General features: G+C 37.6%; 62 protein-coding genes and 1 other annotated feature (2 of these 63 cut by a window edge). Of the genes, 7 read left to right on the top strand and 55 right to left on the bottom strand.

Annotated elements, in window-relative coordinates; all coding sequences use genetic code 11:
• From tkt to yneA, 4 genes are all read right to left on the bottom strand, one after another.
• A protein-coding gene (gene tkt, locus MKZ17_RS07075; protein WP_340723049.1) for a transketolase crosses the window boundary here: on the bottom strand, positions 1-1,787 show its 5' portion. It extends 208 nt beyond the left edge of the window; 1,787 of the gene's 1,995 nt are visible here — the first part of the coding sequence; the start codon lies at positions 1,785-1,787; its stop codon lies off the left edge, out of view.
• Positions 1,788-1,958: 171 nt separating this feature from the next.
• Positions 1,959-2,195: a DUF896 domain-containing protein gene (locus MKZ17_RS07070; RefSeq protein WP_340723048.1), complete on the bottom strand. Its 237-nt coding sequence runs from the start codon at positions 2,193-2,195 to the stop codon at positions 1,959-1,961.
• A gap of 66 nt (positions 2,196-2,261) precedes the next feature.
• Complete coding sequence (locus tag MKZ17_RS07065; RefSeq protein WP_340723047.1) at positions 2,262-2,918, bottom strand: YneB family resolvase-like protein; 657 nt, start codon at positions 2,916-2,918, stop codon at positions 2,262-2,264.
• Positions 2,905-3,252 (bottom strand): cell division suppressor protein YneA, encoded by a 348-nt coding sequence (gene yneA / locus MKZ17_RS07060; RefSeq protein WP_340723046.1) that lies wholly within the window; start codon positions 3,250-3,252, stop codon positions 2,905-2,907. Before yneA ends, MKZ17_RS07065 begins: the two co-directional genes overlap by 14 nt.
• Positions 3,253-3,417: 165 nt before the next feature.
• Between yneA and lexA the strand changes: the two genes are divergently transcribed.
• Positions 3,418-4,041: a transcriptional repressor LexA gene (gene lexA, locus MKZ17_RS07055; protein WP_340723045.1), complete on the top strand. Its 624-nt coding sequence runs from the start codon at positions 3,418-3,420 to the stop codon at positions 4,039-4,041.
• Between the two features lie 81 nt (positions 4,042-4,122).
• Here lexA and MKZ17_RS07050 read toward each other — a convergent pair whose 3' ends face one another.
• The 6 genes from MKZ17_RS07050 to MKZ17_RS07025 all read right to left on the bottom strand — a co-directional run bounded on the left by MKZ17_RS07050 (position 4,123) and on the right by MKZ17_RS07025 (position 9,791).
• The gene (locus MKZ17_RS07050) at positions 4,123-4,818 is read right to left on the bottom strand and encodes a gamma-glutamyl-gamma-aminobutyrate hydrolase family protein (protein WP_340723044.1); all 696 of its coding nucleotides are present in this window, start codon (positions 4,816-4,818) and stop codon (positions 4,123-4,125) included.
• A 234-nt stretch (positions 4,819-5,052) separates the two neighbouring features.
• Positions 5,053-5,595 carry a 5' nucleotidase, NT5C type gene (locus MKZ17_RS07045; RefSeq protein WP_340723043.1) on the bottom strand — a complete coding sequence of 181 codons (543 nt, stop codon included), beginning with the start codon at positions 5,593-5,595 and terminating at the stop codon, positions 5,053-5,055.
• A gap of 82 nt (positions 5,596-5,677) precedes the next feature.
• Positions 5,678-6,385, bottom strand: a complete 708-nt coding sequence (locus MKZ17_RS07040) for a DNA alkylation repair protein (RefSeq protein WP_340723042.1) — start codon at positions 6,383-6,385, stop codon at positions 5,678-5,680.
• Between the two features lie 98 nt (positions 6,386-6,483).
• Complete coding sequence (gene glnA / locus MKZ17_RS07035) at positions 6,484-7,818, bottom strand: type I glutamate--ammonia ligase (protein WP_340723041.1); 1,335 nt, start codon at positions 7,816-7,818, stop codon at positions 6,484-6,486.
• Positions 7,819-7,955: 137 nt separating this feature from the next.
• Positions 7,956-8,336, bottom strand: a complete 381-nt coding sequence (locus MKZ17_RS07030; RefSeq protein WP_340723040.1) for a MerR family transcriptional regulator — start codon at positions 8,334-8,336, stop codon at positions 7,956-7,958.
• 207 nt (positions 8,337-8,543) lie between these two features.
• The gene (locus tag MKZ17_RS07025) at positions 8,544-9,791 is read right to left on the bottom strand and encodes a methionine gamma-lyase family protein (RefSeq protein ID WP_340723039.1); all 1,248 of its coding nucleotides are present in this window, start codon (positions 9,789-9,791) and stop codon (positions 8,544-8,546) included.
• 192 nt (positions 9,792-9,983) lie between these two features.
• Here MKZ17_RS07025 and MKZ17_RS07020 point away from each other — a divergent pair, with 192 nt between their 5' ends.
• Entirely contained in the window at positions 9,984-10,595 is a 612-nt protein-coding gene (locus MKZ17_RS07020) for a trimeric intracellular cation channel family protein (protein WP_340723038.1), read from the top strand.
• Positions 10,596-10,636: 41 nt separating this feature from the next.
• On the opposite strand, the gene MKZ17_RS07015 is transcribed toward MKZ17_RS07020, so the two are convergent.
• The 11 genes from MKZ17_RS07015 to MKZ17_RS06965 all read right to left on the bottom strand — a co-directional run bounded on the left by MKZ17_RS07015 (position 10,637) and on the right by MKZ17_RS06965 (position 23,324).
• A complete protein-coding gene (locus MKZ17_RS07015) occupies positions 10,637-10,939 on the bottom strand; it encodes a rhodanese-like domain-containing protein (protein WP_340723037.1) in 303 nt (100 codons plus the stop codon).
• Positions 10,940-11,015: 76 nt separating this feature from the next.
• Positions 11,016-11,243: an RNA chaperone Hfq gene (hfq, locus tag MKZ17_RS07010; RefSeq protein ID WP_340723036.1), complete on the bottom strand. Its 228-nt coding sequence runs from the start codon at positions 11,241-11,243 to the stop codon at positions 11,016-11,018.
• Between the two features lie 89 nt (positions 11,244-11,332).
• Positions 11,333-12,232, bottom strand: a complete 900-nt coding sequence (miaA, locus tag MKZ17_RS07005) for a tRNA (adenosine(37)-N6)-dimethylallyltransferase MiaA (RefSeq protein ID WP_340723035.1) — start codon at positions 12,230-12,232, stop codon at positions 11,333-11,335.
• Positions 12,216-13,145 (bottom strand): alpha/beta fold hydrolase, encoded by a 930-nt coding sequence (locus MKZ17_RS07000; protein WP_340723034.1) that lies wholly within the window; start codon positions 13,143-13,145, stop codon positions 12,216-12,218. Before MKZ17_RS07000 ends, miaA begins: the two co-directional genes overlap by 17 nt.
• Before the next feature lie 26 nt (positions 13,146-13,171).
• The gene (gene mutL, locus MKZ17_RS06995) at positions 13,172-15,076 is read right to left on the bottom strand and encodes a DNA mismatch repair endonuclease MutL (protein WP_340723033.1); all 1,905 of its coding nucleotides are present in this window, start codon (positions 15,074-15,076) and stop codon (positions 13,172-13,174) included.
• 13 nt (positions 15,077-15,089) lie between these two features.
• Positions 15,090-17,705, bottom strand: coding sequence for a DNA mismatch repair protein MutS (gene mutS / locus MKZ17_RS06990; RefSeq protein ID WP_340723032.1), 2,616 nt, complete (start codon positions 17,703-17,705; stop codon positions 15,090-15,092).
• Between the two features lie 143 nt (positions 17,706-17,848).
• Complete coding sequence (gene cotE, locus MKZ17_RS06985) at positions 17,849-18,430, bottom strand: outer spore coat protein CotE (protein WP_340723031.1); 582 nt, start codon at positions 18,428-18,430, stop codon at positions 17,849-17,851.
• Between the two features lie 140 nt (positions 18,431-18,570).
• Positions 18,571-20,682, bottom strand: coding sequence for an EAL domain-containing protein (locus tag MKZ17_RS06980; RefSeq protein WP_340723030.1), 2,112 nt, complete (start codon positions 20,680-20,682; stop codon positions 18,571-18,573).
• Between the two features lie 260 nt (positions 20,683-20,942).
• The gene (locus MKZ17_RS06975) at positions 20,943-21,377 is read right to left on the bottom strand and encodes a RicAFT regulatory complex protein RicA family protein (protein WP_340723029.1); all 435 of its coding nucleotides are present in this window, start codon (positions 21,375-21,377) and stop codon (positions 20,943-20,945) included.
• Positions 21,374-22,909 carry a tRNA (N6-isopentenyl adenosine(37)-C2)-methylthiotransferase MiaB gene (miaB, locus tag MKZ17_RS06970; protein ID WP_340723028.1) on the bottom strand — a complete coding sequence of 512 codons (1,536 nt, stop codon included), beginning with the start codon at positions 22,907-22,909 and terminating at the stop codon, positions 21,374-21,376. Before miaB ends, MKZ17_RS06975 begins: the two co-directional genes overlap by 4 nt.
• Before the next feature lie 70 nt (positions 22,910-22,979).
• Positions 22,980-23,324: a hypothetical protein gene (locus MKZ17_RS06965; protein ID WP_340723027.1), complete on the bottom strand. Its 345-nt coding sequence runs from the start codon at positions 23,322-23,324 to the stop codon at positions 22,980-22,982.
• Between the two features lie 219 nt (positions 23,325-23,543).
• Between MKZ17_RS06965 and MKZ17_RS06960 the strand changes: the two genes are divergently transcribed.
• Positions 23,544-23,687 carry a hypothetical protein gene (locus MKZ17_RS06960; RefSeq protein WP_340723026.1) on the top strand — a complete coding sequence of 48 codons (144 nt, stop codon included), beginning with the start codon at positions 23,544-23,546 and terminating at the stop codon, positions 23,685-23,687.
• A 305-nt stretch (positions 23,688-23,992) separates the two neighbouring features.
• Here MKZ17_RS06960 and lepA read toward each other — a convergent pair whose 3' ends face one another.
• The 3 genes from lepA to gpr form a co-directional block, all read right to left on the bottom strand.
• Positions 23,993-25,822: a translation elongation factor 4 gene (gene lepA / locus MKZ17_RS06955; RefSeq protein ID WP_340723025.1), complete on the bottom strand. Its 1,830-nt coding sequence runs from the start codon at positions 25,820-25,822 to the stop codon at positions 23,993-23,995.
• 267 nt (positions 25,823-26,089) lie between these two features.
• The gene (gene spoIIP / locus MKZ17_RS06950; RefSeq protein ID WP_340723024.1) at positions 26,090-26,899 is read right to left on the bottom strand and encodes a stage II sporulation protein P; all 810 of its coding nucleotides are present in this window, start codon (positions 26,897-26,899) and stop codon (positions 26,090-26,092) included.
• Positions 26,900-26,943: 44 nt separating this feature from the next.
• Positions 26,944-27,975 (bottom strand): GPR endopeptidase, encoded by a 1,032-nt coding sequence (gpr, locus tag MKZ17_RS06945; protein WP_340723023.1) that lies wholly within the window; start codon positions 27,973-27,975, stop codon positions 26,944-26,946.
• Between the two features lie 165 nt (positions 27,976-28,140).
• Between gpr and rpsT the strand changes: the two genes are divergently transcribed.
• The gene (gene rpsT, locus MKZ17_RS06940; RefSeq protein ID WP_340723022.1) at positions 28,141-28,389 is read left to right on the top strand and encodes a 30S ribosomal protein S20; all 249 of its coding nucleotides are present in this window, start codon (positions 28,141-28,143) and stop codon (positions 28,387-28,389) included.
• Positions 28,390-28,683: 294 nt separating this feature from the next.
• Here rpsT and holA read toward each other — a convergent pair whose 3' ends face one another.
• Positions 28,684-29,694: a DNA polymerase III subunit delta gene (gene holA / locus MKZ17_RS06935; protein ID WP_340723021.1), complete on the bottom strand. Its 1,011-nt coding sequence runs from the start codon at positions 29,692-29,694 to the stop codon at positions 28,684-28,686.
• Between the two features lie 249 nt (positions 29,695-29,943).
• Here holA and MKZ17_RS06930 point away from each other — a divergent pair, with 249 nt between their 5' ends.
• A complete protein-coding gene (locus MKZ17_RS06930; RefSeq protein WP_340723020.1) occupies positions 29,944-30,117 on the top strand; it encodes a YqzM family protein in 174 nt (57 codons plus the stop codon).
• Positions 30,118-30,249: 132 nt separating this feature from the next.
• On the opposite strand, the gene MKZ17_RS06925 is transcribed toward MKZ17_RS06930, so the two are convergent.
• The 12 genes from MKZ17_RS06925 to MKZ17_RS06870 all read right to left on the bottom strand — a co-directional run bounded on the left by MKZ17_RS06925 (position 30,250) and on the right by MKZ17_RS06870 (position 39,864).
• Positions 30,250-32,556, bottom strand: a complete 2,307-nt coding sequence (locus MKZ17_RS06925; protein WP_340723019.1) for a DNA internalization-related competence protein ComEC/Rec2 — start codon at positions 32,554-32,556, stop codon at positions 30,250-30,252.
• On the bottom strand, positions 32,525-33,100 hold the full coding sequence (locus tag MKZ17_RS06920) for a ComE operon protein 2 (RefSeq protein WP_340723018.1): 576 nt from the start codon (positions 33,098-33,100) through the stop codon (positions 32,525-32,527). Before MKZ17_RS06920 ends, MKZ17_RS06925 begins: the two co-directional genes overlap by 32 nt.
• An 85-nt stretch (positions 33,101-33,185) precedes the next feature.
• Positions 33,186-33,848 carry a helix-hairpin-helix domain-containing protein gene (locus MKZ17_RS06915; RefSeq protein ID WP_340723017.1) on the bottom strand — a complete coding sequence of 221 codons (663 nt, stop codon included), beginning with the start codon at positions 33,846-33,848 and terminating at the stop codon, positions 33,186-33,188.
• 118 nt (positions 33,849-33,966) lie between these two features.
• Positions 33,967-34,704, bottom strand: a complete 738-nt coding sequence (locus MKZ17_RS06910; RefSeq protein WP_340725514.1) for a class I SAM-dependent DNA methyltransferase — start codon at positions 34,702-34,704, stop codon at positions 33,967-33,969.
• A complete protein-coding gene (gene rsfS, locus MKZ17_RS06905) occupies positions 34,697-35,050 on the bottom strand; it encodes a ribosome silencing factor (protein ID WP_340723016.1) in 354 nt (117 codons plus the stop codon). Before rsfS ends, MKZ17_RS06910 begins: the two co-directional genes overlap by 8 nt.
• 5 nt (positions 35,051-35,055) lie before the next feature.
• Positions 35,056-35,616 carry a bis(5'-nucleosyl)-tetraphosphatase (symmetrical) YqeK gene (gene yqeK, locus MKZ17_RS06900; protein WP_340723015.1) on the bottom strand — a complete coding sequence of 187 codons (561 nt, stop codon included), beginning with the start codon at positions 35,614-35,616 and terminating at the stop codon, positions 35,056-35,058.
• Positions 35,585-36,175, bottom strand: a complete 591-nt coding sequence (locus tag MKZ17_RS06895) for a nicotinate-nucleotide adenylyltransferase (protein ID WP_340723014.1) — start codon at positions 36,173-36,175, stop codon at positions 35,585-35,587. The genes yqeK and MKZ17_RS06895 overlap by 32 nt, the downstream gene beginning before the upstream one ends.
• A gap of 11 nt (positions 36,176-36,186) precedes the next feature.
• Entirely contained in the window at positions 36,187-36,492 is a 306-nt protein-coding gene (gene yhbY, locus MKZ17_RS06890; protein WP_340723013.1) for a ribosome assembly RNA-binding protein YhbY, read from the bottom strand.
• Positions 36,493-36,497: 5 nt separating this feature from the next.
• Positions 36,498-37,328 carry a shikimate dehydrogenase gene (gene aroE / locus MKZ17_RS06885; RefSeq protein WP_340723012.1) on the bottom strand — a complete coding sequence of 277 codons (831 nt, stop codon included), beginning with the start codon at positions 37,326-37,328 and terminating at the stop codon, positions 36,498-36,500.
• Between the two features lie 35 nt (positions 37,329-37,363).
• Positions 37,364-38,467, bottom strand: coding sequence for a ribosome biogenesis GTPase YqeH (gene yqeH / locus MKZ17_RS06880; RefSeq protein ID WP_340723011.1), 1,104 nt, complete (start codon positions 38,465-38,467; stop codon positions 37,364-37,366).
• Positions 38,468-38,529: 62 nt separating this feature from the next.
• Positions 38,530-39,045, bottom strand: a complete 516-nt coding sequence (locus MKZ17_RS06875) for a YqeG family HAD IIIA-type phosphatase (RefSeq protein WP_340723010.1) — start codon at positions 39,043-39,045, stop codon at positions 38,530-38,532.
• A gap of 36 nt (positions 39,046-39,081) precedes the next feature.
• Positions 39,082-39,864 carry a phosphatidylserine decarboxylase gene (locus MKZ17_RS06870; protein ID WP_340723009.1) on the bottom strand — a complete coding sequence of 261 codons (783 nt, stop codon included), beginning with the start codon at positions 39,862-39,864 and terminating at the stop codon, positions 39,082-39,084.
• Between the two features lie 230 nt (positions 39,865-40,094).
• Between MKZ17_RS06870 and pssA the strand changes: the two genes are divergently transcribed.
• Positions 40,095-40,634 (top strand): CDP-diacylglycerol--serine O-phosphatidyltransferase, encoded by a 540-nt coding sequence (gene pssA, locus MKZ17_RS06865; RefSeq protein ID WP_340723008.1) that lies wholly within the window; start codon positions 40,095-40,097, stop codon positions 40,632-40,634.
• An 81-nt stretch (positions 40,635-40,715) separates the two neighbouring features.
• Positions 40,716-41,420 (top strand): RNA polymerase sporulation sigma factor SigK, encoded by a 705-nt coding sequence (sigK, locus tag MKZ17_RS06860; protein ID WP_340723007.1) that lies wholly within the window; start codon positions 40,716-40,718, stop codon positions 41,418-41,420.
• 265 nt (positions 41,421-41,685) lie between these two features.
• Here sigK and mtnN read toward each other — a convergent pair whose 3' ends face one another.
• The 18 genes from mtnN to MKZ17_RS06770 form a co-directional block, all read right to left on the bottom strand.
• Positions 41,686-42,378: a 5'-methylthioadenosine/S-adenosylhomocysteine nucleosidase gene (mtnN, locus tag MKZ17_RS06855; protein ID WP_340723006.1), complete on the bottom strand. Its 693-nt coding sequence runs from the start codon at positions 42,376-42,378 to the stop codon at positions 41,686-41,688.
• A gap of 78 nt (positions 42,379-42,456) precedes the next feature.
• On the bottom strand, positions 42,457-43,119 hold the full coding sequence (locus tag MKZ17_RS06850) for a YrrS family protein (RefSeq protein ID WP_340723005.1): 663 nt from the start codon (positions 43,117-43,119) through the stop codon (positions 42,457-42,459).
• Between the two features lie 127 nt (positions 43,120-43,246).
• Positions 43,247-43,732 (bottom strand): transcription elongation factor GreA, encoded by a 486-nt coding sequence (gene greA / locus MKZ17_RS06845; RefSeq protein WP_340723004.1) that lies wholly within the window; start codon positions 43,730-43,732, stop codon positions 43,247-43,249.
• Positions 43,733-44,007: 275 nt separating this feature from the next.
• Complete coding sequence (gene udk / locus MKZ17_RS06840; protein WP_340723003.1) at positions 44,008-44,643, bottom strand: uridine kinase; 636 nt, start codon at positions 44,641-44,643, stop codon at positions 44,008-44,010.
• Positions 44,644-45,921: a peptidase U32 family protein gene (locus MKZ17_RS06835; protein ID WP_340723002.1), complete on the bottom strand. Its 1,278-nt coding sequence runs from the start codon at positions 45,919-45,921 to the stop codon at positions 44,644-44,646.
• Between the two features lie 18 nt (positions 45,922-45,939).
• Entirely contained in the window at positions 45,940-46,872 is a 933-nt protein-coding gene (locus tag MKZ17_RS06830) for a peptidase U32 family protein (RefSeq protein WP_340723001.1), read from the bottom strand.
• Between the two features lie 6 nt (positions 46,873-46,878).
• The gene (locus MKZ17_RS06825; protein WP_340723000.1) at positions 46,879-47,511 is read right to left on the bottom strand and encodes an O-methyltransferase; all 633 of its coding nucleotides are present in this window, start codon (positions 47,509-47,511) and stop codon (positions 46,879-46,881) included.
• A gap of 214 nt (positions 47,512-47,725) precedes the next feature.
• Positions 47,726-48,844: an endolytic transglycosylase MltG gene (gene mltG, locus MKZ17_RS06820; protein WP_340722999.1), complete on the bottom strand. Its 1,119-nt coding sequence runs from the start codon at positions 48,842-48,844 to the stop codon at positions 47,726-47,728.
• Between the two features lie 409 nt (positions 48,845-49,253).
• Positions 49,254-49,364: a transposase gene (locus MKZ17_RS06815; protein ID WP_445326943.1), complete on the bottom strand. Its 111-nt coding sequence runs from the start codon at positions 49,362-49,364 to the stop codon at positions 49,254-49,256.
• Positions 49,365-49,534: 170 nt separating this feature from the next.
• Positions 49,535-51,082, bottom strand: a complete 1,548-nt coding sequence (gene tnpC / locus MKZ17_RS06810; protein WP_445326942.1) for an IS66 family transposase — start codon at positions 51,080-51,082, stop codon at positions 49,535-49,537.
• Positions 51,083-51,147: 65 nt separating this feature from the next.
• Positions 51,148-51,501, bottom strand: coding sequence for an IS66 family insertion sequence element accessory protein TnpB (gene tnpB, locus MKZ17_RS06805; RefSeq protein WP_340722997.1), 354 nt, complete (start codon positions 51,499-51,501; stop codon positions 51,148-51,150).
• Positions 51,498-51,692, bottom strand: a complete 195-nt coding sequence (locus MKZ17_RS06800; RefSeq protein WP_340722996.1) for a hypothetical protein — start codon at positions 51,690-51,692, stop codon at positions 51,498-51,500. Before MKZ17_RS06800 ends, tnpB begins: the two co-directional genes overlap by 4 nt.
• 134 nt (positions 51,693-51,826) lie before the next feature.
• The gene (locus MKZ17_RS06795) at positions 51,827-52,339 is read right to left on the bottom strand and encodes a DUF1292 domain-containing protein (RefSeq protein ID WP_340722995.1); all 513 of its coding nucleotides are present in this window, start codon (positions 52,337-52,339) and stop codon (positions 51,827-51,829) included.
• 122 nt (positions 52,340-52,461) lie between these two features.
• Entirely contained in the window at positions 52,462-52,752 is a 291-nt protein-coding gene (locus tag MKZ17_RS06790; protein WP_340722994.1) for a DUF1292 domain-containing protein, read from the bottom strand.
• A gap of 116 nt (positions 52,753-52,868) precedes the next feature.
• Positions 52,869-53,285 (bottom strand): Holliday junction resolvase RuvX, encoded by a 417-nt coding sequence (gene ruvX / locus MKZ17_RS06785; protein WP_340722993.1) that lies wholly within the window; start codon positions 53,283-53,285, stop codon positions 52,869-52,871.
• On the bottom strand, positions 53,282-53,554 hold the full coding sequence (locus tag MKZ17_RS06780) for an IreB family regulatory phosphoprotein (RefSeq protein ID WP_099424642.1): 273 nt from the start codon (positions 53,552-53,554) through the stop codon (positions 53,282-53,284). Before MKZ17_RS06780 ends, ruvX begins: the two co-directional genes overlap by 4 nt.
• 123 nt (positions 53,555-53,677) lie before the next feature.
• The gene (gene alaS / locus MKZ17_RS06775) at positions 53,678-56,350 is read right to left on the bottom strand and encodes an alanine--tRNA ligase (RefSeq protein WP_340722992.1); all 2,673 of its coding nucleotides are present in this window, start codon (positions 56,348-56,350) and stop codon (positions 53,678-53,680) included.
• A gap of 100 nt (positions 56,351-56,450) precedes the next feature.
• Positions 56,451-56,659: a binding site (T-box leader), on the bottom strand.
• Positions 56,660-56,717: 58 nt separating this feature from the next.
• A protein-coding gene (locus MKZ17_RS06770; protein WP_340722991.1) for a 3-phenylpropionate MFS transporter crosses the window boundary here: on the bottom strand, positions 56,718-57,671 show its 3' portion. It continues 198 nt past the right edge of the window; 954 of the gene's 1,152 nt are visible here — the last part of the coding sequence; the start codon falls outside the window, past its right edge — the gene reads right to left on this strand; its stop codon occupies positions 56,718-56,720.

Raw genomic sequence — 57,671 nt, 5'->3', positions numbered from 1 at the left:
TTTGTTTGCTTTTCGAAACGATCCATCGCAGGCATTGATACAACTGAAGCATCGATTCCATCTGCTAATAATGCTTTTTGAGCTTCCACTGCTAAAGAAACTTCTGAACCTGTCGCAATTAAAATTGCATCTGGTGTTTCTTTTGTTGCTGGTGATACTACATAAGCCCCTTTTGCAACGCCTTCATACACAGTTTCTTTTGCTACATTCAGCACTGGTAAGTTTTGACGAGATAATACTAACGCAGTAGGAGTTGATTCACTTTCTACCGCTAACTTCCATGCTGCTACTGATTCGTTCGCATCTGCTGGACGTATAACAGAAAGGTTTGGCATCGCTCGTAATGAAGCTAAGTGTTCAACTGGCTCGTGAGTTGGACCATCTTCCCCTACAGCAATTGAATCGTGTGTGAACACGTATGTTACTGGTAAGCCCATTAATGCTGATAAACGAACCGCTGGACGAACGTAGTCAGAGAATACGAAGAATGTACCACCGAATACATTTAAGCCACCGTGTAACGCCATACCGTTTAATGCTGCACCCATCGCAAATTCACGTACACCGAACCAAATGTTACGGCCTTCTGGCGTTTCTGCGAAGAAGTCACCAGCACCTTTAATCGTCGTTTTATTTGAACCTGCTAAGTCAGCAGAGCCACCAAAGAATGATGGTAATTTTTTCGCAATGGCATTAATTGCATCACCAGAAGATGATCGTGTTGCAACAGATTTACCTGCTTCATATACTGGTAATTCTGAAGCAAAGTCTGCTGGTAATTTATTTTCCATTGCGTTGACAAATTGTTCAGCAAGCTCTGGGTATTCTGCTTTATAGCTCTCAAAAATTTCATTCCAAGCTGCTTCGGCTTGAACACCTTGTACATCAGCTGCCGCTTTAAATGTGTCATATACTTCAGCCGGCACGTGGAATGGCTCATGCTCCCAAGCATAAGCTGCTTTTGTTAATACGGCTTCTTCAGCACCAAGTGGTGAACCGTGAGAGTCTGCTTTACCAGATTTGTTAGGAGAACCAAAACCAATTACTGTTTTTACTTCAATTATTGTTGGACCACCTGTATTTTGTTTTGCTGTTTCGATTGCTTTATTAATAGCTGTAATATCTGTACCGTCTGCAACTTTTAAGTAGTTCCATCCGTAAGATTCAAAACGTTTTTGGATGTTTTCTGAGAATGACTTTTCTAAATCACCATCAAGTGAAATATCATTTGAATCATATAACACAATTAACTTATCTAATTTTAAGTGACCTGCTAGAGAAATGGCTTCTGCAGCAACACCTTCCATTAAGTCACCGTCTCCACAAAGTGCAAATGTGTAGTGATCGACAATGTCTAAGCCAGGCTTGTTGTATGTCGCCGCTAAGTGACGTTCCGCCATTGCCATTCCAACTGTCATCGCGATACCTTGGCCAAGTGGACCTGTTGTTGCTTCTACCCCAACTGTGTGACCAAATTCAGGATGTCCTGGTGTTAAAGAATCCCATTGACGGAAGTTTTTAATTTCTTCCATCTCTAAACCGTAACCACCTAAGTGAAGTAAGCTATATAAAAGCATAGAGCCGTGTCCTGCCGATAATACGAAGCGGTCACGGTTAAACCATTTTGGATTTTGTGGATTATGTCGTAGTTGTTTTGTCCATAACGTATAGGCCATTGGAGCAGCACCCATTGGTAAGCCTGGGTGACCAGAATTGGCTTTCTCGATTGCATCGATTGATAGTGTACGGATTGCGTTAATTGCTTGCTGATCCATCTGTTGTGTCATTATGTGACATCCTTTCTCGAACTATATATTTGTGAAATAAACAGTATAAAATTTCACTTTTCTTCATCTTACAGTTTAGACAAAATTGATGAAGAAAACAATCATTTCTCTAAACGTTTCAGAAATATGACATACTTAATGATAAATATGTCATATTAATTAAAATTAATGTTAATTAATGAATTTTTTTTGTTCTTTAATTTGCTTTAATTTTTCTGGTGTAACATCATTACCTTCTTCATCAACCACTTTAACGTGCTCAATTGTATCGCGCATTGTCGAGCGGAATACATCTAAATACTCTTTACGAAGTGCTGTACGCTCCTTCGCCTGTTCCTCTGTCAGTTTACCTTCTTTTGCTAATTTTGATAACTCGTTAATTCGAGCGATTTTTTCTTTCGATAACATATCGTTCTCACCTTTCATTATTACAATAATACAAAGGTATGAAAAAACGACTTGAAGTGCAAGTGTTTACTCTTCAAGTCGGTCCATATATTCAATATATCTTCGATGAACGGTTGCCTTGCTAATTTGTATTCCTAGTCCTGAAAGGGTTGTGGCGATTTCTGCAAACGTTAACCCTTTTTGACGTAATTGAACAATTTCTTCAACAGGTACATCTTTCCGTTCGCGCCCTTCAATGTTGCCTCGGTTTTTTAAATTGTTTTGTGGCATGTAACCATTTTCCACCGCTCGACGCATGCCCCGACGAATTTTTGCGTTATGCATCCGACGCTGATATTCCTCTACAATAGCCAAAATCTCAAGCAGCATTGTATCCATTTCGTTCAAGGCAAGTGGTCCAGCATCATTTAATGAGTATACCGTTGCTTCATATTTTTGAATAAGATGTAAAACCGCCATACGTGCATTACCACGCCCTAAACGTGTTTCATCCTGTACAAATAAAACTTTTATTTGTTGCTCCTTCATGTAATCAAGCATGTCTAATAAGCCATCTCGATCGACATCAAAGCCACTACTTTGATCTTTAAATACTGCAAGCTCTTGAAAGCCAAATGATTTTGCGTATTTTGTTAATTCTTCTTGTTGACGTACTAATGATGTTTCTTGCGTGTTCTTTTCAGTACTGACACGACAATAGAGTGCTGCTTTACTTTGATTCATTATCTTCTCTCGCTACTTTTATAGATTGTACATGAGACGGTTCATTTCGTTCAGCAATATATGCTGAATTTTTTTCAACAGGAACTGCTAATACTTGTCCACTGATCACATCTTCACTATGTAATGCATTATCCCTTATTACTGCATGAACCCAATCATGTTTAGTCATTTTACCACTATATTGCTCGGCTAACGACCATAATGTATCACCTTGCTCAATTGTAATCTGTTCGTATAATTCAATTTTTTCATCTTTAATATAAATAAGTGCAACTAAAATAAATGAAAATAATAAAAACATTGATACAAAGCTATTTAACTGGATTTTTTTCATTTTGATTTACCCCTTTTCGAATATATGTTCGGAATGTTTGTTCTCATATTAATACGAACATATGTTTTTGTCAACATGTTTTCGAACCTATGTTTGCATTTTTGTTCGCATACTGCTATACTGAACGTAATAAAAAATATCATTGTATATAAAGAGGTGAGTAAGTTGACATCAAAAATTTCAAAGCGACAACAAGCAATTCTAGCTTTTATAAAAGAGGAAGTTCGTGCAAAAGGCTATCCACCATCTGTTCGAGAAATTGGTGAGGCTGTTGGATTAGCTTCAAGTTCAACTGTCCATGGGCATTTAGCTCGTTTAGAAAGTAAAGGGCTTATACGTCGTGACCCAACAAAGCCACGTGCGATCGAAATTTTAGAGCAAGAAGATGTTACCGTTCCAAAGCAAGGTGTAATTCACGTACCATTAATCGGGAAAGTTACAGCTGGTTTACCGATTTCTGCAATCGAAGATATTCAAGAATACTTCCCTCTGCCAGATACATATGGCTCTTCAGAAGACGAATTATTCATGTTGGAAATTATGGGAGAATCCATGATTGAAGCGGGAATTTTAGATGGTGATTATGTTATCGTTAAGAAATGTTCAACAGCAAATAACGGTGAAATAGTCGTTGCCATGACAGAAGATGATGAAGCAACTGTAAAGCGTTTCTATAAGGAAAAAACGTACTTCCGTTTACAACCTGAAAATAGCTCAATGGAGCCAATTATAGTTAATCAAGTAACGATTTTAGGGAAAGTCGTTGGTTTATATCGTAACGTTCATTAATAAAACAGGGCGTATCTGAAAAGAATTACTTTCAGATACGCCCTATTATTTTGGTTATACTTTCTACTTAGAACCCTATAATTACTGCTTACAAGCATCTACAAAGCTTTTAAACAAGCGTTGTGCATAAACATCTCCGTTTGGTGCTAATTCCTCAGGGTGCCATTGTACAGATATACAATACGGATGCGCCTCATGCTCAATTCCTTCAATAACCCCATCTTTAGCAACAGCTGATAGTTTAAGACCTTCGCCTAACTTTCCTATTGATTGATGGTGGAACGTATTAACTCGGAACGTATTATCGCCAAAGATTTCTTTAAACTTTGGTGTTAACACCTCCACACTATGTGCTAGCTCACCACGCTTTGATGGTTGTTTATGTAAAAGTGGGCTTTCAACCTGGGAAGGAATATCTTGAATAATAGTGCCTCCAAAAGCTACATTCATTACTTGTTGCCCACGACATACACCTAATATCGGCATTTGCTTTTTAAAGGCATAGTTCATTAATAGAAGATCACTATCATCACGTTTCCTTACAACCGGGCCAATTTTCGGATGTGGTTCTTCTCCAAATAAATATGGATCTATATCCTCACCACCAATTAATAATAAACCGTCAACCCTTGATAATAATTCCTCAACTGTATCTTCCGTTGCATTGGGAATACAGATTGGGATTCCTCCCGCTAGTTCTATAGAGTGCAAATACGCATTATTAATATCTAATTTTTTGTTAGTATCATACATCGTTAACCCGATAACTGGTTTCATTTGAACCACCCTCTCAGCTACTAGTAATCGCCTAAAATATTTTTCGGACTATTCAAATTATACTATCATCTTACTGCAAATTACTAGAACTACGAAATAAATTATCATCGTCACAATTTTTTTATATTCGACATTTCCCGCGCAATAAAGTAAAGGTCATTGTAGGTCAGTATACGTGGGATTTCCTTTATCAAAAAAAGGATGAATTGCACAAATGACAATTCATCCTCCGAATTAAACTACTAACGCTTTAAGAAAATAGCTTCTAATTTCCTGCCAGTTATTCACACGAATAAACCCTTCTGTTGTTGCATTATATGGCATTCCATAAAGTAAACCAGTACCTTTAAAGGCAGCTAATTGATTAGGGCTATCATCGATTAAATAATCGGTATGTATAACCGCTTTATTTCCACAGAATACAATGTTTTGTCTTTTTAAAAACGGTAAATACTTCATGAGCCAATCATATTTTGCATTAAATGAACCAGGAACATCCATCGCTGCTGTTGCAATATAGATTTCATAATGCTCTTGTAGCTCTTGTATAACCTCGATTGCATCCATATCCAATACTTCTAAATCTCTAAAATAGTCCGGTTCATTTAAAATTGCGAACAATTTTTTAGCGTCTTCTCTTGGTAAATCACGCTGTGTTGTTAATAAAAATTCTTCATCTGTAAAATTTGTACCGAAATTTTCGTTGTATGTCATTCTCAGTTTTTTGTAAAAGTTTGCTAATACTTGGTCCATATCAATCGCAATACTTTTTTTCATCATAAGCCCCCTCTTCGTTTCTTATTTTTAGTTTAATCAACTCCATACGATGAAACAAGGGAATGCATGAAATTTTACATTTTTAACATCTGACATATTTTCGTTTAAAGCCAATACGATCTTTTTCAACTTGCTTTTGAATTGACTCATAGGCATTCAATTGAGATGGCTTTTTAGTTTCTCGCTTTATTTCAATACCTCCAATTGCTTGTGCAATTTCTAATGCTTCCTTATGCAATGGTACATAAGATACCCCTACTGTAACGACAAAATTATTCATCGATACTTTCGTTCGCTCTGGTGCATCATGAATCGTATTTTTCACCAACTCCAGCATAGCAAGTAGTTTCTCTCTGGAAAATTCATGGTCTTTTCGGCTCCCTAATAGCCAACAATAACAGCTCCAACCAGCTGACATTTTCAGTTCATCACCACTTGATATCCAATTATCTGAAACTTGCTGTGCAATGTCAGACTCCGCCAAAGTCACCGCGACAATGTAATCAGAAATCATGTAGAAATATGCAGTATCAATCCAACGATTATAATCCTCTTCAGTCATCGCTTGTGGATCAGCAATAATGCCAGCAAAATACATTGCATCATAATTTCCAGTTGCATATAGCTGTTCTGCTAGCTCTTGATTAATTTTAATTTTTTTCGCAATCGGCTTCATTGCACCTGTCGCAACACCATAAACCGGTTCTTTCGCTCCATTTGACATATACATTTTTTTCGAACGCTCTTTGCCTAATGCCTCTAGCTCGTGCATAACTGTTTGAAACTCCATTGCATACACCCCTTTAAATTATCAGTTCTATTGTATATTTTTTTAACGACAAAAAAAAGCGTTAGAGCACCGTGGCCCTAACACTTTAATTCTATGAATTAATACATTTTCATATATTGGTCGCGTTCCCATTGGTGTACTGTTGAACGGTACATGTCGAACTCGATTTCTTTTGCTTCCTTAAAGTTTGCGTAAATGTGCTCACCTAAAGCTGCTTGCACAACTTCATCCTTAGCAAGTAAAGCTAAAGCATCATCTAAAGCTGCTGGTAAATTATCAATTCCATTAGATTTACGCTCTTCTTCACTCATCACATAAATGTTGCGGTTGATTGCAGGTGGAGGTGTCAACCCTTTACGGATACCTTCAAGACCGGCTTCTAAAATTACAGCCATTGCTAAATAAGGATTTGCTGACGGGTCCACTGAACGTACCTCTACACGAGTAGAAATACCGCGAGAAGATGGAATACGAATTAGTGGTGAACGGTTTTGAGCAGACCAGGCAACATAACAAGGTGCTTCATAACCAGGTACTAAACGTTTATAAGAGTTTACAGTTGGGTTTGTAATCGCCGTAAAGCCTTGAACGTGCGCTAATACACCTGCCATAAACTGCATTGCTGTTTCAGATAAGCCTAGCTCTGTAGATTCATCATAGAATGCATTTACTTTTTCTTTAAATAAAGAAACGTTAAAGTGCATTCCTGATCCAGCTTCACCAAATAAAGGTTTTGGCATGAATGTAGCATGTAATCCATGCTTACGTGCAATTGTTTTAACAACTAATTTAAATGTTTGGATGTTGTCACAAGCTGTAATCGCATCTGCATATTTAAAGTCAATTTCGTGTTGACCAGGTGCTACCTCGTGGTGCGAAGCTTCAATTTCAAAGCCCATTTCTTCAAGCTCTAAAACGATATCACGACGGCAGTTTTCACCTAAGTCCGTTGGTGCTAAGTCGAAGTAACCTCCATTGTCATTTACTTCTAACGTTGGTTCACCTTTTGCATCGAGTTTGAATAAGAAAAACTCTGGCTCTGGTCCTAAGTTAAAGTTTGTAAAACCTAACTCTTGCATTTCTTTTAATACACGCTTTAAGTTGTTACGTGGGTCACCAGCGAATGGCGTTCCGTCTGGATTGTAAATATCACAAATAAATCGTGCTACTTTCCCTTTTTCTGCAGTCCATGGGAATACCATAAATGAATCGTAGTCAGGATATAAGTACATATCTGATTCTTCAATACGAACAAAACCTTCGATTGAAGATCCGTCAAACATCATTTTGTTGTCCAACGCTTTGTCTAGCTGACTTACAGGAATTTCAACGTTTTTAATTGTTCCTAAAATGTCAGTAAACTGTAAACGAATAAATTTTACTTCATGTTCTTGTACAAGGCTTTTAATGTCTTCTTTTGTGTATTTACCCACTATATCCACACTCCTAAATTTGTTCAGTACCGATTAAATCGATTATTTAAATGACTCCATTGGTGAAGACTAATAATCAGTTGCGGGTGAACCCCTAATGACTGATTAAAGTTCACTATATAATTTACACGTTGTTTTTATTGATAGAAACGTGATAAATCCCCTTGCCTAATAGAAGATTTTTGCATACGCTGTGCTTGTCGCATTTCTTCTCGTAAAATTTTTCGTAATTCTGCATCTGAAATTTCTTTACCGTTTTCTTTCATCGCAGGGTCATTTTTCATTGCAAATACTTTTTTAATACCTGCCATGTTAACCCCTTGCTCTAACATATCTTTTATTTCTAATAACTTATCGACATCATTTAGCGAGAACATCCGTCGATTTCCTTCTGTACGGTGTGGCTGAATTAAATCATGTTCTTCGTAATAACGTATTTGTCTTGCTGTTAAATCTGTTAATTGCATAACAATGCTAATGGATAATAATGGCATTGAACGTCGAATCTCACTACTCATTTAATTCACCTCCCTTGCAAATATAATACGACCTGTAACTTACATTGTCAATTCTATGTAAGAAAAACTAACATAACGTGTATGAAACAGAAAATCTACACCAAATGGAGAGAATGATCTGAAAATACAAATTAATTCGATACATTAAACTTTACTTGATTTTAGTATACAAAAAGTCGCCCAATTCGTTGAGCGACTATAGAAAAACTATTTTAACTTCTGTACTGCTGAGCAAATCGCATATTTTACGTGTTCATAGGTTAATCCACCTTGAACAAATGCCGTGTATGGTGGACGTATCGGACCATCTGCTGTTAATTCGATGCTAGATCCTTGTACGAATGTACCTGCTGCCATAATAACATCATCCTCATAGCCTGGCATATAGGCTGGCTCTGGTGCGAAATGCGCATTAATCGGTGATGCTGCTTGAATTTCTCGACAAAAGGCTACCATTTGTTCTGCGGTTTGGAACGACACTGACTGAATTAAATCCGTACGAATGTCCGTGTAATGTGGCGATGTTGTCATGCCGATTTCTTCTAGCATTGCCGAAGTAAAAATGGCACCCTTTAAGCTTTGTGCAACAACATGTGGTGCCATAAAGAAGCCTTGATAAAAGTCAGCTAGCGTATTTAAGCTAGCACCAGCTTCAGCACCAATGCCTGGTGAAGTCATACGATAAGCACATTTTTCAACTAAATCCGCGCGTCCAGCAATATAACCACCAATTTTCGCGAAACCACCACCTGGGTTTTTAATTAATGAACCTGCCATTAAATCTGCTCCAACCTCAGTCGGCTCCAATGCTTCGACAAACTCGCCATAGCAGTTATCAACAAAAATAACCGCCTCAGGTGCAAGCTCACGAATAGTTGTCACCATTTTTTGTATCGCATCTATTGTAAAGGATGGGCGTGTTGCATAGCCCTTTGAGCGCTGAATAGCAATCATCTTTGTATTCGCATTAATTGCATATTTCACGCCTTCCCAATCTACTTCCTTATTGTCAATAAGGTCGACATGGGCATAACCGATTTTATAATCTTTTAAAGAACCCGTATCCTTTTCACCGCCATCAACAATTGATTGCAATGTATCATACGGTTTTCCTGTAATATAAAGGAGCTCATCACCTGGACGTAAAACGCCAAATAAGCTTAATGTAATTGCATGCGTTCCAGAAATAATTTGAGGACGTACAATTGCAGCCTCTGCACCAAAAACTTCTGCATAAACTCGCTCTAAATTATCACGACCTTCATCATCATAACCATAGCCTGTAGAAGGATGTAGATGAAAATCGCTTACTTGATTATTTCGAAAAGCTGCAAGCACTTTTTGCTGATTGAAGAAAGCTTGCGCATCTACTTGCTGATGGTATAGTTGTACTTTTTCTTCAATACGTGCTGCTAGCTCCATTGTTTCTTTCGTTAAACTTGATTGAAATGCCATTTTTCTTACTCCATTCTTTTCAAACTTCTCTCATTATACCTTAAATAGCTATAATTTTGACGAAATTACGAAAAACTGCTATTCTCATTTTCGGTTGTATTTTTTGATAGAGAAAATTAGCTTTCTATTATAATAAAAATCAGTATAAAGCATTTTGATGCTCAAAATGTGTTTTATTAAGGGGGATGTTTAATGGCTTGGGATGTCTTTAGTGTCATTGGTACGATTGCCTTTGCCATTTCTGGAGCAATTGTTGCAATGGAGGAGGAATACGACCTTTTTGGTGTATACATTTTAGGAATTGTAACGGCATTTGGTGGCGGGGCAATTCGAAATCTATTAATCGGTTTACCTGTCTCAACACTTTGGAGTCAGGAAATGATGTTTCAAATCGCGCTAGCCGCTATTACAATTTTCTTCTTAATGCCACATCATTTAATCAAGCATTGGAATCGTTGGGGAAACTTTACTGATGCAATTGGTTTATCTGCCTTTGCAATCCAAGGAGCTATGCATGCGGTACATCAAGATTTGCCATTATCCGCTGTCATTGTTGCAGCGGTATTAACTGGTGCAGGTGGAGGGATTGTTCGAGATTTACTTGCTGGAAGAAGACCCATCGTTCTTCGTCACGAGATTTATGGTGTTTGGGCAGCAAGTGCAGGGTTATTAATAGGTCTTGAAATTTTAACTGGTGATTTGTTTTTATATGCATTATTTATAGTCATTACGGTTTTACGTATTTTCTCCTATACATGCGGATGGCGTTTACCGTCAAAGAAAATAAACTATGCACAAAAATAAAAAGGAGCACAACGTTTTTAAAACGGCTGTGCTCCTTCAATTTATTTAAATTCTAATTCGCCGTCATAGGCCATCATTCCGCCTTCAAGGTTTGTTACATCGAAACCTTGTGCTTCTAAAAACTCACACGCATTGGCACTACGAACGCCGCCTTTACATACAAGAATATATGATTTTGATGTATCCAGTTCATCTGTACGATCTGGAATTTGACCTAGTGGGATATGTACAGCACCTGGAATCATGCCATTTTCCACTTCAAAATCTTCACGCACATCGATTACATTCAAATCTTCATTCGCATCTAATAAGTTTAATAGTTCATCAGTTGTCATTGTTTTCATGAATAAGTCCTCCATCTGTTAGGTGTCCTAGACATTATAATAGATACAACAACAATCTGCTAGCGGTTTTAACCAATTACGCTTCTTCTTCCACTAATGCTACGTTTTTAGCAGGGACAAAGGTTGAAATGGCGTGTTTATAAATTAATTGCTGCTTGCCCTCTGTCTCTAACAGCACTGTAAAATTATCATAGGATTTAATTGAACCTTTTAATTGGAAACCATTTAATAAAAATACTGTAACAAATGTATTATTTTTTCGTAAGGTATTTAAAAACGTATCTTGCAAGTTCATTGATTTCATATATCACTCAATCTCCCTCTTTTTAAAATACACACATTAATTAACTATTCGTTTTTAAGAAAAGATTTCCCTTCATATTTTAGAACATTTTAAAAATATTTTTTTACTTCTTCCCAATTGTTCCCTATCCACTCAATTTCCATTTTATTTCGGAAATAAGTTAATTGCCTTTTGGCGTAGCGACGGGAGTTTTGCTTCACCTGGTCAATCGCCTCTTCTAATGTAATAAACCCATCGAAATATTGATAAAATTCTTTGTAGCCAATTGCCTTAATTGCTTGAACATCTCTAATACCTGCATCATATAATGCACGTACTTCGTCAAGTAAACCAGCCTTCAACATTAAGTCCACCCGTAAATTAATGCGTTCATATAATGTTTCACGGTCCATATTCATCCCGATGATAAGATGCTTATAAAGTGGTACATCTCCGCGGTTAAACTGCTCTTCTGCACGAGACACACCCGCAAGCTCAGCCATTTCTAATGCACGAATCACTCTTCTCGTGTTATTTGGATGAATTTCTGCTGCACTGGCTGGATCAATTTTTGCTAATTTTTCATGCATCGCTTTTGGTCCAAGCTGCTCTAATTGCTCATAATACATGCTTCGTACTTCTTCGTTGACCGCTTGCTTCGTAAACTGGAAATCATACAAGACAGATTGCACATAAAGCCCTGTACCACCGACAATAATGGGTGTTTTACCGCGCGATTTTATTTCCTCAATTTTACTGCGTACAAGCTGTTGATATTCTGCTACAGAAAAGCCTTCTGTTGGCTCTTTAATATTGAGTAAATGATGGGGAACTCCTTCCATCTCCTGCTCAGTAATTTTTGCTGTACCAATATCCATATTTCGATAAATTTGCATCGAATCTCCGTTAATCACTTCGCCATCAATTTCTTTTGCTAGACGAATGCTTAATGCTGTTTTCCCGGATGCGGTTGGACCAATGATCGCCACGACATCATATTTTTTTTTCATTTTTTAACCACCGTACAATTATTTCAATTACTTGATCTTTTTTTCTTTCATTCAATATTTCATGACGCATTCCTTCGAATAAATACACTAATACATTTTCCACCCCAGCTGTTACTAGCTGTTGCCCGGCTTTTACAACCCCCTTACCATTTTTATCTCCTACAGGATCCTCCGTTCCACTTATAAGGAGAATTGGTAAATCATGGCGTATTCGGGAATTTTCGAATGGACAATCAAGAAATGCCATACCTTCAGTTAAATCTACATAAAATTGATTTGTCGCAATGAAACCACATAATGGGTCATCTATATATTTTTGAACTTCTGCTACATCTGTTGTTAACCAATCAAACTTAGTTTTTGGTCGATCAATAAAACGATTAAAGCTACCAAAACTTAAATTATTCATTAATGGACTTGGCGAAGTAGCCCCTTGGATACGTACTAATTGCTTGGCAAAAAAATGACCTGCCTTTTCAGCCGTAGTTGGAGAAGCTGTCCCACTTAAAATTAGTTTTTCAAGAAAATAGCTATATTTCTGCGCAAATCGTCGGGCAATAAACGACCCCATACTATGCCCCAATAAAATAGGCCTGGCTATATTTAGTTCAAGCTTTAACGTTTCTAACACTTCAAATACATCCTGGACAACTCGCTCAAACCCATTTTCTGCGCAAAAAAACCCGAGCTGACCATTTTTTTGGGCGGTAAAGCCATGTCCCCGATGGTCATGCATAGAAACAACATAGCCTTCCTCACATAATTGCTTAGCAAATGATTCATAACGAGCTGAATGTTCAGCCATTCCGTGTAAAATATGAATATGACTACGTATTGATTTAGCTGGATAAAAAGTTCGAACAAACACTTGATGGCCGTCTGTCATTGTCATATAAAACGTTTTTTTCTCCATTCAATACACCCCTTCAAATTAATGGCTTACATTACACGCTTAAACATTTTCTCCACCTCATAGGACGTAAAATGAATTAACACAGGTCGACCGTGTGGACAAGTAAATGGATTGTCTGCATTACGTAAGTCTTCAATTAAACGCTCCATTTGTTGCTGATCTAAATAGTGATTGGCTTTAATCGATTTTTTACAGCTCATCATAATTGCTGCATCTTCACGTAATTTCTTTATATCCGTTTTCCGAGCGCTTAGTACTTGCTCAATAAGTTGCTCAATAATTTCTTGTTCCTCCCCTTTTGGGAACCAAGTCGGATACTCTCTAACGACAAAGGAGGATTGGCCAAACTCCTCTAAAAACACCCCAACTTCTTCTAAGCTGTTTTTTGATTCGTTTAATCGTAGCGCCTCATCTGCCGAATAATGGAATGTTAACGGCATTAACAGTGCCTGTCGTTCATTCGCATTAACATCTCCCACTTTATCACGGAAATACTCGTATTTAATGCGCTCTTGTGCCGCGTGCTGATCAATGAGGTAAAAGCCATCCTCCATTTGCGCCACAATATATGTGCCGTGAATTTGTCCTACAATTTCAACTGGTGGAAAATGAAGCTTTTCTTGTTGTCCATCTTGCCCCTGCACCGGCTCAAATTGTTCTTTTACTTTATCAAACGTTGTGTCCTGTGTAGTAGCACGTTCAGTTTGTGTAAAGGTTGATTGTCGTTCGTCTATGCTTTCTTGTGACTGCATAGACGGTTCTTCAATTGTAGGAACAGGGATAGATGGTTCCTTAACGACCATTTGCTCACTCGACAATCGCTCGACAATCGATGTCATTTTTTGCTCATCAAAGCTTGGTGCCTTAGAGGAAGAGGGGTTCCAAATATTCATTTGTTCACTTGGTATGCGTACTGGCTTTTCCTTCTTCTCTGCAAGTGGAATACGGATTACCTCTCGAATTGCTTTTCGAATTGTCTCTTCAATCAATGTTAATAGTTCAGGCTCTTTACTTAATCGTACTTGATGCTTTGCAGGGTGGACGTTAACATCCGTTAATTGCGGATCCCCTTCTACATATAATAAAACAATCGGGAAACGTTCAATTGGTAAGTACGTATGATAGGCATCTGTAATCGCCTTTTGAATAACAAAATGCTTTACCCATCGACCATTTACAAAAAGGGACATATAGTTTTTGGATGCACGTGTAACTTCTGGAAGTGATGCATAGCCGTGAATTTTATAATCATTATTACTACCTTCAAAAGCGAGCATTTTTTTCGCATTATGTGTCCCATAAATAGCTGCGAGCACTTGTTGTACTTGTCCTCGCCCATTTGTTTGTAAAAGAGTTTGACCATTATGCACAAGCTTTATTGCGACATTCGGATAGCCTAACGCAATACGATTGACAAAATCAATCGTATGTCCGAGCTCTGTTTGAATTGTTTTTAAATATTTCAAACGGGCTGGCGTATTAAAAAATAGCTGCGCTACTGTAATATCCGTTCCACGACGTAATGCAGTTGGCTTATGTTCCTTTAGATGGCCACCTTCTAAATAAAGATGGATTCCTCCATCACCGTCTGAGGTACGTAGTGTTAGCTTCGAAACAGATGCAATCGAAGCAAGCGCCTCCCCACGAAACCCTAATGTCCGAATACGGAATAAATCTTGTTCCTTTTCTATTTTGGAAGTAGCATGACGGGAAAAGGATTTTAATGCATCTTCTTCGTCCATTCCACTTCCGTTGTCCACAACTTGAATTGACGTAAGTCCTGCTTCTTCTAGAAAAATTTCAATCGATGTACTATGAGCATCAATGGCATTTTCCACAAGCTCTTTTACAACGGAGGAAGGTCTTTCGACTACTTCCCCGGCCGCAATTTTATTGGATAGCCATTCATCCATAATTTGTATTTTCCCCATCACACGACCCTCCTTAATTTTTCGAATTTAATTTTTGTTGTAGCTCATATAATAACGTCATTGCCTGCATAGGTGTAGTACCCATAACATTTAATTTGCCGATTGTTTCTAACACTTCTTGTTGTTCTGGAGATATAGTTGGCTCATCATTTAATGAGAATAATGAAAGCTGTTGATCTTCATCGGTCATTTCGTGTTTGGGCGCTGTTATTTGAGGCATGACCGGCTCTTTGTCAATAGCCGTTACTTGCACACGATCATTTGATTCAAATTGTGTTAATAGCACTCGTGCACGTTGTAAAATGGCTTGGGGCATTTCTGCTAGCTCTGCAACGTGGACACCATAGCTTTTATCAGCCGCACCTTTTTTTACCTTATGTAAAAATACGACACGTCCATCCTGTTCAGTTGCACTTACATGAACATTTTGCAGTCTACTTAATTCTTGTTGTAAATCTGTTAACTCATGATAGTGTGTTGAAAACAACGTATTTGCACCAATTTCTTCATGGATATATTCCATCATTGCTTGAGCAAGGCTCATACCGTCATATGTTGACGTACCGCGACCAATTTCATCAAATAGCATTAAGCTATTTTTTGTTGCATGTGTAATTGCATGTTGGGATTCCAACATTTCTACCATAAATGTTGACTGTCCAGCTGCTAAATCGTCCGCTGCCCCAATGCGTGTGAAAATTTGGTCGGTAATTGGTAAAACTGCCTCTGCAGCTGGTACGTAGCAACCCATTTGTGCCAAAACAACAATTAACGCTACTTGGCGCATATACGTACTTTTCCCTGACATGTTCGGACCAGTAATAAGCATCATATTTTTGTCATCTGTAAGCACGCAATCGTTAGGTACGTAGCTTTGTTTATTTAGCATTTTTTCCACGACCGGGTGTCGGCCTTCTATAATTTTCAAGGCACGCCCTTCATGGAATACAGGCTTAGTAAAACGATATTTATCTGTTACAACCGCAAAGCTTAGTAATACATCAAGTTCGCTAATTTGTGCTGCCAATGCTTGTACACGTGGAATATAGCCCTTCAGCTTTTCACGCAGTTCCACAAATAACTCATATTCAAGTGCTAGACTTTGCTCTTCCGCATTTAAAATAAGCGCTTCTTTTTCTTTTAATTCTTCTGTAATAAAACGCTCTGCGTTCGCTAACGTTTGCTTACGTTCAAAACGTGCCAAATCGGTATTTCCTAAATGTGATTTCGTAATTTCAATATAGTAACCGAATACACGGTTATATCCGATTTTTAAATTTTTAATTCCAGTCAGTTCTCGTTCTTTTGTTTCTAGTTGGGCAATCCAATCCTTGCCGTTTCGTGACGCATCTCGGTAATGGTCAAGTGGTTCGTTGTAACCATCTCTGATAACATCCCCTTCTTTAATCGAAATCGGCGGATGATCGGTAATCGCATACGATAGTAGTTCTTCAATGTCTTCACATAAATCTAAACTTCGACCTAGCGCCACACATTTTTCACGACCACTATCCATTAATTTATGCTGAATAGCCGGTACTTGGCGTAACGAGTCACGAAGCTGTGCTAAATCACGTCCACCAACGGAACCAAATGCAACACGACCAGCTAGGCGCTCTAAGTCATACACTTTTTTTAGTAATTCATTTAATTCATCTCGAAGGAAAAATTCCTCTAACAGCTCGGTTACAACCGCTTGACGTGCTTCAATCGCGCCTTTATTGGCCAGTGGCTGATGCATCCATTGCTTTAATTTTCGCCCGCCCATTGCTGTCACTGTTTCATCTAATAGCCATAGCAATGTACCTTTTGAGTCCCCACCACGGATTGATTGAATAAGCTCTAAATTACGCTTTGAATTCGTATCAATCCGTAAATAACTATTCGCCTCCGAATACGTAAACGACTGAATATGTGATAACGAACGCATTTGTGTACGCTCGACATAATGCAATAAACGTCTTGCAACACCATGTAATGCGTTAGGTATATTGTCAATGTATTGCTTCGCGCTATTTGCGTCCATTTCTTCATTTTCTAATGACAAGACGATCCCACTACTTGCTGTAATATCACCTAATACTAACTGAAGCTGCTCCGTTACAACAACTTCTTTAATCGCATAAGTATGCAATTGCTGTAACAATTCCTTTGCATCTCCTTCAAGAATTGTTGCATGTGCCTCACCCGTTGAGACATCTAAATATGAAAAAGCAATTTCATTTTGCGAAATACTTTCTGCCGCTGCAATGAAGTGATTTGTTTTGCCATCTAGCGCTTTTCCTACGGTGATTGTTCCTGGAGTAATGACTTGCACCACCTCGCGCTTCACTACACCTTTTGCGTGCTTTGGATCTTCTGTTTGCTCACACACCGCAACTTTGTAGCCCTTTGCAACTAACGTCTCAATATAACCCTGCGCGGAATGGTGTGGAACTCCACACATTGGAATCGGATTGTCGGTATTGCCACCACGGGCAGTTAACGTAATTTCTAAAATTTGAGATGCTTTTATGGCGTCATCAAAAAATAACTCATAAAAATCTCCTAAACGGTAAAATAAAAAAGCATCTTGATAGTCTTGTTTGACAAGCAAATATTGCTGCATCATTGGTGTATATGTAGTCATTCGTTATTCCCTCATTTATTAAAACTTGTATTAGCTATTATACCACTAGTACATGGATTTTCCTTATATGCGCATAGAACATCGTGAATTATTGCAACAAAAAAACCCAAGCACATTCAATGCTTGGGCAAAAATTTAAGATTTTACGAAAAAGATGACGAATCATAATCATTTCCTGCAGAACTTGATGATGAGGAACTAGATGAGCTTGATGAACTTGATGAACTTGATGGGTTCATCGAGCTTTCTTCTTGATAATCCCAATCTTCTTCAAAATCAGATGGATGAACATTAATTACAACTGTTGTTTCTCCAATAATTTCAGCTAAAAACTCACGTTCAATTGTTACATTGAACTTATCACCTGACTTAGAAATAACCGCCTCTATACAGTTTGGTTGTTGCAATACTCGGATTTTTACATCGTCTGAATCAATAATATCCCCATCACGGAATGATAGTTTAATTCGATCTTTGTAGGAAACCGTCTCTGTAAATACAGCCGTCTTTGAGTGATTATTATAAGCATACCAAACATTGACATCAAATTTCCCTGAAACCTCAACAAATTTTCCTACTCGCTTTGCCTGATAGTTATGGTTAATTACCCAACAGCCGAGAATGCTCGTCGGCGCATTCGGTGGACAAAGCGTTTCTTTAGATTCGGTACGCTTTTTTCCTTTTGCTATAACCGCTTTCGTCACGATTTGACGTAAACGCTTCACCGAAAATCTCCCCTTTCTTCAACTACTCGCAATAGTGTATGCGGCGGTTGCCTAAAGGGTGAAATGAAACATTCAACTTTCAAATAATAAAAATGAAAACAACTATCCCTTTGAATAGTTGCTCCTCCATCATGTTCATCTTATTTAGTTGCTAACAATTGATTCACTTCTTCAATTGGCATCGGCTTATAGTAATAGTATCCCTGTCCAGTAATGCAACCTATTCGCATTAATTCTTTATGTTGTTCTTCTGTTTCGATACCTTCGGCCACAGTTGTCATCCTTAAATTGTGGGAAAGATCGACAATCGTTTTGATGACTGCATTCATCCGTGGCTCAGCTAAATTATCTACAAAGCTTTTATCTATTTTTATTTCCTTAAACGGCAACTCCTGTAAATACCCTAACGATGAATAGCCTACGCCAAAATCATCAATAGATGTCGCAATGCCGTAATTATGTAATTCATTGATTATTTTTTTTGCTCGCCTCATATTAACCAATTCGATGCTTTCCGTAATTTCAAATATTATATACTTTGGTTCTATACCAAATGCTCGAATTAGTTCAATCGAGCTTTCGACAAATGTTGGATTGTAAAAGTAGCGTGGTGAAATATTGACTGATACTGGGTACAACGTCAACCCTTCTTGTAATCGCTGCTTTTGCCATTGCAGCACTTTCTTAAAGATTTGTCGATCGACTTTATAAATATTCCCCGAATTTTCAGCTACCGGAATAAATTGGGCTGGTGAAATAAATCCAATATGCGGAGAATTCCAACGCGCTAATGCCTCAAAGCCGACAATTTCACCTGATTGAATATTAACTTTTGGTTGCAACACCGGAAAGAATTCGCTATTTTTCAATCCTTTTGAGATTTGCGCAAATATATTCATCTCTTCTTGAACAATCGCAACTTGCTGTTTATCAAATTTTTTAATGACTGTCCCCGTTACCTTTAAAGCATGACAAAGGGCGGTATCTGCTTGAAGAATCGCTTTTGAAAAGGGAACTTCTGCACTAAAATTAGAAGTACCTAATTTTAAAGTCAAATACACTTCTTTATTATCAACATAGTACGGCTCCGATAAGATAGCATCTATCTCGACTTGTGAAATATTTAATTCCTCAATTGTTTTGCGTGTTGCAACGATTAAATTTGAATTTGTATATTTTGCTATAACTGAATCTTCAAACATTGAAAGATTTTGTAACCGGCAAGCAATTTGACGTAAAATTTCATCGCCTCCGTGACGCCCATATAACTCAATGATTTTTTGATATTCACCTGGCTCTATAATATAGAGGTGTCCTTCACATCCTGTAGCGACATAACGATTCATGATCCTTTTGAACTTCTCTATATTTATTAAGCCTGTTGCTTCGTCATAATAAGCTAAACGAACGATTTCATTTTGTTGTTCGACATACTTCACTGCTAACGTAACGATCGGGGCAACACGATTTAAATATTTAAAATCAACTGCTTGTGGCTCTGCTTCTTGTTCAAAATACATTGTAAATAAGCCTGTTACTATGCCTTCTGTACTTAAAATCGGCTGGCTCCAAAACGATTGGATGTTGTTTTCCATCAATAGCTGTTTATACAAATCATTAAAAGGGGAATCTTGAATATCCTTAATAATAATCGGTTGCTTTAAAAACAGCTGTTCCCCGCTATAATTCCCGCTTAATAAGTGCTGTCGCATCGCTGTTAACTGTTCTGCAAACTGTCCATAAAAACTAATTGTTTGATCAATACTATTAAAAAAGACGATGGAACAATAACATTTTTTTCCGAAAGTCGAACTAACTTTTTTACAAATATCCCCTAAAACATCATCTAGTTGCGTTCCGTTTTCAAGATTAAAATATACGTCCCGTTCTAACTCAATTAATGCTTCTATGTTCATTGTTTCAGTAACATCTTTCATAACAAGAACACAGAATTGTAATTCTCCTTCTTGATTCCTCATAGGAATTGTTTGAACGTCATTCCAAAATGCTGAACCATCTTTACGATAATAGAGAGATGACGTATTAAATGGTAAACCATTTTCAAAACTATTTTGAATGGCTTCTTCATTTAGCATATCTGTCAACGGGCCATGTAAAATAGATAATTTAGCATTTGTCATTTCAAATTCACTATATTCGGTCATGCGAGTGAAGACATGATTTACATAATCTATTGAATAACCCTTTTTCGGATTGACTATTACAACAGCTGAATCTACTTGTCTTGCCATCTGACACAACGAGAAAAACATATCTTTATCACTAAGGCATTTGTTGTCAAATTTGTACATATATTATATCCTTTCAAATTAATTACACTAATTAAAAATTATAGCAAACTTTTCTAGGAAATACGACACAAATCGACAGAAATTATATACTTCTACGTATGATAATTATATCTAAATAACATTTTAATTTATAGTAATTAAGAATCAAGTAAAAAAAAAAAAAGATCCCCCATTTTTAATGGAGAATCTTTTTTCCGTAATTATGAGCAAGATCCTGGTACACTATTGCGTACTTTTGAACCTGTCTCACCTTTTAAAAGGTCACCGCCTGTAGATGCGATTACTTCGTCTGTTACGTTATTTGCAATTGCATTTGATACTAATTGTAGTAAGTCATTTACCTCAGTTTGTGATTGCTTGAATTCCACTACTACAGGTAATGCATCAATTTCTTCCTCGATGCCGGCAATTTTACCTTCAATCATTTTTAATGCTTTTTCCTTGCCTAGGTGTTGGAAGTTTACAGCTTGCTTTTGAAGCGTTTTTAATGAGGCAATTTTTTCACGAACAAATTGATTTTCATTAATTTGCTCTTCTGCCTTTTTGAAAAATTCTACTTCTTCTGTGTTGGCAATCATATGCGCAATTTCTTTTGCTTTTTCAACGATTTCGTCTTTTGTGTATAATTTTGTCATTTTACCAATTCCACCTCTTCAGTAACTTCTTCTACAAACTCACCCATTAATGAGTAAGATTTTGCTTCTAAAATCTTTACGTGAACAAGCTTTCCAATGTATTTTGGATCGGCTTCAAAGTTTACGAGACGATTTTTACGTGTATAACCCGCTAATACATCATCTCGTCTTTTACTACTACCTTCAACTAAAACTTCTACAATTTGACCCTCTAAATCTTTTAAAGCTTTTGCAGAATACTCTGCTACGACTGCATTTAAGCGATGCAAACGTTCTTTTTTCTCTTCTTCTGAAACATTGTCAACCATTTTTGCGGCTGGCGTTCCTTCACGAGGAGAATAAATATACGTAAATGCCATATCAAAGCCAACTTGACGATATAAATCAAGTGTTTCCTGGAATTGTTCTTCTGTTTCATTTGGATAACCAACGATAATATCCGTAGTAAGTGTTACACCAGGAATTGCTACTTTAATTTTTTCGACTAATTGTAAGAAGTGCTCTCGCGTATATTTGCGCGCCATAATTTTTAAAATTTCGTTTGATCCTGATTGCACTGGTAAGTGAATGTGATCGACTAAATTGCCACCTTTTGCAAGCACATCTATTAAATGATCATCAAAATCACGTGGATGACTTGTCGTGAAACGGATACGTGGAATATCAATTTTACGTAATTCGTCCATTAAGTCCCCTAATCGGTACTCGATATCTTCAAAATCCTTACCGTAAGCATTTACATTTTGACCTAAAAGCATAATTTCTTTGTAGCCTTGTGCAGCAAGCTCACGCACTTCTTGAATAATTTCTTCTGGACGACGTGAACGCTCCTTACCACGCGTATATGGTACGATGCAATATGTACAGAATTTATCACAGCCGTACATAATATTTACCCATGCTTTTATTGAGCCGATCCGTTTTTTCGGAAGGTTCTCAATAACATCCCCTTCTTTAGACCATACTTCAACGACCATTTCCTTTGACATGTATGCGTCATGTAGAATGTTCGGTAATCGATGAATATTATGCGTACCAAATACCATGTCCACATGTTGGTACTGTTTTAAAATTTTGTTCACTACTGATTCTTCTTGTGACATACATCCACACACACCAATAAGCATCTCTGGATTTCGTCGTTTATATTTTAACAAGAAGCCTAGCTCACCAAATACTTTATTTTCTGCATTTTCACGAATTGCACATGTGTTTAAAAGAACAACATCTGCTTGTTCGATTAATTCAGTTGGTTCATAGCCAAGCTGCATGAAAATACCTGCCATCACTTCTGTGTCATGCTCATTCATTTGACAGCCGTACGTGCGGATGTAAAATTTACGTCCGTTCCCCATTTTTAAGTACTTTTCTTCGATATCAAAGTCCTTATGATATTTTACTTCCTCTTTACCACGTTTTTTTGCGTCTTTTAGCGAAGGAGCTGTAAATACTTTTTCAAAATATTTACTATAGTCTTTTTCTTCTTTCGGTTGTTTTACTTGCTGACTAGCTAGTCGTTGTTCTTCATTCATCGACTTATGCCCCTCTCAATTACTTTTACTCATTTCATCATTATAGCGAATGTCATAAGTCATATACAAGCTAGTCAACGAAATGTTTATAGCTAACTTGATCATTTGTCCGCAAAATTGTAAGAAATGTGACACTTAATTTAATTACTTGTGACCAGTTCATTTCATACATCGCTTCAAACTGATGCTTAGGAAGTTTTAAAACATTTTTAAATAGCTGCTGAGGCTCTATTTGTTGTTCCTCTAAATAGGCAAGAAAAGCTAAAAATAGTTTATGGTCCTCTAGCTGAACTACCTGTTGTTGTAATAGTGCATCCACCCGGTCAGCAGGTGAATTCGCCCGTTCAAAAATTTTCATTAATTGCCTTTCGAGCTTTTCATTTCGAAATAGCAAAAAATCTAAAATGTCCGTCATTTCAAATGCCTCATTTTAAATTGGATTTCATTTCCTCTAAATCTACTGTATCAAAAACAAACAATGAACTCAAAAAGAAAGGAATCTAATATGATTCCTCTGTCCGAATCACACATGTGTAATTGATACAACTAAAAAATCACGAATTAGGTATAGTCCCATCCTTGTTACGAATGCTTCCATATAATTTATATATCGATATTTACGGAGGCTGTAGCTATGAAAAATAATAACCAAAAGAACAATAGTGAAGCAGCACAGGAAAACCCTATCAGTCAAGCCGCTACGCTTGCTGTTTTAGCAGGTATCATTACTACACTAGGTGATGGGCTAGCTACTGTTGCTGCTGCGCTTGCAATATAAGAAACCCAACAAGCTGCAGCTGAGAATAATGCGACGAATGGTGGCCCAAGTAACAACGGCAATAGTAATGCTAATTTACAAGAAATTCATCAACAGCTCAATTACTTAACAAAAGAAGTAAAGAAAATTAAAAGAACATTGAATCTATAATATATTTGGGTTCTCTATGTAATACATACTGTTCCAGACATTGCTTGATAAAAGTGAAAAATAAGGCCATAGCGGTACACCAATGATGGAGGACTGCTATGGCCTTTTTTAATTACATTACTAATTGAATAGAAGCCTAAAAAGGGATATCTAGATTATTTACTATCATCCATTTTCAGTACCGCCATGAATGCTTCTTGCGGTACTTCTACTGAACCGACTTGCTTCATACGTTTTTTACCTGCTTTTTGCTTTTCAAGTAATTTACGCTTACGAGAAATGTCACCACCGTAACATTTTGCTAATACGTTTTTACCCATCGATTTAATCGTAGAACGTGCAATAATTTTTTGACCGATTGCTGCTTGAATCGGAACTTCAAATTGTTGACGAGGAATTAACTCTTTTAATTTCTCAACGATTACTTTTCCGCGCTCATAAGCAAAGTCTTTGTGTACGATGAAGCTTAGTGCATCGACTTGCTCACCGTTTAAAAGTATATCCATTTTGTTTAACTTCGAAGGTTGGTAACCAATTAACTCATAGTCAAATGACGCATAACCCTTTGTATTTGATTTTAGGAAATCAAAGAAATCATATACGATTTCAGCTAATGGCATTTCATAAACGATTTTTACACGCGTTGAATCAATGTAATCCATTCCAGAGAAATTACCACGTTTCTTTTGGCAAAGCTCCATTACAGCCCCAACGTAATCGTTTGGAACCATAATCGTTGCTTTTACATATGGCTCTTCAATACGATCAATTTTTTGTGGATCTGGCATCATAGATGGGTTATCCACCTTTAATGTCGAACCATCAGTTAGGTTTACTTCATAAATTACAGAAGGAGCCGTTGTAATTAAATCGATGTTGAACTCACGCTCGATACGTTCTTGAATAATCTCCATGTGTAAAAGTCCTAAGAAACCACAACGGAAACCGAAACCTAAAGCTTGAGATGTTTCTGCTTCGTATTGTAGGGCAGAGTCGTTTAACTCTAGCTTTTCTAACGCTTCACGTAAGTCGTTGTAACGAGCTGTATCAATTGGGTAAAGACCGCAATATACCATTGGGTTTAGCTTACGGTAACCTTCTAATGGTTCACTAGCCCCTTTGTTGCCTGCAAACGTGACAGTATCACCTACTCGTGTGTCTTGAACATTTTTAATCGATGCTGTTAAGTAACCTACATCTCCAACTGTTAATTCCTGCTGTGGAACTGCTTTTGGTGTGTGAATACCTACTTCAATTACTTCGAATTCTGCACCAGTTGCCATCATTTTGATTGTATCTCCAGCTTTTACTGTACCGTTCACGATACGAATCGAAATGATAACCCCTTTATATGCATCATAAACTGAGTCGAAAATTAACGCTTGTAATGGGGCATCTGGATCCCCTTGTGGAGCAGGTACCTTTTCTACAATTTGCTCTAAAATGTCTTCGATCCCAATCCCTGCTTTTGCAGAAGCAAGTACCGCTTCTGATGCATCTAATCCAATTACATCCTCAACTTCTTGGCGAACGCGTTCTGGATCGGCTGCTGGTAAATCGATTTTATTAATAACCGGTAAAATTTCTAAATCATTATCTAATGCTAAGTAAACGTTTGCTAATGTTTGTGCTTCAATACCTTGCGCAGCATCTACCACTAAAATCGCACCTTCACAAGCTGCTAGCGATCGTGAAACTTCATAAGTGAAATCGACGTGTCCAGGTGTGTCGATTAAATGGAAAGTATATTGCTCCCCGTTTTTTGCATTGTACTTTAATTGTACCGCATTTAATTTAATCGTAATGCCACGCTCACGCTCTAAATCCATTGAATCTAGTAACTGCGACTTCATTTCACGCTGTGTTATAGATTTTGTTGACTCTAAAATACGGTCAGCTAATGTTGATTTCCCGTGGTCGATGTGTGCGATAATCGAGAAATTTCGGATATTTTCTTGTCGTTTTAAACGTTCTTCTCGGTTCATGTATTTGTCCTCTCCTAATTAGAAAAAACACCTAATCCCATCTACGTACAAGGGTGGTGTCACTACGTATGTAGATATTATCCACTTACTTTTCTACTAAAATACAGCCTCTATGTTCATTTACAATGAGGTAAATGAACGCTAGAGGCATTTCGTAATATAAATTATACTATGAAAAGACGCTAAACTACAACAACCAACGACAAACGGACAAAATCGAATTCGCTAACATGCCATTTAAAAGTGCTATATTAGACAAAAAAATGCTTAAACAGCCATTTCAATAAACGCTTTTTGGATTGCTTGTGCAAGGACAGCCATCGTACGCTGTAATTCTTCATCATTATTATCAATTCCACCAAACTCAATTAAAAGCATTTCTGGTGATAAGTCTTGATTATAAACGCCATCGACACCTTTTCCTTGCTTTTTCATGATCCCTCGTGAAATACCGGGTACCATTCGATTGAGCTGTTCACTAAGTGCTGTCGCATAAGCTAAATTAGAGCTATAGCCTGCATGCTCCGCTCCTACGACAAAAGCTACCTTTGCGTATCGTTCCCCATTCAATTCTAATGTTGTCACACTGCTTGGTGCAGAATCTCGATGAAAATCAATAACTAGATCAAATGGTTGTTGACTCAATTTTTCCTTTAAAACAGGTCGAACAACATCGTAAGCTTGATGAAATGCTGCGCCAGTCGTTTTCATTTCAGTCATTGCATCGAAATCCATAACAGTTGTTGTGATTTGATTAAGATTAAAATAATACTGCATCATCTCTTGCATGGAATAAATATTTGTTTGTTCATCATACACTGCTTGTAACCCTTTCGATTGTGCTACTACTGGCTTATACGATTCATGGGAATGCGTATAAAACAATAAAACATGAAACGGATCGGTTGACTGGATGGCTGGTTGCTGTGCGGGCGCTTGTGATGCTGCGAACACAACATGAGCCGGCTCCTTTGGTTTTGGTGACACTTCATTATTTGGAAAAGGTAGTTGCCCAATTGCAATTGGTAAAGTAAATAAAAATAATAAGAGTAAGCTAAAGCGTTTCAATTTTTGCATTCATATCACCCTTTCTCCACTACGATATGGAGAAGGTAGCAAAATTAGAACGCTTTTCTAGCATTTTTTATCCATTCAAATAAACTTTCACTAAGCAAATACGCAAACTGACTCAGCCAAAAATCGACCTCTTTTGGTGTGACGATAAGTCGCTCAGGGTGCGAGCTAAATACTTCTTCAAACAATTGTCTTCGATCTTCTTTTGGCCAAGTTGCCCACTGACCAAATATAGGTTCGACACTCGTTAAATCTACTTCTTCATTAACCGGAGCCCAACTTGTGACAGATAATTTACTAGAAGGTTTTCCTTTTTCTGCGATTTTTGCTGCAATTGAACGAAAGACTAATTCAATTGCATCCGCAATTAGAATTGGTGCTTCTACAACGGTTGGAATGCCGACTGCTGTAACTGGAACACCTAGCGCCTCTTTTGATATTTCTTTTCGTTGATTTCCTACACCTGCTCCGGGATGAATCCCTGTATCGGTTAATTGTATTGTTCGGCAAAGCCTCGCACTACCGCTTGTCGCAAGTGCATCTATAATAATGACTAATGCAGGCTTTATTTTCTCCGTTAATGCATGTACATAATCACTCGTTTCAAAACCTGTCTGCCCTGTAACACCAGGAGCATATAAAATAAATTCCGGCTCAGATAATTCCGATTGCATTTTATGCATTGCATCAATTGTATATGGACCAATCGCATCAGGAGTAATTGTTTTATTTCCTAAACCGATTACTAGAACTTTCGAATTTTCAGTGAAGGAAATGTCTTTGTGCAGCTCCGTAAAATAAGTTAACAAGTTTTCTTTCAATTGCATAAAGCCGTCTTTATCTTCTACGGTTAATGTTGGGATTGATAACGTAATGTACGTACCTTCTTTTTTCCCTATTTGTTCTTCTCCTATTTTGTTTACTTCCACTTTCGTAATTTTTACACGTTTTTGTTGCGATTCTTCCATGTGAACGCCTTTATCTCGACGAAGCTGTTCCTTTTGCTCTCTCGTCTGATGTAATACAACTTCTTCTGACTCATCAATTAAATCCGTTCGATTCCATTCAATTTTTCTCATTTGAACACCTCCAATTGAAGTGTGTACAAACTGTCAAGTAAATATTCTTTGCATTTATGTATTGCATTTCGTCCAATCCTTTGGTAGAATGATTTTTGTTGTATTGACACATGAACTAAGTGAGAAAATACTCATCTCGTACCTAATATCTAGGAGGTGAAAGTAATGCCAAACATTAAATCTGCTATTAAACGTGTAAAAGTTAACGAAAAAGCTAACGCTGCTAACGCACAAGCTAAATCTGCTATGCGTACAACAGTTAAGAAAGCTGAGCAAGCAATCGCTGCTGGAGCTGAAAACGCACAAGAATTAGTAGTTGCTGCTTCTAAAGCTTTAGATAAAGCTGCTTCTAAAGGTCTTATTCACAAAAACGCGGCTTCTCGTAAAAAGTCTCGTTTAGCGAAAAAAGCTTAATTGTAACTTCAAAAGTCAACTGTTCTATTATTAGAGCAGTTGGCTTTTTTCGTAATACGGAAAAACCAAAACATCATTTTTCTCAAGTGAGAAAAATGATGTTTTTTTGTAATCGGTTTCCGTTGCGGGAACGCTTTCCGGGAACGTGTCCTGCGCCTGTAGTCTCAAGCGTCACGCTCTTCCCCCAGGAGTTCCCCCTCCACTACAACCAATTTATGCAGTATCCAATTTTTAATATTGCATTTTACCGTAAATCGAGTAATTTTCACTTCTGTCCCAGCCGCTCTTTGCTTCTTATAACTTTTTCATTAAAAATAATTCTAAGTGACGCTCGCGGTTACCACCTGTTGTTTTTAATTGTAAATCAACATCTGCTAAGCTGTATAGCGCCTGTAGCAAACGGTGGTCAGTCGGTCGGTTTTTTTGATTGGCAATAACTTGTACACGATACGGATGAAGCTTTAGTTGTTTCGCAATTTGCTGCTGATGATATCCTTTCTTTTGTAAATAGAAAATATGTGTCATCGTGCGAATATTGCTTGCAAGTAGTCCTACTAATTTTATAGGCTCTTCTTTTTGGCGTAACAAATCATGGTAAATTTTGAGTGCCTCTTCTTGATTATGATTTAAATACGCATTTAACATTTTAAAGGCATCATGCTCAAGGGTTTTTGCTACTAAATCTTCTACAAGATTGATTGTTATTTCATGCTCCTCCCCTAAATAAAGGGCCATCTTTTCGATTTCCATTTGAAGTTGTAGCATATTTGGACCGACCATCTCAAACAATTTATTCATGGCCGTATCGGTAATTACTTTCCCATACTTAGATGCTTCACTTTGCATCCACACATTTAAATCTTGATTTTGTGGCGTTTCGGCTAGTAGTACGACACTCTTTTCCTTTAATAGCTTCGTCACTTTTTTTCGTTCATCTAGTTTCTCATAAGGTGCAATAAATACCGTAATTGCTGTATCAGTCGGATTTTCCAACCAATTTTCTAAACGTTTTAAATCATGATCAATTTTTTCTTTGCCCTTTTCTGTTGCTTTTAAAAACGAGGCATTTTTGGCTATAATTAATTTACGTTCTGTAAAAAAAGGAATCGTATCTGCTTCATCGATTACATAATCGACTTTTTGTTCATTTAAATCAAATGTCATTACTTCCGCTTCCTCATCTTTACTAAGGGCGGCTTTTAATTGTTTAATCGTTTCATCCACAAAATAAGATTCTTCACCAACAAGTAAATAAACCGGAGCGAAATTCCCTTTTTTAAAATCTTGCCATACGTTCGTTATCATTCGGGAACCTCCTTAACAGTGTGTAAACTATAGTATACACATTTTATCATTTATTGAGAATGTGAAAAAGTCTCTCTGTTTAATAAAGAAACAAAACTGAATTCACATAGCCATTAGACCCGACTAATTATTTCAAAATATTGTCTAAATTAATACTTACTAACTCCCTAATAAAAGGAATATTTAGCATTTCATATAGAATTTTTTACATGTTTGTCTTATAATGATTGGAGATTAGGAGGGATACTTATGGCAGGACATCAAGATCCAAATTACGTTAGCGAAAACCCATTTGAAGGTCGTGGGCGTGCTATGGCTGGCAATGATTTTCCGGATGCAGGCTATGGTTTCGTTATCGGTGGCGGCTTCTTCATCACAATGTTCATCATTGCGATTATCGTAGAAGTAGCACTTCGTAGCTAAAAAGGTTATTCTTCTCGCCACCCAGAAAGATGGAACTTCTCTAAAAGAAGGAAAAAGACGGAGCTATTCCTAAATGTGAAGGGAATTGTTCCGTTTTTTGTTGTCTTGTTCAACTTATTTTTACTTAACAACTTAATCAGTTGATTTTTCAATGACCATTTTACCTCCCTTTACGAACACTTCAATAGTTCCATCATAGCCTGTCGTTACATATGGAATTTTACGTTGTTCAAAACGATTAGTTACATCTACATGGGGATGATTGTAACGATTATTTTCCCCTGCCATAAAGACAACATATTTTGGAGAAGTGAGCTCTACAAATGCTTCGATACTCGATGTTTTACTTCCATGATGACCGGCTTTTAATAAATCAATATTGCCAATTACGTGTGAGTATTGCTTAACAAGCTGCTGTTCCCCTTCTTTTTCTAAATCTCCTGTAAACAATGCTTTAAAACTTTGCTGTTGAATCAATAACACAAGAGAATCATTATTTCCGTCATAGATCGTATCTTGCGGCCATAAATAATGAAAAGATACCTCTCCCACTTGCCAATGATGCCCAGCCATTCGCTCCTTTACCTTTGTTTTCAATCCACCCAATTCTTCTAAAAAATCGTTCATAACTGGTTTTGTTAATGAATTAGGTGTTACATGTACTTCCTTCACCCGGACTTCCCTTAAAACCTCTTCAGCGCCTTCGACGTGGTCTGCATCTGCATGGGACAAAATAAATGTATCGATTGTTTGAATGCCGCGCCCTTTTAAATATGGCACGACAACTTGGCGCCCTACTTCATATAATGATTGCCGCTGCTTCCATTTTTCTTGTTCAAATCGAAGTATTCCACCTGCGTCGATCACAATAACTTGCTTACGGTAAGGCAATTCAATGACAACACAATCCCCTTGGCCCACATTGACAAACGCAATTTTCAAGTCTGCATGTGCATAAGTGTGGAAATGAAATACAACGGCTGGTAGAAATAGCACGAGTGAAACGACTTTCCACTTTACTGTACAATCCATTAAATAAAAGGCAGCTAAGACACTTACATATAATATAACAAGCCAATATATTGAGGGCTTCCCTGGATTCCACATTTGATAAATTGGCTCCTGTAATAAAAATATAAAGTCCGTTAAGAAATTCCTTACAGGTTCGTATATATGAAAAATTAGTGTATTGAGAGAGAGTGGTAAATAGCTTAAAAATAAAAGGAGTAAATTAATCGGTAAAATAATAAATGAAAATAATGGTACAAAGAAAATATTAGTAATAAAAGAGGATATGCTAATTTCAAAAAAGTGAAAGAGCAATAAAGGATAGACGAGAATTTGACAAACGAAGGTAATGAAAAACGATTGGACCAACCAGTTCGAATAGCGAGTTAAAATATGGCTCGAGTAAACTAAGCTATAAGTAGCTAAATAAGATAGTTGAAATCCTACTTGGAATATGGCCCCAGGTTCGATTAATACAAAACAAATGAAACTCATGGAAAGAGCATCATCCATTGGAATTTTGATACGAAAATATTGTGCGAGTAGAATTAATTCAACTACACTAACAGCTCGCCAAATTGACGGTGCTCCCCCAGCTATAATTGCATACATTGGTAACGCAATTAACAAAAGGATTGTGGCAACCTCACGACGAACGCCCATTCTAAGAAGAAGCTGAAAAAACAGCCACGACACTAGGGCAACATGCAAGCCAGATATAGCAAATAAATGGGTTATTCCAAGCTTTTGATAGGCACGGGTCAATTCCTCATCGACATTTTCCTGCAACCCGATTAACAGTGCCTGTGCTTCAGCAACTAATGAAGGAGGGAAAGTCCTTTCAATATGCTCTTTTATAGTAAATCGTTGGTTATACAAAGGCTGGAGTATTGTTTTTTTCTTCGCAACAAATTGAAGTGAATTTATTTCTACAACTCCACGAGCATTTTTACTATTTAAGTAATACTCCATAGAAAAGCCATAACGATGCGCTGGCACCGATGTGGGTAATTGTTCACCAAACACATAATACTGCGTACCAGCGAGCTGCTGGGCCTCAAATAGACGCTTTTCCTCCTCACTCTTCAATTCGTATGTTACATAAAGCTTTTCACCCGCATTATCTTTCATAAAACCGCGGAGCATCGTGCCATTGATTTTATATTCATCGGTCCAAGTAAAAACTGCTGGCAACGTAATTGGGATATGAAGTTTTTTCACTTCTAATGAAAAATAGCTATATGCTAAAATGCCTAGTAATGCAATAAAAAGCACATGTATTTTCCATATTTTTTTATATAGGCTAAACGCCATTATTAGCCCTAGCAACAATAAAAGCCTTACCGATTCAAAGGCTGCAAGAGCACCAATAAAAACCGATAAGGCGTAAAAAATCCAGTTATGCTTGAATAAGTTGACCAAATAAAGCATGCATCTTCTCCTCGAGAGGGATCAATTCCTCTCTGCTAGCACCAAGTTCACGAAGCTTCTCGAGCATCTCAAATGTTAACGCAAATTTCTCATCCTTTAAAAAATCAATCTTCGCTTCATCAAAAGGAATATGTACAACATTCACACCTGCTTTATTAAATAAATCCATTGCGTATGAATTGTTTTTATAATCTTTTGCGTAGTACACATTTTTAATGCCTGCTTGGATGATTGTTTTCGAGCAAGGTAAGCAAGGGAAATGCGTAACATAAAGGTCCGCTCCGTTTGCAGGCGTTCCATACTTTGCACATTGAAGTAGCGCATTTGTTTCTGCATGTACAGTTCGAACACAGTGATTGTCTACAACGTAGCATCCTTGTTCAATACAATGCTCGTCGCCTGAAATTGAACCATTATATCCCCCAGCAATTATGCGTTTTTCCCGAACAATTGTTGCTCCAACTGCCAGTCTTGTACATGTGCTACGCAATGCGAGTAAGTGACTTTGTGCCATGAAAAATTGATCCCATGTAATACGCTCCATATGATAACCCCCAAAATTTCAATTCCTTTTCAGTTTAAACGGTGTTGCTTTTTATAGCAATGTAAGATATTTCGGAAATTTCCAGTTATTTTGTATCAATTAGGTCTTTTAATTGCTCGAAGGTTTTATCTCCAATTCCTGTTACATTTTTTAACTCTTCAATAGAATGAAACTGACCTTGTTCAGTTCGGTGCTTAATAATGGCACTTGCTTTCGATGGTCCAATACCGGGAAGCTGAGTTAATTCGCTCTCTGACGCTTTATTTAAGTTTATTTTCCCAGAATTATTAGCATTCCCTGAAGAGCCACTATTTTCAGCATATTGAATAAGCTCCCCCATTGTTCCTGTTAGCTCCTCCCCTATTTTAGGAATGTATATGACCATTTCATCCTGTAATTTTTGTGCATGATTAATTAACGTGGCATTTGCATTTTCTGTATAGCCGCCTGCCATTTCAATTGCTTCGACAATTCTCTGTCCTTCTTCGAGCGTATATACACCAGGATATTTAATCGCACCTTTTACATCGACCATAATCGGAGGAGGTGATGGAGAGCTTGTAACAGGAAGTGATTGCTCAGCATTTTCCATTCCATTAGGAGAAGCTAAAGTAGCAATCGGGTCAATAGTTTCAATCGAAGGAGTGCCGGATGGCTGTTGTATAAAAATCAAATAAAACAGTAGTGCAACCCCAATTCCCCCTGATATTACTAGCTGTTTTTTGTATTTCTCTAGAAATGATTGCAAAGCAAAAAACACCCTTTCTTAAAAAGGTTGTATATATGGAGCTTAATTCCACTATACAAATACCTATAGTTCAAGAAAAGATGTTTTTATTAAAAACGCTGAAACTTTCTATTTCAGCCTATTTGATAGCACGAATAAAAATACGCTCTGTTTCCTCAGATGGCGAGTGTGTCGTCCAGTCTGCTGTCACTTCAATATGTGTAAAGCCAATTTCTTTCAACCATGTTTCATATTGCGCTATCGCAAATGTACGCTGGAAATGCTCCTCATCAAAACGTTCAAATAAACCGTCCTTCGCCTGCACAAAAAACGTCATCTGATGATACACCGAATGAGGATACTCACCAGGCTCTGTATGCCAAATATACGTAATTTCACCATCATCATATGTAAATGGACCATCTAAGAAAATCTCATCCATTTTGAATAAGGAATGCACATCAAAAAATAGCTGCCCCCCATCACGTAAACTATCGTAAATACGCTGTAAAGTCTCTACTACATCTTGTTGCTCTTTTACGTAGTTAATGGAATCGATTGGAATAATGGCTATATCTAAATTTTCAAAGCCGTCAAGCTGATCCATCGACATCGCATAAAGCGGTATTGTAACACCGGTAGCTTCCAGTCTAGCACTTGCAACAGCGAGCATTTCTTCTGATAAATCAATGCCCGAAACCATGTAACCTGCTTGATGGAGCATTAAAGCCAATGTGCACGTACCACAGCCAATATCAAGGAGCTGAGGATATTCCGTTGAAGGTGCAAAATGACGAATCCACTCAACATATTTGTTATATGGAATATCCGTCATAAGCTCATCATACACCTCAGCAAAACGCTCATAACTATTCATTGTCTTGTTGTGGTGCATCTAATTGCGGAGCATCTCCCCATAAACGCTCTAAGTTATAATATGCACGCTCATCTTTGTGGAAAACATGTGCAACAACATCACCCATATCAACTAAAATCCAGCGAGCTGAATCGAAGCCTTCCATTTTACGAACGTCATAGCCTGCTTCTTCTGCTTTATCTTTAATTTCTCGTGCAATTGCTTGCACTTGGCGCTCTGAGCTACCTTCTGCGATAATGAAATAATCAGCTAATAATGAAATTCCTTGCATATTTAATGCAACGATATTTTCTCCTCGCTTATCATCGATTGCTTTGTACGTAATATTTAATAAAGTTTCATTCATTTAGGTTAATCCTCTCTCATTAAGCTATTGTAGCACTCGATTGACACCGGATAAATTGCTTGTCTAGAATGCACTAGAAAGCTTAATGTGTGTGTTACACAAGCCTTAAAGGCCTCGTCAATATCCTCATTAGCTAACTGTCGCAATTGCTCAACACCATCAAATTTACGGTTTGGTTCAATCATATCGGCTACATAAATTATTTTTTCAAATTTTGTCATATTCACTCGTCCTGTTGTATGGTAACGAATGGCATTTAAAATATCCTCATCAAGGATATTAAATTCAGTTTGCGCAATCCAAGCTCCAACTGGTCCGTGTACTATTTCTGCATTCCAGCCAAGTAGACGTTCATCTAAATTTTGCTCCTTTACAATACGTTGCATCCAATCGAAATCTGCATACTTGGCAATATCATGTAAAATTGCTGCCGTTTCAGCTTTTGCTGGATTTTCGCCATATTGCTGTGCCAATAAAATCGCTGTTTCCATAACGCCAATCGTGTGAATATAACGCTTTTCAGGCATTCGACCTTTAATGGCCGCTAACATTTGTTGACGCTCCATAAAGACCTTCCTTTCGGATATACTCTTCTACAGCTGTTGGGATTAAAAAATCTAACCTTCCCTTTTGCTGTAATCGATTACGAATAAATGTAGATGAGAGATTGATCTCGGGTGCTTCAATCATTTGAACATTATACGTCGTTTTTGCCTCTGAACCTGGACGCTTTACACCAACAAAGTGAACTAATTCCATTAATTCATCGATTCGGTACCACGTATGTAGCGAATCAATCATATCGCCACCGATTATGAAATAAAACGCTACATCTGGTTCACGCTCGCGCATCGCCTTCATCGTGTCATACGTATATGATACACCGCCTCGTTCCATTTCAAAGCGCTCTACGTTGAAGTATGGGATATCTTGAATCGCTAACTCAACCATATGTAAGCGTTGCTCATTTGTAGCGGATGTTGAAACTTCTTTATGTGGCGCCTTTGCATTTGGCATAAAACGTACCTCTGCTAAATCTAATGCTGCATACACTTCACTGGCCATAATTAAATGTCCAATATGTGGTGGATTGAATGTGCCGCCAAAAAGACCAACCTTCTTCATCTATGTTCACCTTATTTCGCTTGTGCTTTTGGTAATACGATTTTTTTGCTGTTGCGTGATTCTTTATATAATACAACTGTTAAGCCGATTAATTGGACTAGTTCCGCACGTGTCCCAGCAGCTAATTCTTCTGCTACTACATTTTTATCTTCTTCACAATTATCTAAAATACGTACTTTAATTAATTCACGTGCTTCTAATACGTCACGTAATTGTGCAAGCATTGCATCGTTTACGCCACCTTTACCAACTTGGAAAATTGGATCTAAGTGATGCGCTTCTGCACGTAAAAAACGTTTTTGTTTACCTGTTAACATAAAATTTATTTTCCTCCTAATTGCTTCGTTAAACGAGCAATCATTGCATTTGTATTTGGATACTCACCAAGCCAGTATTGATAAGCAATCGCTCCCTGATGTACAAACATTCCAAGACCATTTACGATTGTTGCACCTTTTTGCTCAGCCGCTTGCAAAAATGGCGTCATTAATGGATTATACACAATATCGGCGGCAATTGCTTCTGCTGGGAACTTTTCTAGAGAAAATGGTAAGGCAAAATCTCCTGTTGACATACCCGCTGGCGTTGTTTGAATAAAAATTTTGTATTGGGCTAGATGCTTTTCAGCTTGCTCAAGAGAAATTGCTTCTCCCTCACCTAGCTCATCTATAATTTGCTGTGCTTTTTGTTGGGTACGGTTGGCAATTGTAATCGTTGAATAACCTGCTATTTTAAGTGCAAATGCAATTCCCCGTGCAGCACCACCTGCACCAATAAGTAATACTGGTGCAGGTCGATGCTCCAAACCAATTACTTCTTCTAAAGATTTCACAAAGCCTGGACCATCTGTATTAAAGCCTTTTAGCTTTCCATCAGCAGTGCGCACAACCGTATTGACAGCACCCATCTTCTCGGCTAATTCATCTAATTCATCTAAAAAGGGAATGATTGATTGTTTATGTGGAATTGTGACGTTCCAACCACTAGTACCAAGTAGCTTAAACGACGCAACTGCCTGTTCTAGCTGTTCAGGCTTTACGTGAATTGGAATATACGTTGCGTCCACGTTTCCTTCTTCATACCATGCATTATGCATCTCGGGAGATTTTGACTGAGCAATCGGATCTCCAATAACCGCAAACCACTTCTTCATATGACTACTTCCTTCTTACAAGACTTTTGAAAAATTTAAATTAACGATGGTCGGATAAATACTTCGACGCCTCTTGGTGCATGAGCTGCTACAACAACATTCGAATGTTGTACGGTAATCCAACCTAAGCCCGAAATAACAACATCGGTCTTTCCTTCTTTAATGGAAAATTCATGACGCACTAATTCAGGTAGCTTATCAATATGAGCAGCAGTAGGCGGTGCTAAAAGCTCCCCTTTATGCTCTGCGTATAATGTATCTGCACGCTCTAATTTTGTACGGTGAATCGGTAAGTCATTTGCTACATGCACCGTAAATGCCGAACGTTCTCCTTGAATAAAGTCAAAACGAGCAAGTGCTCCAATAAATAATGTTTGCCCTGGATTTTGCTGATACACTTTTGGCTTAATTTCCTTTTTCGGCATAATATATTTTAATTCACTAGAATCAATATGATGTGCCATTTGATGATGATTAATAATGCCTGGTGTGTCAAATAATGCCGAGCCGTCATCTAATGGAATTTCAATCATATCAAGTGTCGTACCAGGGAAATGAGATGTCGTAATTACTTCCCCTTCACCTGTTGCTTGCTTAATAATACGGTTAATAAACGTAGACTTCCCTACGTTTGTACACCCAACTACATAGACATCTTGTCCATTTCGGTATTCTTCAATTGCTTCCACAACCTCAGCCATGCCTATTCCTTTATGGGCGGAGACAAGCTTGACATCAATTGGCTTTAAGCCAAGTGCTTTTGCTTCACGCTTTAACCAGTTAATCACTTTCTTTTCCTTAACCGATTTTGGTAAAAGATCTGCTTTATTCGCAACTAAAAGTACTGGATTATTTCCTACGAAACGGTGTAAACCTGGTAACCAGCTGCCGTTAAAGTCAAAAATATCTACTATTTTTACGATAAGACCTTGCTGTTGTCCAAGACCATTTAAAATACGTAAAAAATCGTCGTCTGTTAAGCTAACTGGTTGGATTTCATTGTAGTTTTTTAGACGGAAACAACGTTGACAAATAATCGTTTCCTTTTCTAATGAAGATGTTGGTGCATAGCCTAATGCATTTTTATCTTCCGTTTGGATTACTGCTCCACAGCCAATACATTGTGGCATTTCGTTCATTAATAAGTTCCTCCTTACTCTTTTGTATGTACCACAAAATAGTGATCATACAACTCTTGGACCTACTGCTCCCAAGGGTATTGCCCTTTTCGCTTTAAATCGTTATATACACGACGTTCTACGAAACGGTTAAATTTTGTTACTAAACCATCAGAATCTGCTACTGGACGCACTAAAAAGGTATACAGCTTTTGACGCTTCGCTCCCATTATATCGGTTAAAAGTTGGTCCCCTACCATCGCTACTTCATTACGACGAAGACGCAACTGAACTAGCGCCGCATAATATGCCCCGCCTAACGGTTTTTTAGCTCGGTGAATAAATGGAATGCCATGGGGTTCTGCAAACGTTCGTACGCGCTGCTCATTATTATTTGAAGCGATAATAATCTTAATGCCTGCTTCACGCATCATTTCAAACCATGCAACAAGTTCTTCAGTTGCATCTGCACGATCCCATTCCACTAGCGTATTATCTAAATCCGTAATAATCCCTTTAATTCCTTGCGCTTTTAATTTTTCCGGTGTAATTTCAAATACACTGTTTACAAATTCATCTGGTAATAAAAAGTTATACAAAGTCGTAACCCCTTACTCAAAATTAGTATTTATTTATTATAACATAGTGGCGAATGCTTCTCCCATTTTTATCATTTGTCCATACGCTACATTACTATTAAATTCTATCGCCCCTTCTTCAAATAGCATGACAACAGTTGAACCGAATGCAAAATAACCAATCTCTTCGCCCTTACGCCAATTCGTCGTAATGTTTGTCAATTTAATGGAATTTACAAATGTTGCCCCTACTTTTATAAAAGCAACTGAATGGGATTGGTCATATTCAATCTCACTAATCATACGATAATTATGACTTAATGGCTTTTTCCCGTATTGTAAGCCCATTTGATTCACAGGATACGATTTTTGCCCTAATACATATTGTCGAGTAACCTCACCATCTATCGGGCTGTGTATACGGTGATAATCAGCTGGACTTAAATAGAAGACGATATACTGGCCATTTTCATAGCGCTTTGCCTGTGCTTCGCTCCCCAGTAAATCCGCTAATGAATACGGCTTATTTTTCACTGTATAGGTCATGCCATCGACAATTTGTCCAAACGCTTCAATTTTTGCATCAACTGGACTTGCAAACATATTTGCAGTTTGATCGATTGGACGAACATCATTCTTTAATTGACGAATAAAAAAATCATGTAAACTTGTAAATTGCTCGGCAGATTTTGAAACTTCTTTTAAATTAATTCCGTATATATTACTATAACTACGAACGAAATTTTTACTAACGCCCGACTGTGCCACACGTTGTAAAATTTTCGAAGAGAGTTTTCCATTTGAAAGTTCTATTAAGCTTTGATATATTTTTTCCTTCATCGATAGACCTCCAATGTGAGTATATAGTGAATCTTAATCAGCCAACTTTCCCACTGATTATTAGCCTTCACTTATTGGGCAATTATGTCATACTGCCGGTTAATTCGGTAAAGGTAAATTATATAATGTATAAGCGGACAAGAAAAGGTTATATTGCATATAAAGTCTTACCTTTTTCTAAATTTAGAAGTATAATAGAAAATAGCTGATGAGCAAAGGAGTGTTTTCCGATGTTTCTACTTCAAAAAGTTGATTCAACATTAAAAAAAATAAAATCAAATGCAGCAAATATTATTACAATTACGAATATGTCATTTGGTGGTGCTGCGATTATGGCCACTTTAAATGAATCTTATAGCTATAGTGTATTATTGATTTTCATCGCCGCTTTTTTAGATCGCTATGATGGAAAAGTAGCACGTAAATTCAATCAAGAGTCGGAACTCGGTAAACAGCTCGATTCCATGGCAGATATTATTTCCTTCGGTGTTGCACCAGCACTGTTAATGTACGAAATGGTATTATTGGATGCAGGTGTAACGGGAATGATGATGCCAGTATTATTTATTGCAGCAGGGGCACTACGATTAGCGCGCTTTAATGTTATGGATTCTACAGGTTATTTTGTTGGATTACCGATTACAGCGGCAGGTACATTACTGACGATTTCTTATTTCTTTATAAATGTTTTCAACCAAACATTTTATTTAGTGTTATTCCCAGTTTTAGCGGTTTTAATGGTAAGTACATTTACATTAAAAAAAGTGTAAGAGCAAATCCGCTCTTACACTTTTTTCATTTCCTCGAGTAATTTGTCATATACTGTCGAAAAGACGAAAGGATGTTTTTACTTGAGCGGTTTTGTTACTTCTTTGCTTCAACTTTGGCTTGAACTCCCTGCACTTCTTGGTTATTTAAAGGGGCAGGCATTTTATAAACCACTTTCTCGTGAAGAAGAGGCACAAGTAATTCAACGCTATATGGAAGGCGACGAACAGGCAAGAATTGAACTAATAGAGCGAAATATGCGCTTAGTTGCCCACGTCGTAAAAAAATTCCACCCACCCCATGAGCTTTTAGATGATTACATTTCGATTGGAACAATCGGCTTGATGAAAGCAGTGAGTAGCTTTACGCCCGAGAAAAAAACACGTCTCGCGACTTATGCAGCACGATGTATTGAAAATGAAATTTTAATGCATTTACGGGCACAAAAAAAAGTTCAAAAAGATGTATCCCTTTTTGAACCAATTGGAACAGATAAAGATGGTCAATCTCTTCAGATTCGTGATTTATTGCAATTAGAAGAGCCTTCTGCAATGGAGCATATTGAAAAAAAGGAGCATTTTACACAGCTCTATAATTATTTAAATACTTTGGAACCTCGTGAGCTTGAAATAATATCTTATCGCTATGGGCTTCATAACTTTGATCCACTTACCCAAAAGGAAATTGCTCAATTACTTAATATTTCACGAAGTTATGTTTCACGAATCGAAAAGCGTGCACTCATTAAATTGTATCAGCAATTTAAACATAACGAACATAAGGAATAAAAAACAGGTGTTTTGTAAGTTTTAAATAGCTTACAAAACACCTCGTTTATTTATTATAGATTTTTACTCAATACCTTCACTTGTTTCAGCAAACATTAGTAACCCTGCAATCGTTGTAATCCCCACTGCAACTGCCATTAAAAATACCATTTGCCTCGCCTCCTTAAAAAACGAAAGTTACTCTATTAGTACACTATCATTTATTAAAAAAACTGACTGTGACTTTTTTAACAGTCATGAAGTCTTTTTTTGAACGAATAATGAATTATAATTTTGTAATTGCTTTTAATACAATCTGTGTTGAATGCTTAGCTGCTACAGGTAAAAATTCATCAAAGCTAATGTTTGACTCTTGACCTGCGATATCTGATAAAGCACGAATCACAACAAATGGTGTACCGAATTGGTGACAAACTTGCGCAACACCCGCCGCTTCCATTTCACAAGCTTTCATTGTTGGGAAGTCTTTACGAACAGCTTCTACACGCTCTGGATTACTCATAAATACATCACCTGAGCAAATAAGTCCTAGTGCAAATGGATGCTCGCCAACTTCTGTTACTGCTTGTTTTGCCACTTCGATTAATTTTTCATCTGAGTGGTAAGCTGGTGGCATCCCAGCCATTTGGCCAATTTCATATCCGAAAACTGTTACATCAACATCATGGTGACGTACTTCATCCGAAATAACAATGTCGCCCACATTTAACGATGTATCAAAACCGCCTGCTGAGCCCGTATTAATGACAACATCTGGTTGGTATTTTTCTAAAAGAATGGTAGTCGACATCGCCGCATTTACTTTACCAATGCCGCTTTTTAATAGCACAACTTCCTTCCCTTCATATGTACCAGTTGTATATTCACTGTTGGCAATCGTTTCAGTTGTTGTATTTTTTAATGCGTCGCGTAATAATTCTACTTCTTGTTCCATTGCGCCAATAACTGCAATTTTCATAAATGGTATTCCTCCTAATTTTCAAACACTCTACTAAAAATAATCAATCTACTAGTGTTTCGTCAAGGAAAAGTAGCTTTAATAAGCACCTTCAAGTGAATTTAATACTTCAAGTTTTGTCGGTTTCCACCCTTCTCCGTCAAGCCATTCAATACTAACACGGTATTTTTTCTCTTTGTCCATTGACGTAACAACCGCAATAGCCGATTTGGCACTGCCGTTATTACCAACTCTCAAGACAATAGCGTTTTCCTGCTCTAAGTCTGTCACACTAAAAATCGCCTTAAGCTTTTCTTCATAATCAATATCGCCTTTTTTGAATGTCGATACATGTTCCCCTGTTTGTTGAGTTGGGTAGACTGGCCAATCCGGATTTGTTTGAACTTCTTTTACAAGTGGATCCGTAGAAGTAGCTACTTCATTTTCAGATGGGTTTGTCCCATTCTCAATGTTATTATTCTCGTCTGTCTGTTCATCATCATTTGTTGATGAATTTGGTTCTTCTTGAGAAGTTTGCTGTTCATTTTGTTCTGTTGATGCAACTATGTCCTCTTGATCATCCGCTGCTTCGTTTTTTGGCTCTGAGTCTTGAGAAAGAATAAAAATTAATGTGGCTATAATACCTACTGCGACAAGCCCAATTAAATAGTTTAAATTTTTATCAAATTTTTGGAACTTTGATGCTTTTGCTTTTTCTTCCGCATACTGTGCTCGTGTTTGAAATCGTCTTTTACGCTCCATACAATCTCCCCCTATGCATGATGCATCTATTTTAGCAAAAAGCTTTTGGAATGTCTCAGACAAGCACATATTTCCACAAATTGAAAAAAGGATTTCCGAATAAAAATCGGAACATCCTTTTTCTTTATTATTTAATTTCTAAAATAACAACTTCCATATCTCCACCCGGAGTTGTTAATTTTACTACATCATCAACTTGTTTACCCATCAATGCTTTTGCAATTGGTGAGTCATTTGAGATTTTACCTTCTATTGGATCCGCTTCCGCAGAACCAACGATTGTGTATGACTCTTCAAAGTTTGCGCGCTTCCCGTTAATTAGTTCATCAAAAGTAACCGTTTTACCTAAAGAAACGGCACCAGTTGTTTCATCTTCGGTAATGATTAAAGCATTACGAAGCATTTGTTCGATTAAAGAAATACGGCCTTCTACAAACCCTTGCTCTTCTTTTGCTGAATCATACTCAGAGTTCTCAGAAAGGTCACCAAAGCTACGAGCCACTTTAATACGCTCTACTACTTCTGGTCGCTTTACTGTTTTTAACGTGTTTAATTCATCTTCTAATTTTTGCTTTCCTTCAAGTGTCATAGGATATTGTTTTTCATTTGACATAGTTCCCACTCCTTCGTAATTCTCATAACAATTGCTTGATCAATGTGTGCAATCGTTTTCTTTTTATCGTTTATTAATTACGAACAATTTCGTTCATAAATAACAGAAAACCCGACTACTAGTTTACGATATGTGCAAGGCACCTTTTTTAGAAGGTGTTTACACAGCGTGTGCTAGCAGCCGAATTTCAATAATAGATATTTAAGTTTGTATTAAATAAGTAGTACAATAACATATCTAGAAGATGAAAATATTGTAAATACTACCTCATCATATTACACAATTGAATCAGATTCAAGAATTGTTTTTATTTTCGTTACCATTAGATCGATTGCAACGTTATTTCCGCCACCTTCAGGGATGATAACATCGGCATAACGCTTCGTTGGCTCAATAAACATATTGTGCATTGGACGCACTGCTGAAAGATACTGATCAATGACTGAATCTGCCGTACGTCCTCGCTCTTTAATATCACGTTGAATACGACGAATAATACGTAAATCTGAATCAGTATCCACAAATAATTTAATATCCATTAAATCACGTAATCGCTCATCTTCAAGCACTAAAATACCTTCTACAATTATAACGTCTTGCGGCTCAACATGAATAACTTCCGATGAGCGTGTATGCTGAACATAATCATAAACAGGCTTATTAATTGCTTTGTAGGTAAGTAATTGATGAATATGCTCAATTAATAAGTCATTATCAAATGCTAATGGATGATCGTAATTCGTTTCAAGACGTTGTTCAAATGTCATATGACTTTGATCTTTATAGTAATAATCTTGCTCGATTACAACAACTGAATGGTCACGGAAAACATCATAAATGGCACGTGTAACACTCGTTTTACCCGAGCAAGAACCGCCTGCGATCCCGATAACTACTGGACGCTTTGTCATTTATTTATTCTCCTTTCGCATCATGTCAAAATGTGATAACGGGCGATCTACTTTAAATTTCACAATTTGTAGTGGATGACGCGCTACATCTAATTCGTTACCATCTTCATCCCAAAGCTGACCAACTGTCATTTTGAATGTTTCGATGTTTGGACCAAAGAACTCAATTGTATCCCCTGGTGAGAAGTAATTGCGTTGCTCTAACGTAACGATTTGTGTTTCTGCATCGTAATCCTTTACAAAACCAGCGAAATCCCACTTCATTTTGTGTGAGTGGAAGCCAAACATTTGCTGCTTATAGCTTGGTTCCCCTTCGAAGAACGAAGAAGCAGTCGCACGGTTTGCACAACGCGCTAATTCCTCTAACCATTCTTTTTCGAATTTGAAGTTTTCTGGATCTGCACAGTATGCATCAATTACTTTACGATAAACAGAAACAACTGTTGCCACATAGTGAATTGATTTCATTCGGCCTTCTACTTTTAACGAATCAATCCCTAACTCAATCATGTGAGGAATAGATTCAATTAGTTTTAAATCTTTTGGGCTCATGGCAAATGGCGCTTCACCTTCGTTAAACAGTGCAACTTCTTCGCCCTCTTTATTTTCATATAAATCATAATCCCAACGACATGATTGGCAGCAACCACCACGGTTTGAGTCACGAGCTGTCATATGGTTTGATAATGTACAACGTCCAGAGTATGCGATACACATTGCACCGTGCACGAATGCCTCAATTTCAATGTCAACTTCCTCTTTCATTTTGCGCATTTCCTCGCCACCTACTTCACGGGCAAGTACAACACGCTCTAAACCTTCCTCTTTCCAAAACTTAACTGCCTTCCAGTTTGATAAGGACTGCTGTGTAGAAAGGTGAATTTCTAGTTTCGGTGCTGCTTTTTTACAAGTTTCAATAATTAATGGGTCTGCTACGATAATCCCTTTAACGCCTGCACCCTCGATTGCTTGTAAATATTCTTCAAGACCATCCATATTTTCGTTGTGGGCAAAAATATTTGTCGTTACGTAAATAACCGCGCCATATTTATTTGCGAACTCTACGCCTTCTTTCATTTCCTCGATCGTAAAGTTGCCCGCATTTGAACGTAAACCAAACTCTTGTCCACCGATAAATACCGCATCGGCTCCATAATGTACGGCTACTTTTAATTTTTCTAAGCTTCCTGCTGGTGCTAAAAGCTCTGGTTTTTTTGTGATGACTGTTTTTCCGTCAATTGTTTCACGGATTTTTTCATTTTGTATTAACTGAAGCATCTGCTTTTAAACCCCTCTCTAGTAAACTGTTTCCTTGAAGATGAAGCCAGTATCTAGTGGACGTAACGCTGGCTGAATTGCTTCGATTTGTTCGAATAGATCTGATTTAATTGCTTCATACGCATCTTCACCTTGCTCAAAATACGTATCAATCGCTTGACGGTATAATTTTGTCACCGTTACAACATAGTCAAATGTTTGTAAGACACCATCAATTTTCATCGAATCGATGCCTGCTTCCAATAAATCATTAAGTTCTTCGATAATACACATATCGTTAGGTGAGAAAATGTGCGTACCATTCATATCTTCATAAATTGGATATTTATTTTTACGCTCTTTGTCATGTAAAAACATGTTTTTATTTTCTTTACGATTTTCAATTTCCATCGCTTCGTCGCGGTATAAGAAATAGTTTCCTAATAACGAACGTTTTGATTGGAACATACATGTCATACCGTGCACTTGCACTTCGATTTCATGCTTCGTATTTTCTTTAATTTCAATTACTTCATCTACAGATAGTTCACGTGCTAAGACGGCACGTTTACTACCACGTTCGCCCCAATAGTTCACTTGGAACCAGTTCGTTGCAATTGTTTCTGGGCTCCAGTGAAGAGGAATTGTAATACCTAATTCACGAACTGCAACAACAACGGCAGGGTCACCGAAAAGTAATGCATCAACACCGATACGTTGCATTTCCTTTAAATATGCATCTAATGCTTCTAATCGATCATTGTGGAATAAAGCATTAACAGCTACATACACTTTTTTACCTGCAGCATGAATAATTTTAGTCGCTTCTTCTACTTGAGCTACTGTAAAATCTCCAGCTAAACGTAAGCCAAATTTTTGTTCACCAATAATAAAAGCATCTGCACCTGCATTTAATAATGCAACGATATGCTCAACTGATTGTGGTGTAAGTAATAGTTCTGGTTTTTTCACCTTTCGTCACCTCTTCAAACAAATTAACAAACCATCTCCAACTGGGAAAAATGCACTCGTATAATCAGGGTGTGCCATTATCCATTCAGAAAATGTTTTTAAGTTTCGAATCATTGTTCTTTTTCTTCTCGGTACTTCTTTTATATCTAAATCTGAAAGTCCATGCATATACATATTATCGATATACAATACACCACCAGATGGTACAAGTGGCGAATACTTTTCGAAAAACTTCATGTATTGCCCTTTTGCGGCATCAATAAAAACTGCATCAAAAGTAGATTGTATAGTTTCAATGTCTACTTCCAACGCATCTCCCTCAATGACTTGTATACGATTTGCTACCTCTGATCTTGCAATGAATTGTTTGGCATGCGCGACTCGTGCTTCATCTCGCTCAATCGTTACGATTTGGCATTCAGGTAACGCTTGTGCCATACGAATAGCTGAATAACCAATAGCTGTACCTATTTCTAAAATTGATTTCGGTTTTTGAATACGTAATAGTTGATTTAATGATTCAATACCTGCTAATTGCATAATGGGTACATGGTTTTCTTTCGCAAACTGTTCCATTTCTAACAGCAATTCATCACGTTCAGGAATGAAGGAAGCAATATAAGCGTCTGATAATTCCATTCGTCAATCTCCTTCTACCTGCCCTATTTCCTATCATCTATTTTCAACATAAGAAAAAAGACGAAACTTAGATGTTTGCGCCTACAATGTTTATAATATAAGGACAAAAAAATCACAACTTATAATAGCACGAAAATAAAAGGAATGCGAATAATCTTTACTAAATCCATTTTTTTATGGACAAAATAAAGTACTTCGATTCCTTTTACTCTACTTATCGTAAATATTTATCAATATTCACCAAATGTTCATCGTAAGATTTTGCAAAGTGATTTGTTCCTTCTTTATCTGCTAGGAAGTATAAATACTCCGTCTCTGAAGGATTTAATGATGCCTCAATCGATGTTTTACCTGCACCTGCAATAGGTCCTGGTGGTAAACCAACATTTTTGTAAGTATTGTATGGATTTTGAACTTCTAAATCTTCATATAATACCCGATCTTTATGTGAACCTAACGCATATAAAACAGTTGGGTCTGTTTGCAGCGGCATATCGATTTTCATACGATTATAGAATACACTTGCAATTGTTTCACGATCAGTTTGTGCTGTTGCCTCTTCTTCTAGTAATGAAGCAAATGTCAATAGCTCATGAACGGTCATGTCTTTTTCTTCTAGCACAACTTTAAACTCCGACACGACAGTATTCGTCGATGCTAGCATCGTTTTAATCACTTCATCCAAGCTTGGTGTTTCTTCAAAGAATGGATATGTCGCCGGGTATAAATAACCCTCTAACGCATAGCGTATGTTCTCTTGTAAAATTTCTTCTGTTAATAAATCAGGGAACTCACCAATCATTTGTTCAACGAATGCTTTGTCTGTGACTTTCGCCATAAACTTATCGGCAGAATGCGATGTATTTTTTTCTACAATTTTCGCAATTTGCTCCAGCGTTAAACCTTCTGGAACTGTCATCGTAAATACTGGTTCACGATAAACACGACCCGTTTTTAAACTTTCAATTATTTCATCGAGTGTCATCGATTGGGTTAATGAATAATTTCCCGCCTGAAACTCCGATTCATTTTTGAACTTCGTGTAATATTTAAAGATTTGTGCATCTTTAATAATGCCTTTCTTCTCTAAAATATTCGAAATTACGGTAATGCCAGAGCCCATTGGAATTTCTACTTCAACTGTTTTATCTGATTCTGGATTCATCGGCTCTAAGGCAGAAGAAACATAATTATATCCAGAATAACCACCAATCCCGATGATAATGAGCGCTACTATAGCTATAATGGAAACGATTCTTCGCACAGTTCGTACTTCTCCTTTTCGTTCTTTCATCTTTTCAAACATTGCTTGTTTTTTATCCTCATCTAGCACGGGATTCCCCCCTTTATCTCTTTCATATGATACAAAAAAATTCTAGTTGATACAATAAAACTGTAGAAACTATTACAATTAGTTCTATTTTTCATTCTTTTATGTAGACGATACTTGTTGAATTTTGTTCAAATAAAGATTCAATTACACGTAATTAAGGTTCTAAGTCAAATGTTGGGGTAATGTCATAATGATTCATCAATCGGCACTACCTTTTTGTTTTTTCTAAACAAGTCTGTTGATTTTTATTAGGGCGGACGCTTTCCACGGGCACGGCTCCAACTAACTACCAACGGAATGCGTCCCGTTGGTAGTGGATTTTCCGAGCGTGCTGTTCCGCGGGAGTCTGCCGTCCTCCATTCCAATCAACTCTCTGTAGACCAAGGTGTATACCTACTTCTTTATACACTTACTTAATAGTACTTTTTCTTGCTTTGAAGTGTTCATACTCCCTAAATGCAAATGCATTACGCTTGATGACTTTCGAAGTATTATTAATGCCCTCTAATAGAAACCCCAACAAATATTATAGACCCGTAATTAATAGAAATTATTCCAATAAAAAAGCTTAACTAGCTATATGAACTAGTTAAGCTTGAATAGAGTAAGCCCGAAATATAAAAAAATAGCGCACCTTCACGGTACGCACGACGATCGGCCAGCTATCTGAAATTTTTTTCAGATAGCTGGCTATTTTGCACATGTGGCTTGAATATTTTCCGACCAAGGCATGTAATTATGTAAAATCTCTGGTTGCTGATGAAACGGTACATTAGGTAATTCCGTCATCAGCTTTACCAGATACTGATAAAAATCAATTCCGTTTGCTTTGGCTGTTTCGGCCAAACTTAAACAAATGGCATTCGCTTTCGCACCTGCTTCACTCACAGAGAAAAGCCAGTTTTTGCGACCAATGACATTTGGACGAATCGCATTTTCAGCGGGATTATTATCAATAGCAACGTCCCCATTTTCAAGGAAAACTTTTAACTCAGATGAACGGCTTAATGTATATTCAGCTGCTTTCGCAATAGCATTTTTGCCGAAGAAAGGCGAACGATCAATCCAATCGAAAAATTCATCGACAATCGGTTTTGCTTCTTGTTGACGAGCTTTCACGCGCTCTTCCGCTGAAAGATGTTTGATTTGACGCTCGATATGAAACAACCGATCGCAATATTGCACGCCTATTCGGCCATTCTTACTATCGGCTTTTAGCCAATAACGGCGTACATGCGCCCAACAGTTGGCGAATTGAACGTGCGGTAATTGACCATAAGCTGAATACCCATCACAGATGACAGTGCCTTTGAATCCCTTAATTAAATCTTCTAATATAGCTCGCCCTCGAGAAAGAGCACTCTTAAATAAAACGATAATGGGGCCTTCACTTTGTACACTGCGACATACCCAATTAAAAGCGTTTGATTGAGCTGGCTTTCCATCAGAACGCTTGATTATTTGTGCATAGGTTTCGTCGATATGCAGTACAGACTTTGCCGTTAATAGCTGCTTCATCAAATCATAAAGTGGTTGAAGCCAATCTTCTGCCACACGTATTACCCAATTGGAAAGATTTTTATCGTTTGTATGTAGGCCATGGCGTTCCCATTCATTTACCTGACGGTAAAGAGGCAAGTACTGAATAAACTTATCGTAGATAAGCTTGGCCAAAACAGTTGGGCCAGCAATGCTTCTTTGGATAGCACCTTGTGGTGCTTTACCACGTTTAATTTGAGCTTTTCGTAGGGCATCGTTTTTACACAATTTACACTCATACACATGTTCAAAATGCTGCACGCGCTTCAGGGAAGCTGGAATGAATTTCGCCTCTTCACGTATCAACGTAGAACTGAATTCTACCATTTCCCCCTGACAACACTCACAAGCTAAGTTGGCTGGGTGATGATGAATTTCTTCAATTTCAATATCCTCACGAAACGAATCATTTCGTTTTTTATTTGTCTTTTTACGAGTAACCGTATAACTAACCGTATCGGTGCTTTGTTCTTCTGTCTGCTCAGGTTCATTAAAAGACGGATCGTCTTCAAATAAAGAGACTTGTCCATCAGGAGCTTGATACTTGGCTTTCTCCGATTTAGAGCCATATAACGCTTTTGTTAATTGGCGAACTTGCTCTGTTAAGGCTTCTATTTGTCGATTTGACTGAGCTAGTTGTTGCTCAAGTAATCGAATAATACGTTCGTTTTGTTCTTCTTGCTTTTGATTAACAGGCATCAAATCGTTCACCACATTCCGTCCAATTTTATATATGGGTAATTATACCATTATTGATGATGTAGTTAAAAGACACCTTTTGCAGATTTCGCAATGGCCTTCGGCTGTTGTAAAGATAATCCTTCTAATAACCAGCGCAGTTCCTGTTGTGAAAGGCTTCGCACCTCATTTTCATCTTTTGGCCATTGAAGCTTACCATTATCCAATCGTTTGTAAAGCATGGCAAAGCCATCTCCATCAAAATACAAACATTTATAGCGGTCCTTACTCCATCCTGAAAAGAGAAAAATAGAATCGCTATACGGATCTAATTCGAAAGAATCTTGAACCAGCGTTGCGAGACCATCGATGCCTTTGCGCATATCGGTCTTCCCGCAAATAATATAGATGTTTTGTACGCTCGTAAAATCACGCTTCATCGATTTTTCAGCTCCTTCATAATAGTTTGGATGATGCGTTCATCTACGCCATTGAAGAAAGCTATTTCAGCTACAGCGGTTTTAATCACACAACCTGGTGCAGCATTGTATTGAGAAGAATGAAACGAAGAAGCTTCAGTTGGAAGAGGATCAAGTTTGACGGGAACAATGGTCAATTTGTTTGCGGGCATAAGAATGGCACCTCCTTTGATTGATACGTCTATCGTACCGGAGGTGCCTAGCGCTTTATATGCGTTATTTGATTACGGGCTTACTGAATAGAAGTTATTTTATTGCTAGGCCATCCACTATTGCTGCCCTTCTATTAATGCTGGGCTAGTGAAGCCAATACTTCCTCAACAGTTGCCCATTCTTCGTCTGTTTCAATTGGTAACAAATCTACTACTTCACCATTTTCTCCTGCGATATAGGCTGATGCAAATACTTCTTCTAAATTTGGCTCGTCATCTTCGAAAATTGCGTAAAATAAATAGTTTTTATTCGCATGCTCAAAGCGATGTAAAATTTGGCACATCACTTCTTCGTCTTGATCGTTTGTAATCGTAAAGAAGTTTGTTTGATCTGCGCCAAATTCAGCAATAACTGTATTCATCACTTCTTCTACCATTGCCCATTCTTCGTCTGTTTCGATGTCTGAAAAGGCAGCCATTTCACCGTTTTCATCCAGCTCATAACGTAATGCTGAAATACCTGTGTCCTCGTCGCCAACAAGTGAAAATAGTACATAAGAATGCTCATCTGAATCAAATGTAAAAACAACTCGGCATTGCTGCTCGCCACCGTCTTCTGTTTGTAATGTAAAAATTTGTTCTTCCATATTTGTTCCTCCTTAAGTAGACTTCATTAAATGGATGTAACCAAAAATAATTAACGGTTTTCGACCAAATAACAAAACAGAGTCGGCAATTGCCTCCTCTGTTTCTTTTTATATCGATAGAATTATTCTTCTTCGCCTAATTCGTCTTCGATTTGATTTAATACTTCTTCGATTAAATCCCATTCAGCTTCAGTCTCGATTGGAATTAATTCACCATCTTCACCGTTTTCAGCTGGAACGAATGCAGAAGCAAAAATTTCTACTGCGCCTTCTTCGTCTTCCTCAGCACCTACTAAAGAATATAATACGTATGATTTACCGAACTCTTCTGAATCGAATGTGTGTAAGATTTCGCAAAGTTGTTCGTTACCATTCTCGTCTACTACTGTAATGTGATGTTGTTGTTCTGACATTTATAGTCACCTCTTCATAATATTTAAGCATTGCTCACTCATTATACACAAATGTTCCTAAAATAAAGAACAAAAAGCTTTTTAATGTAGCGCAATGTTTACTGATTTTACAACGATTAATTTTTACTATCTAAATAACCTTGTAAAATCATCACAGCAGCCATTTTATCAATGACTAGCTTACGTTTTTTTCGGCTTACATCTGCTTCAATAAGCATTCGTTCTGCAGCCATTGTTGTTAAACGCTCGTCCCACAGCTTCACAGGGAAACCAAAAGTCTCTTCTAATAACTTTTTATAGTTTTCAGAAGCTTCCCCACGAGGACCAACTGTATTATTCATGTTTTTCGGGTAGCCAACAACGAATTCCGTTACATTGTGCTCCTTCACAAGCTCATTAATACGTGCAATACCAAATTCGCCTGCTGCTTCATCAATTTTTACAGTTTCAATTCCTTGAGCTGTCCATCCAAGCGCGTCACTAATTGCGACACCGACTGTTTTTGAGCCGACGTCTAGACCCATAATTTTCATTTGTCCGCCTCAGTATTCTTTCTAATATAAAATTTTACGAGCTCTTCTAAAATTTCATCTCGCTCAAGCTTGCGGATTAAATTACGTGCGTCCTGGTGGCGAGGGATGTATGCCGGGTCACCAGATAACAAATAGCCCACAATTTGATTAGTTGGGTTATATCCTTTTTCTTCTAATGACGAATACACCTTTAACATCACTTGCTTTACTTCTTGTTCCATTGACTCTTCAGGAAAACTAAATTTCATCGTTTGATCGAAAGAACTCAAGACCAGCACCTCGCTTTCAGAAATAAAGAGATGGAGCGACATTACCCCATCTCCATTTCCCTTATTATAACTTATTCCAGCAAGCACTTCAAATATGCTCCATGATTTCAATAAAGATTCTACTTATAAAGATTTTACATGCTCGTAAACTGCTTGTAATGCTTCGTCTAATTTAGAAGCATCTTTTGCACCAGCCATCGCCATATCCGGACGACCGCCACCTTTACCACCGGTTGCTTCTGCTACCATTTTTACGATGTTCCCTGCATGGTAGTTGCCACCAACGATGTCTTTTGTTACACCAGCACATAGCATAACTTTATCATCCGCTACTGCACCAAGAACGATAATAGCCGATTCCATTTTTTCTTTTAAGTCGTCCATCATTTGACGTAATTGGTTGTTGTCTTTTGCATCGACACGTGTAGCTAAAACCGTTACGTCGCCAATTTTTTGCGCTGCATCTAATACAGCACCTGCTTGTGCATTGGCAATTTTTTGTGATAATGATTCATTTTCACGTTGTAATTCTTTGTAGTCACCTTGTAAAGAAGCAACACGTGTTGCTACGTCTTTTGCGTTCGATTTTAATAGACCTGCTGCTTCATTTAAAATCGCTTCTTCTTCTTTAACAGCTAGGTAAGCTGCTTTACCAGTAACTGCCTCGATACGTCGAGTTCCCGCACCGATACCACCTTCAGAAACAATTTTGAAGAAGCCAATTTCTGAAGAGCGCTGAACGTGTAATCCACCACAAAGCTCGATTGAGTAATCAGAAACCGCAACGACACGAACAACATCTCCATATTTCTCACCAAATAAGGCAGTAGCACCCATTGCTTTTGCAGAGTCAATATCCATTTCTTGAATGACAACTTCGATATCTTCCCAAATTTTTTCGTTTACCGCTAACTCAACTTGTGCAAGCTCTTCTTTTGTCGCTGCACCAAAGTGAGAAAAGTCGAATCGTAAACGGTCTGGACCTACATAAGAACCTGCTTGTGCTACATGGTCACCTAACACATCTTTTAATGCACGATGCATTAAGTGTGTCGCTGTGTGGTTTTTCAAAATCATGCTCCGCTTTTCTTTATCAACCTTCGCAGTCATTGTATCACCAACATGCATTTCACCTGATTCTACTACAACTGTGTGTAACGGTTGACCATTTGGTGCTTTTTGAACGTCTTTTACGATTGCTGTGAAACCATCTGCTTCGATGATACCCGTATCAGCAATTTGTCCACCCATTTCAGCGTAGAATGGCGTTTCAGATAAAATAACGAACGCTTCTTGACCTTCTGAAGCAGTATTTGTTTCTTGACCATTTACAACAATCGCTGCAATAGTACCTGTTGCTTCTAATACGTTGTAAATAAATGTAGATTGTTGTTTTAAGTTTGAAAGAACTTCATTTTGTACTTGCATTGAATCTACATCAGCACGAGCGTTACGAGCACGTTCACGCTGTGCTTCCATCGCTGCTTCAAAGCCTTCATGATCTACTGTCATTCCTACTTCTTCCGCATACTCTTCTGTTAACTCAATCGGGAAACCAAATGTATCGTATAAACGGAAAGCATCGGCACCTGGGATAACTGTTTCATCTTTTGCTTTTTGGTTCTCTACCACTTCATTGAAAATTGCTAAACCTCCATCAAGTGTTTCGTGGAAACGAACTTCTTCGTTTTTAATAACACGTTGAATGAATGCTTCTTTTTCTTTTACTTGTGGATAGAAGTCTTGCATAATTTCGCCAACAGTAGGAACTAATTCAAACATGAATGGTTTTTCAATACCGATTTGTTTCGCATAACGAACTGCACGACGAAGAAGTCGACGTAATACGTATCCGCGTCCCTCGTTTGATGGTAATGCCCCGTCACCAATAGCAAATGCCACTGTACGAATATGGTCTGCAATTACTTTGAACGGTGTGTTAATATCTTCCGCCGATCCGAAAATCTCTTTTAAATCTACTTCACTCGGGCGTTTGTAATTGCGATTAGCAAACTGTTCTGTTTTTTCGATAATTGGCATGAAAAGATCCGTATCAAAGTTTGTTGGTACTTCTTGTACAACTGATACGATACGCTCTAAGCCCATTCCCGTATCAATGTTTTGCTTAGGTAGTGGTGTGTAAGTACCATCTGGGTTGTGGTTGAACTGTGAGAATACAAGATTCCAAATTTCTAAATAACGCTCATTTTCTCCACCTGTATACATTTCCTCCTCTGGTGCACCAAAACCGTACACTTCTCCACGGTCATAGAAAATTTCAGAGTTTGGACCAGATGGACCTTCACCGATATCCCAGAAGTTCCCCTCAATACGGATTAAACGTTCAGCAGGAATGCCAATTTCATTGTGCCATACGTCATACGCTTCTTGGTCTTCCGGGTGAACTGTAATAGATAGCTTTTCCGGTTCAAAGCCCATCCATTTCGGGTCAGTTAGAAATTCCCATGCATAATGAATCGATTCTTTTTTGAAGTAGTCCCCAATTGAGAAGTTACCTAACATTTCAAAGAATGTATGGTGACGTGCTGTTTTCCCAACATTTTCGATGTCGTTTGTACGAATTGATTTTTGTGCATTTGTAATACGTGGATTGTCTGGGATAATACGTCCATCAAAATAAGGCTTTAATGTTGCGACCCCTGAGTTGATCCATAGTAATGATGGGTCATTAATTGGTACTAATGGTGCTGATGGCTCTACATGGTGTCCTTTTTCTTTGAAGAACTCTAGGTAAAGACGACGAATTTCAGATGCTGTCATGTTTTTCTTTGTCATTTGTGTTTCCTCCTAAATAGTCTAGTGATGAGTTGCTTAGCAGAGCTTTCGTAAAAATTGTTAGAATGATAATTTAAAACAAAAAAAGCCCTCATCCCGGTAAAGGGACGAAGACTGTATCTCGTGGTACCACCCTAATTTATAATGCGAAAACACATTATATCTCAAGCGCTTGTAACGTAAGCATACGGCAGGGATTAGCTGCACTCTGGAGTAGCTTTCGGCATTTAACTTGTGGAGATTTTTTCAGCCAAGAAATCTCTTTCTAAACACGTTCAAAATGCTTACTTTTTCCGTCATCATTTTCATTTTATTCTGTATTACATTATAAAAAAATGCACGCTTACTGTCAATTGCTATTGTCGAATTAATAATCAAATCGATTGCGTGTTATTAAAATTATAAAGATTGCTGGCACTGTACAAATTGCCATCCCTAAAAACGACAAACCTGGTTCAATTTCATAGAGTGCTCCACCTAGTAAAGTTAGGACAGCCGCGCTTAAGCTCATTGCCAACGCAGAATAAATGCCTTGAGCATTTGGGATTTGCTCTTTAGGCAATGCTTTCGTTATATAACGAATAAATGCGTAATGCGCAACACCAAATGATAATGCATGTAATGCCTGAGTAATAATAAATACTGTCATACTTGGGAATAAAAATATCGCTACCCAGCGGACACTTGAACCTATAGCGGCAAGTAACATAAGTGATGATGGCTTCCACTTTGTTAAAAAAGTATCTGCCTTTAAAAAATAAAGGATTTCAAAAAGCACCGCTACATTTAATATCATCCCTATATAAAAAGGATTTACATTTAAATCTTGTAAATATATATAGCCATAGTTGTAATACGACGCATGGGCACCTTGTAATAAAATGACGACGATTAGGACTATGAAGAAACTTTTCACTTCAAATAACCCCTGTATTGACAATGATTTCGAACTTTTTTCTTGTAATGGTGGAATTGTTAATACTTGTGGTGCTGGCATAAGCTGAATTGCTAATAATGCTGTCAACCCAAGTAGCATACTCCATAAAATAACTTGCTCGCCATAAACGCCGGTAAACATACTAATAACTAAAACTGCTATTACATAACCAAATGATCCAAGAGAACGCGCTTTCCCGTAATGAATATCCCCCTGTTGCATAAGGGTCGACGCACTGCTTTCTACTGCCGGTAATAATGCCGGATAAAATGCGCTAAAGAGCATCGTCATAATAAATAGCCCTTCAAATGAGTCCACTGGTATGTATAGAAACGTCACAATTAATGATGCAACTGTAAAGAAAAGAAGCACTCGTTTATTACT

Origin of the sequence: Solibacillus sp. FSL R7-0682 (assembly GCF_038005985.1) — a bacterium.
Classification (GTDB): Bacteria; Bacillota; Bacilli; order Bacillales_A; family Planococcaceae; genus Solibacillus.
Note: the sequence above shows the minus strand (reverse complement) of the source record. Positions and strands in the feature narration are given on the sequence as shown.

What these genes read in the sequence shown, in the direction of transcription:
- MKZ17_RS07070 (WP_340723048.1), bottom strand. Translation starts at nt 2,195, where the DNA reads ATGTTATCGAAAGAAAAAATCGCTCGAATTAACGAGTTATCAAAATTA.
- MKZ17_RS07065 (WP_340723047.1), bottom strand. Translation starts at nt 2,918, where the DNA reads ATGAATCAAAGTAAAGCAGCACTCTATTGTCGTGTCAGTACTGAAAAG.
- yneA (WP_340723046.1), bottom strand. Translation starts at nt 3,252, where the DNA reads ATGAAAAAAATCCAGTTAAATAGCTTTGTATCAATGTTTTTATTATTT.
- MKZ17_RS07050 (WP_340723044.1), bottom strand. Translation starts at nt 4,818, where the DNA reads ATGAAACCAGTTATCGGGTTAACGATGTATGATACTAACAAAAAATTA.
- MKZ17_RS07045 (WP_340723043.1), bottom strand. Translation starts at nt 5,595, where the DNA reads ATGAAAAAAAGTATTGCGATTGATATGGACCAAGTATTAGCAAACTTT.
- MKZ17_RS07040 (WP_340723042.1), bottom strand. Translation starts at nt 6,385, where the DNA reads ATGGAGTTTCAAACAGTTATGCACGAGCTAGAGGCATTAGGCAAAGAG.
- MKZ17_RS07030 (WP_340723040.1), bottom strand. Translation starts at nt 8,336, where the DNA reads ATGAGTAGTGAGATTCGACGTTCAATGCCATTATTATCCATTAGCATT.
- MKZ17_RS07025 (WP_340723039.1), bottom strand. Translation starts at nt 9,791, where the DNA reads ATGGCATTTCAATCAAGTTTAACGAAAGAAACAATGGAGCTAGCAGCA.
- MKZ17_RS07020 (WP_340723038.1), top strand. Translation starts at nt 9,984, where the DNA reads ATGGCTTGGGATGTCTTTAGTGTCATTGGTACGATTGCCTTTGCCATT.
- MKZ17_RS07015 (WP_340723037.1), bottom strand. Translation starts at nt 10,939, where the DNA reads ATGAAAACAATGACAACTGATGAACTATTAAACTTATTAGATGCGAAT.
- hfq (WP_340723036.1), bottom strand. Translation starts at nt 11,243, where the DNA reads ATGAAATCAATGAACTTGCAAGATACGTTTTTAAATACCTTACGAAAA.
- miaA (WP_340723035.1), bottom strand. Translation starts at nt 12,232, where the DNA reads ATGAAAAAAAAATATGATGTCGTGGCGATCATTGGTCCAACCGCATCC.
- MKZ17_RS07000 (WP_340723034.1), bottom strand. Translation starts at nt 13,145, where the DNA reads ATGGAGAAAAAAACGTTTTATATGACAATGACAGACGGCCATCAAGTG.
- mutL (WP_340723033.1), bottom strand. Translation starts at nt 15,076, where the DNA reads ATGGGGAAAATACAAATTATGGATGAATGGCTATCCAATAAAATTGCG.
- mutS (WP_340723032.1), bottom strand. Translation starts at nt 17,705, where the DNA reads ATGACTACATATACACCAATGATGCAGCAATATTTGCTTGTCAAACAA.
- MKZ17_RS06980 (WP_340723030.1), bottom strand. Translation starts at nt 20,682, where the DNA reads ATGGCAAGACAAGTAGATTCAGCTGTTGTAATAGTCAATCCGAAAAAG.
- MKZ17_RS06975 (WP_340723029.1), bottom strand. Translation starts at nt 21,377, where the DNA reads ATGACAAAATTATACACAAAAGACGAAATCGTTGAAAAAGCAAAAGAA.
- miaB (WP_340723028.1), bottom strand. Translation starts at nt 22,909, where the DNA reads ATGAATGAAGAACAACGACTAGCTAGTCAGCAAGTAAAACAACCGAAA.
- MKZ17_RS06965 (WP_340723027.1), bottom strand. Translation starts at nt 23,324, where the DNA reads ATGACGGACATTTTAGATTTTTTGCTATTTCGAAATGAAAAGCTCGAA.
- MKZ17_RS06960 (WP_340723026.1), top strand. Translation starts at nt 23,544, where the DNA reads ATGAAAAATAATAACCAAAAGAACAATAGTGAAGCAGCACAGGAAAAC.
- lepA (WP_340723025.1), bottom strand. Translation starts at nt 25,822, where the DNA reads ATGAACCGAGAAGAACGTTTAAAACGACAAGAAAATATCCGAAATTTC.
- spoIIP (WP_340723024.1), bottom strand. Translation starts at nt 26,899, where the DNA reads ATGCAAAAATTGAAACGCTTTAGCTTACTCTTATTATTTTTATTTACT.
- gpr (WP_340723023.1), bottom strand. Translation starts at nt 27,975, where the DNA reads ATGAGAAAAATTGAATGGAATCGAACGGATTTAATTGATGAGTCAGAA.
- rpsT (WP_340723022.1), top strand. Translation starts at nt 28,141, where the DNA reads ATGCCAAACATTAAATCTGCTATTAAACGTGTAAAAGTTAACGAAAAA.
- holA (WP_340723021.1), bottom strand. Translation starts at nt 29,694, where the DNA reads ATGATAACGAACGTATGGCAAGATTTTAAAAAAGGGAATTTCGCTCCG.
- MKZ17_RS06930 (WP_340723020.1), top strand. Translation starts at nt 29,944, where the DNA reads ATGGCAGGACATCAAGATCCAAATTACGTTAGCGAAAACCCATTTGAA.
- MKZ17_RS06925 (WP_340723019.1), bottom strand. Translation starts at nt 32,556, where the DNA reads ATGCTTTATTTGGTCAACTTATTCAAGCATAACTGGATTTTTTACGCC.
- MKZ17_RS06920 (WP_340723018.1), bottom strand. Translation starts at nt 33,100, where the DNA reads ATGGAGCGTATTACATGGGATCAATTTTTCATGGCACAAAGTCACTTA.
- MKZ17_RS06910 (WP_340725514.1), bottom strand. Translation starts at nt 34,704, where the DNA reads ATGAATAGTTATGAGCGTTTTGCTGAGGTGTATGATGAGCTTATGACG.
- rsfS (WP_340723016.1), bottom strand. Translation starts at nt 35,050, where the DNA reads ATGAATGAAACTTTATTAAATATTACGTACAAAGCAATCGATGATAAG.
- yqeK (WP_340723015.1), bottom strand. Translation starts at nt 35,616, where the DNA reads ATGGAGCGTCAACAAATGTTAGCGGCCATTAAAGGTCGAATGCCTGAA.
- MKZ17_RS06895 (WP_340723014.1), bottom strand. Translation starts at nt 36,175, where the DNA reads ATGAAGAAGGTTGGTCTTTTTGGCGGCACATTCAATCCACCACATATT.
- yhbY (WP_340723013.1), bottom strand. Translation starts at nt 36,492, where the DNA reads ATGTTAACAGGTAAACAAAAACGTTTTTTACGTGCAGAAGCGCATCAC.
- aroE (WP_340723012.1), bottom strand. Translation starts at nt 37,328, where the DNA reads ATGAAGAAGTGGTTTGCGGTTATTGGAGATCCGATTGCTCAGTCAAAA.
- yqeH (WP_340723011.1), bottom strand. Translation starts at nt 38,467, where the DNA reads ATGAACGAAATGCCACAATGTATTGGCTGTGGAGCAGTAATCCAAACG.
- MKZ17_RS06870 (WP_340723009.1), bottom strand. Translation starts at nt 39,864, where the DNA reads ATGAAGGAAAAAATATATCAAAGCTTAATAGAACTTTCAAATGGAAAA.
- pssA (WP_340723008.1), top strand. Translation starts at nt 40,095, where the DNA reads ATGTTTCTACTTCAAAAAGTTGATTCAACATTAAAAAAAATAAAATCA.
- mtnN (WP_340723006.1), bottom strand. Translation starts at nt 42,378, where the DNA reads ATGAAAATTGCAGTTATTGGCGCAATGGAACAAGAAGTAGAATTATTA.
- MKZ17_RS06850 (WP_340723005.1), bottom strand. Translation starts at nt 43,119, where the DNA reads ATGGAGCGTAAAAGACGATTTCAAACACGAGCACAGTATGCGGAAGAA.
- greA (WP_340723004.1), bottom strand. Translation starts at nt 43,732, where the DNA reads ATGTCAAATGAAAAACAATATCCTATGACACTTGAAGGAAAGCAAAAA.
- udk (WP_340723003.1), bottom strand. Translation starts at nt 44,643, where the DNA reads ATGACAAAGCGTCCAGTAGTTATCGGGATCGCAGGCGGTTCTTGCTCG.
- MKZ17_RS06835 (WP_340723002.1), bottom strand. Translation starts at nt 45,921, where the DNA reads ATGCTTCAGTTAATACAAAATGAAAAAATCCGTGAAACAATTGACGGA.
- MKZ17_RS06825 (WP_340723000.1), bottom strand. Translation starts at nt 47,511, where the DNA reads ATGGAATTATCAGACGCTTATATTGCTTCCTTCATTCCTGAACGTGAT.
- tnpC (WP_445326942.1), bottom strand. Translation starts at nt 51,082, where the DNA reads ATGCCTGTTAATCAAAAGCAAGAAGAACAAAACGAACGTATTATTCGA.
- tnpB (WP_340722997.1), bottom strand. Translation starts at nt 51,501, where the DNA reads ATGAAGCGTGATTTTACGAGCGTACAAAACATCTATATTATTTGCGGG.
- MKZ17_RS06800 (WP_340722996.1), bottom strand. Translation starts at nt 51,692, where the DNA reads ATGCCCGCAAACAAATTGACCATTGTTCCCGTCAAACTTGATCCTCTT.
- MKZ17_RS06795 (WP_340722995.1), bottom strand. Translation starts at nt 52,339, where the DNA reads ATGGAAGAACAAATTTTTACATTACAAACAGAAGACGGTGGCGAGCAG.
- MKZ17_RS06790 (WP_340722994.1), bottom strand. Translation starts at nt 52,752, where the DNA reads ATGTCAGAACAACAACATCACATTACAGTAGTAGACGAGAATGGTAAC.
- ruvX (WP_340722993.1), bottom strand. Translation starts at nt 53,285, where the DNA reads ATGAAAATTATGGGTCTAGACGTCGGCTCAAAAACAGTCGGTGTCGCA.
- alaS (WP_340722992.1), bottom strand. Translation starts at nt 56,350, where the DNA reads ATGACAAAGAAAAACATGACAGCATCTGAAATTCGTCGTCTTTACCTA.